Here is a 47867-nt window from a genome sequence, read left to right on the forward strand (position 1 = left end):
CAATCAACCGTAAATATCACCACGATACGATTACCTTCCCACTGGTTTACGCACACAGTGAGAATTATGTATTGTCTCTGTCTCACGATGAGGTGGTTTACGGTAAAGGTTCTATCCACAACAAGATGCCTGGTGATGAATGGCAGCAAACGGCAAACCTACGTGCTTATATGGGTTACATGTATGCGCAACCAGGTAAGAAGCTGAACTTCATGGGTGCAGAATTTGGTCAGACGGCTGAATGGAACCATGACGACCAGCTGCAATGGTTTTTGCTGGATTACGAGCGTCATCAAGGTGTTCAGCGTTTAACGAAAGACCTGAACAATCTGTACCGCTCTGAAGCTGCAATGCACGATCTTGATTTTGATCCGAAAGGCTTTGAATGGCGTCTACAGGACTCTGCTGAAGCGAGCATTCTTGCGCACGAGCGCATCAGTGAATCTGGTGAGCGAGTATTGATAGTGTCTAACTTTACGCCAGTGCCTCACGAGCATTTCCGCTTAGGTGTTCCTGCAAAAGGTGAATACGCATTGTTGTTGAATACAGACTCTGTCGACTATGCAGGCAGCGGTTTTGAAGTGAAGCAGACTGCTGAGATTGAATCTGTAGAGAGCGAAGGGCTAGACACATCGATTGAGCTGCGTTTGCCGCCGTTATCGACCGTTTTTTACAAGCTAAATTAGGTCTATAAGTTTCGCTGCTCACTTTTCTGAAAGTCTAAAAAAGGGAACCCTACCCTAGGGTTCCCTTTTTCTATTTCAGTAAGCTGGTTAGCGTTACTTGAAGTTGGTGAGATAGAACATTGAGCGTCCGACTACCATTTCAAGGATTCGAACTGAGTCGTTGCCTAAACTGTCCAACATCTTTTCACGAAATTCGCCGTTCGAGCTGAGGTTAAATTGCTCAGGGTTCTTTATTTGCGAAGCATGGAAAAACATCAATTTAATCACGTATCGAAACTGCTCATTATCTAGAGCGGCTTGCCAAGATTGGATAAAAAGCGCTTCCGATGAAAAGTCTAGACCGTCTATAACGATCGATAGCATGTGTTCGTGAAGTACTGAACGAATAGCGCGGGTCGACGGATAATAGCCCTGAAGCGTCGTTAAACTAATGCCAATCTCTTGAGCAATCCTTGCATAAGTTAGTGCTTCATGTCCTTCAGCCAGAAAAAGGTTTAGTACGATCTCATCGTAGTTTTTTTGATTTTCTAGTTTTTGTACTTGAGTAATTCGAGCCATTACAAATCTCTACTGATTGTAACATTCTGTAAACGAGTATATTAAGAGCCTATGAATTAAATCTCAAACTCCAAGGGTAAATAACTGGTCAATTTATCGTTAAATATAGTCAGTATTGTGTCATTGGTTCAATTATCAATTAGATTTTGGCATAAACAAAAACACCGCCCTATTGAGCGGTGTGTTATTTAAAGTCTTTGTTTATCAATGCTAATTCAGATGACTAGAACGGATACCAAAATAACTGCGGCTCTAGAATGCGTTTCGCAATGGCTAACACCACGATAAAAGCGATGACACCTAAACAAACAAAGTCGATACGTTTCAAAGGTGCATAGCTATACCAAGTGCGAGCTTTGTGTCGGCCAAAACCTCGTAACGTCATTGCGTTAGAGATCTCGTCTGCTCGGTCCAAGCTAGAGAAAATGAGCGGGCCTAGAACCTTAGCCACATTTTTGATTCGAGTAATTAGAGGCGCTTTCTTTGAGAGCTCTACACCACGAGCCTGTTGAGCATGCATGATATTGATGAAGTCTTTCTTAACTTCTGGCAAGTAACGCAGTGTTAAGCTGACCGCATAGGCGATCTTGTAAGGAACACCGATACGGTTGAGGCTAGCTGCAAACTCAGTCGGATGCGTTGTGAAGACAAAAATCAACGCTATCGGGAACATGCTCATGTATTTGAGCGTCACAGTAACCAAGTAAAACAGAGTCTCTTGGCTCAACGAGTAGTTACCCGGCAATGTCAGCAATAAGGTTTTGCTGCCGATGAGCTCAGTACCTTGCTGTGGAGCCAGCAGATACATGAACAAAGCATTTAGGCTCAATACACTCGCCGTACCCAATAACAGAGGCTTATATACGCGTACAGGCACATTGGTCAGCTTTAGCAGGTATAAACCAGTCACAATAAGCAGTGCAATCAATCTTAGGTCGAACGTAGTTAAGACCACGGTTACCCAAGCTAAGAAGAGCGCAAATTTGGTGATGCCGTTAAGTGCATGAAGCGGTGATTTTGTATCAATGTAATTGATGCCGAATTTTACTTTTGATACGTTCATTGAGCGCTTCTCTCGTAGTCGATGAAGTACTGCATGAATGCGTTGGTGTCGTCGATTTTCATCATAGTCGCGAGTTCATAAATGCTGGTGGTACAAAGATTTGCGCGTTCTAACAGCGATGGCTGACTGAATACTTCCGTCATCGCGGCATTGGCAATCAGCTTGCTGTCAGCAATGACAATTGAGCGTGTGGTGTACTCTAGAACAAGGTGCATGTCGTGTGAAATGATCACGACGGTGATACCTAACTCGCGGTTAAGCTTTTGGATAAACGCCAGCATTGAGGTGTAGTTGCGGTAATCTTGACCCGCTGTTGGTTCATCCAAGATCAGAAGCTCTGGCTCCAATACTAAGATCGAAGCGATCGTTACGCGTTTTTTCTGACCGTAGCTTAGCGCTTCGATTGGCCAGTGGCGGAACTTGCTCAAGCCACACAGCTCAAGAACGTTTTCCACCTTCTCTTTGATTTCCTGCTCTGCAACCCCACGATTACGCAGACCGAATGCAACTTCATCAAAAATCATATGATGAGAGATCATATGATTTGGGTTCTGCATCACGACACCGACTTTCTGGCTTCTTTCAAAGATAGAAAGCTCAGATAGGTCTTCACCATTTAGATAGGAAGAGCCTGAATCGGCATCGATCACACCCATGATGAGTTTAGTGATGGTAGATTTGCCTGAACCGTTTTTGCCTAAGATTGAAACGAACTCACCCTTACCAATCTTAAAGCTGACATCTTCGAGAGCGTTCTTTTCACCATCGTAAGAGTAAGTCAGGCCGTGGACCTCAAGCAAAGGTTGGTACTGCTTCTCGGCAACTGGAGTCGGGCGCTCTGCAAACCAAGCCTGAACCGCAGGGCGGAATCTTTTGTAATCGAGAGCTTTGAGGTTTGATAGCTTATCTTCACTGGTCAAAGGTGCTTTCGCTGCCTTCAGAGCAGATAAATAAAGTGGTTCACGAATACCGTGTGTTTCAAGCAGTTCAGAAGCTAAGATTTCATCGGGTGTCATGTCCGCGACAATTTCACCGCGCTCCATCAAGATCACTCGATCGATATCGCGATGTAGTACATCTTCAAGGCGATGCTCGATGATGACTATAGTCTTGTTGGTTTCTTTATGAAGTTGGTCGATGATTTCGATAGTCGCTTTACCCGTTTTCGGGTCAAGGCTAGCCAAAGGTTCATCAAACAACAGGATGTCAACGTCATCAACTAAGATGCCCGCTAATGACACGCGTTGTTTCTGGCCGCCGGATAAATCATGTGGCGAGCGATCAAGCATATCTGCTAAGTCGACCATTTTTGCTGTCGACTTAACCAGAGGGTACATATCAATGTTCGACACTAACTGATTTTCCAGTGCGAATGCGATGTCTTCGCCAATACTCAAACCGACAAATTGGCTATCAGTATCTTGTAATACTGTGCCAACCTGCTCGGTATAGTCGTGCATAGAAAAATCAGAAATGTTCTTACCGTTGATCTCTAGAGAGCCAGTCACCTCACCTTTGATAGCATGAGGAATCAGACCGTTAAGGCATTGACCTAGGGTAGATTTACCACTACCACTTGGTCCAATAATGACGATTTTCTCTCCTTTCTCTATCCTTAGATTGATATTTTTTAGCGTCGGTTTATCCAGCGACTCATATCTAAAAGAGAAGTTCGAAAATGCTATAGTCATTATCGCTTATGCCTCAGTCAGGTTGCGGCTTTGTTTGTTGCGTTTAGCGACTGATTTTAGGATCAGTAAGCCCACAACAGCGATCAGAACGGTGTTACCCGCTGCGATGATAGACAGCTGAGTGAAGACTTTAGTAAACGGTTCTGCATAAAGGATGGTATCTAGGAATGCAGAGCAGCCGTAACCAACCACATTACCGGCAAGGGCAAGTACCACAAACAGCGCGAAGTCCTTCATAGGCAGTTCACCTTGTTGAAGGCGGTTCTTAGTCATCATTGGGAATAAGCCGATAACCATACCTACGATACCTGAGCCTAAAACCCAAGTTAACCACACGCCCCAGCCTGCGAATAGATCCGTAACCCAGTGACCGATAAAGCCAACTAAGAAGCCAACAATTGGGCCGAACAAAACAGAAAACAGTGCTAGAACTGCCATCGCTGGTTTCAATGTCGTGTTCGCAAACACTGGGACACCAAACATAGGTAAACCACCAATGCCGTACAGTGCCGCGCCAATGGCAATAACGACCACTGTTTTAGCTGAAAAGTTCATAGATAACCTCGAATACTGAAAGATAAAGCTTAATAAAGAACGAATATTCGCCATTATTAATATGCGTCTCAATGAGAACGTTTTTTGGGCAAATATAAAAAATAAGGCGCGCATTATACAGTAGAACCCTTCCATAAGGGAAGGTAAGTGTCTAGATGTCTAAAATTCCATCTGAACACCTAAATATCGTGTAAAAAGCGCAATTTTACGGTTAATCAAGCAACAAAAAAGCCAGAGCGGGTCTGGCTTTTTCATTCGTCTTAACAATGTGTTAAGCGGGTTCGTCACATATCTACGCCCGTTTAGTGGTCTAGGTATAGATAGTTTTGCCAACTCTTCATGCGAATAAGGACCTTACGCATGATAGACACGTGAGTGAAGCTGTCAGAATAAACGGCAACTTCAACCGCGGTACCCATAGGTAAATGGTAGTCAGACAGATCATCAGTGATGCTCAATTTAACAAACACACGACCACTGGTACGCAACGCATCAGTACCTAGAAGCGCGCCTCTAGCTTGGAATTGGCTCTCACCAATAGCTGGAATCACTTCATCAATACGTCCTTTGAATATCTTCCCTGGCAATGCTCTAAACAAGAACTCAGCTTCGTAACCCGGTTGCAGGCGTTGTAAGGAGTTTTGTCTGAACGCAGCGGTATAGAATTGTTCTTCTGTGTGAACAAACGTCATTACCGGAGCTAAAGGAAGCGGCACTGCCATAACGCCTGGGCGCAATGCTAGCTGCGTAACGTATCCGTCAGTGGGAGCTCGAACCACGGTTTGCTCTAAATCAAACTGAGCTTTACGCAATTCAGCCAGTAAGCTTAAAACGGCTGTATTCTCGCCACCAATTTCAGAGTCTAAGGCGATTTTTGCCTGTTCTAGATTAGCATCTGCCACTTTCACGGCGGCTTCTGATGCCTTGTAAGCTTGTCTGCGAGTATCTAATTGTTGCTCAGTGAAGGCTCCGCTGTCATAACCGCGCTTGTAACGAGAGAATTCACGTTGGGCTTTATCTCTCTCTGCGATGGCTTTGATTTTTGCAGCCTCAGCTTCAGCCACTTCAGATTCCATTCCAAGCGCACCTTGGCTTGCTTCCTTTACTTTAGCTTCTAATCTTGCAACTTCAGCTTCGAATGGAACTGGGTCGATTTTGAAAAGAATATCCCCTTCCTTCAGAGGTTTGTTTGCCTCTACTGGCACTTCGATAACTTTACCCCTAACGCCTGAAACGACTGGCGTTGTTGAGTAAACTTGATTACCAATTTGCGTGAAAGGGTGGTTGTAGTTCATCAGTAGGATCAAAGTACCTATGATGACGACACCACCAAGAACGGCGGTAGGCACGGTCCATTTATTGAGCGGGATATTAAATACTTTGAAGATGGTGATACAAAGTGCCGCGTAGGTCATTATCAGCAGTAAATCCATTACTTAGCCTCCTGATCTTGAACGTTGTTGGTCTCTTTCTCTGAACTGTTTTGCCCAGCACCAGCTTGCTTGAGCTGGGCGATTTCTTCCTGAAGGGTACTCACTTGCTCGATGAGAATATCGACGCGATGATGAATATCGTGTTGCTCTTCTTCTAATTTAGCGAAGCCCCAACCACGATCTTTACGCCACAGCGTTGCCCAGATCCAAAGGAATGGCCAAATAGCGTGTAAGGTGAATAGGCTAACCCAGCCTGAGACATGAATAGCATCTTGATGAGGGTGGTTGCGTTCTTTAGCTATTTCATAGGGAATATCGTGAATAACGATGATGCCGTAAAAGATAACCAATGCTACGAAAATCAGTAGACCGAGTGCAAAGTAGTCTAAAAACATAACAGATCCTTGTAATGTTAGATATTAGTTATAAATATACTACGCTATCATCTAAGCAATTGTTATAAAAATGATTTACCGAGTTGAAAATAATGTGTTGTCGCTTCTAATGCGAATAAAAGCATTGATGAATCTTATAAATTCTCATCGCGTTTGAAGAGGCTATTTCGACTTTCTGGTTGGTATTTAAGCTGAAATGATGACAGTTAAGATTCTGAATGACGGGCATAACCACAAGGGACAAATACGGATGTATATAGGTGAATTGGCGGCCATTGGCGCTGCAATTGTGTGGGCATGTGCGACATGGATCTATGGGCAATTTGGACATCGCTTCTCTGCGATGCAATTGAACATTGTTAAGGGTGTAGTGGCGTCAGGGATGATGTTGCTGGTGATGCCTCTTATACCGATGCCGGAGTTTGAACTGAGTACCAACCATTTTCTGATATTGGCAATTTCAGGTGTGATTGGCATTGCGATTGGAGATAGCGCCTATTTTGCAGCGTTGAAAAGAATCGGTGCTAATAAGACGTTGTTACTGGAGTCTTTAGCCCCGCCTCTCTCTGGTGTGTTGGCATTAATATTCCTTGGCGCTGTATTGACAGTGCAAAGCTGGCTCGGTGTCGTGATTACAACATTGGCGGTGACCTTCGTTGTCTTCCAACCATCAAAATCGGTGAGCGGTAAATCGAATGACCAAGAGCAGTGGGGTGGCATTGGTTATGGGCTTGTGGCGAGTGTCTGTCAGGCATCTGGTGTGGTTATCTCTCACTACGCGCTAGTGGCGGGTGATATTCCACCATTGTTAGGTGCGCTGATTCGCCTGACGATTGGCGTGTTTGCTGTGATGCTGATTATCCCTTTTGTTGAAAAGAAGCCGTATTCATCGATAAAAAGAGACCTATGGGAAATGACTAGGTTCGATAAACTGTGGTTATTAGGGGCAATCTTTGTCGGAACGTTTCTCGCTTTATGGCTTCAACAAGTGGCGTTGAAAAATGCTAACCCTGCGATTGCACAAACGTTGATAGCGACCAGCCCGGTCTTTATTCTGGTGATCTATGCGCTGAAAGGGGAGAAAGTGTCAAAACAAAGTATCATCGGGACGCTTGCCGCCCTTGCTGGTATTTCTCTGTTCTTTTTTCAATAAGCTGTTGGCCTTAGCTACAGAGTGACATGCCATTACTCTGTACACACTTGATTACGGCCGTTGGCTTTAGCTCGGTATAGCGCTTTATCGGCACGGTAGAAGGTACGTTGAGTATTCTCTCCGTCACGATGTAAAGTGATACCGATACTCACGGTCAAACCGCGCTCCCCAAGTATCTCATGCCAACCGAATTGGAAGATGCGCTCTCGATAATTTTCAGAGTGCATTTCTGCTTTAGGGAGATCAGTGTTCTCTAGAATGACGAGGAACTCTTCTCCACCAAACCTGACACACGATGCGCCTCTAAACTTAAAGTATGAACGCAGCTCTTGAGACACACTAACAATCGCTTTATCACCCACTAAGTGACTCAGTTCATCATTGATAGACTTGAAGTGGTCAATATCAATAACCATCAGGGCGAAAGAGGTATCGTGCAGCAGCATGTCTTTCAATTTCACATCTAACCAGCGACGGTTGTGTAACCCTGTCAATGGATCGGTGAATACGTCTTGTTGAAGCTGAGCCACCGCATTCTTGTGTTGTTCAGTCGTCTCTTTCAACTCTTTGTTCTCTTGTTCAGAGAGAATGAGTTTGAGTTGTAATTCAAAACGGGACAGGCGGCGTAGCTGGCTTGCACCGAGTTCACTGATCGGGATCTGCTTCATCAGATCGGTTTCAATTCGGTAGCCTTTTTTCTCATAGCTTAGCGCTTCTTGAAAACGCCCTTGATTCATACACACATCACTCAGCGAATCGTAGAATCGTTTTGCAAGTACTGGCGACGAGTAGGCTTTCACGCGTTTGTCTGTGCTCGACAAAATCATGCTCGCGTAGTCTTGCTTGCCGGTTGCACTTAGGCAATGTGCGAGCTCTAGACGAGTCATGGTTGCAAGCCAGCTTGCTTGAGTGCTGTTGGCTGGGTATTGAACCTTAGACAGACAGCGTAGCGCTTCATGGTGTTTTTTCTTAGCGCGCAGCACCTTTGCTTGGTAAAGCAGTATTTGAGCTGTGAGCAACTTGTCACTGACCAAAATACTCAGTTCTTCGCACTCATTCAGTAAATCGCTGGCTGCTGTAATGCGATTGAGTAGAAGTAGGCTTGCTACCATATGCAGCTTGAATTTGAGGCGAAGTGAGCGACTGCTTATCGCATGGTCTATGCTGCTGATTTTTTGGTAGTAACGAAGTGCTCTGTTGTGATCGCCATAGGAATCACACAGGTTGCCCATGCCTAAAATAGCTAATACATACTCATCGATATGACCGTGTTCAACCGCGATAGTCGATGAACTGACGAATTCATTGAGTGCTGAGGTGTAATCACCAGTTTCAACTAAGCGGTCACTTAAACTGGTTTTGACTGTCAGAATATCTTCGATATCGGCAGGAAGGTGGAGCAGATCGAGTGCTCGTCTCAACTCTTCGATACTGGTTTGATTTTGTTGTAACTCGGCACGGTATTCAGAGCTAATGATATAGCAGTGCGCTTGCTCTGTTTGCGTTGTCGAAACGTGCTGACGAATGTGGTTCCAGAAGATGATCGCTTCTTCACCTGATACTGATGAAGGGTCTAAACCGGCGTCTGTGATCTTGCTTAATAGAGTTTCCATTATTCTATTACCTCAGCATCGTCTTCTTCTAATTGTTCAAGCGTGAACGGGAACGTCAAAATATCATTGAGGCTGACGGTCGGTTTCGAACCCTTTAGTCCTTTTCTATGCCATGGATAGATATCAAGCATGGTGCTGAGAGTTTGGAAGGTTTGCTCTGCGGCTTCGCCTTTTTCGGAAAGCATAAGGGCCACACGTTCAGAACTTAGCCTTGCGATGAAGTCATTCTGGTTACATAAAGCATGAGCAATCTCGGTACAGACATCTAAGTAATCAGTATCGACATGATGGAACATAATGATGCTGTGGTTTGAACGTTTAAGCTCTGTCTTGAACAGCACCAACTTTTCCCACCAAAAGGTTTCAGAGACAACGTAAGAGAGGTGCTTTTCAGGATCGTACTCGTGCTGACCGCGAATACGATTAATCAGTTTTCGTGCTCTCTGTTCAAGTTGGCGTTTTGAACTGCGTGCTTTGTCCAAACCGACACGTGTCGTTTGCTCTTTGAGCATGCCGATAGAATATTGACGGTACTTTTTAAAGGCGACGAGCGCGGCTTGGAAGTCTTGGTTTTCTTCCGCCACCAAGGATTGTTGGTAACAGATTTGGCTCAGCAACTCGCCATTATCGAACTCGTTTGCGGATTGTTCTGCGAGCCTCAGTAATTCCGCCGCTTGTTCTGGTCTTTTTCTCAGGAGCTCCAATCTAGCTCGGCTGATGTATGAGTGCGCCTTCATCCAAACTAGGTTGTGTTTAACTGCCAGATTGTGCGCTTTGGCCGTGGCGCGCTCCGCGTCATCTAAGCGTTCAAGACCAAGTAGGGCAAGGCCTCGAAAGTCCCATACCTCTGCATGCCAAGTGTTATCTTTATGGTCTTTTAATGCTTCTTCTGCACCGTCCAATACCGACAGCATTTCAACATAGTTGTTGAGCAGGTAGTAATCCCACGCAAGCAGTATTCTGGCTTTACCCTCTAACCAACCAATGCGGCTGTTGTTAGCAACTTTAACGGCAAGCTGGTGGGTAGAACGTGCAAGTTTATATTCGTGGGTCATCCGCCAAATATTGCCAAGGCCAATGAGGCATTCAATTTGAATTTCGACTTCATCAACCAACGCGGACTGCTCTAAAGCATTGATCCAGAACTGTTGGGCGGAATAGTACTTGGCTTGTCCCCAGAACTGGAGCGCGTGTAAATGGAGGATTTCGGGCAGAAAAAGATCGGTATCTAATCGGCTTTGGCGCTTGTAGGCTTCCTTGATGTATTTTAAACCTTTTTGGTAATCCATCAGGTTCCAGCTACATCTTGCCATTAACATTAATGACTGGATGGCACCCTCTTCAAACAGAACTTGCTCTGATCGGACTAGGCACTGTTGGGCAATCTCTAGGATCACCGATGGCTCAGAGTCGACTCGAGTTTTGAGTTTTTCTAATTCTGTTTCAAGAAGGTACTGATTTTTGTCCAAGACTTACATCCATGATTATCGAACATATTGATAACACAATCATTATAAGAGTGTAATTTGAGATAAGCACCAATTATCTTTCGTAGAGCGTCAAAGGAACATCGATCTTTTCTAATTATGGGTGTTACCTCATGTTGTCGCTTTAAAATCAATGAGTTCCCGAATAATTACCTAGAGGCTTTGTTGCTATGAAAGTAGTTGCTTTAGAGTTAATGGCAGCTCCGCTACGCCTAAGCGTTGTGCTGCCGTGAGCCCTTGCTTATCTTGGTAGCACAGATTGTGCCAAGCTCTAAATATGTCGAGCAATGGAAGAATGCCCCCAGGACGAAGCTTACGTCTGGGCTCATTAATAAAGCTATCAAATAACAACTGAAAGCGCTGTTGATAGAACTTAGTTTGTTGAATTGAGGCTGTGTTAAACCACTGTTTTGGTTCTGGATTGTTACCGGTTAGGTAGCAGATACCTTTCTGGTTATCACCCTGATTGGCAATAGCCCAGCGATCTCGCCACCAACTCATGTGAACGATGTCGATCTTTTCAAAACTTTGGTCGTCTTGCCAGCCTGAATCTTCTTCGACATACATGAGGTCAATATTTTGACTCTGAATGCGCGGCAAACATACACTTAAAGCGGCAGATCTTAGTAATGGATCTTGTGGCATATAGATGGCGACATGCTTGTCTTCGTTACACATATCCAACACATGTAAGAAGTGAGCATAAGAGGTATAAGGCGGTCGAATGAGAGCGCCTTTTGAAGGGTAACTAAATGTGGTGAGGTTACCCATAGGGTCCTCAACGTTACCTCTCGCAAGAATCACTTGGTACTGCTGTTCAATGCGCTCTTTTAGTTTGTCAGAGGGCTGAGGCAGTTCGAGATTTGCTTCTGAAGAGTGCTCTTTGGATACAAATCGTGCCACATCATCATAAGGGTTATGGTCGACGTTTCCTGATGGTTCTTCATTTTGAGAGTAGTTAACGTGTTGGCAAAGTATATAGCCAGAATGCGCCTCGCCCGTCGCTATCCACACCACACCGTTGTTACTTTGTGGTTGCAGACGCTGGTAGTGAGATGCGAACTCGTAATCTTTCGCATGGTTAACCCATCGTGCATCGATCATCGCTAATTTACGACGACAACGGCTCGCGATATGGTCAACATGATCATAGAAAGTCTTTGGGTTGATCTCTAATTTTCGGCAGATTTCACGTACGGAATAGCCCATGAACAGTAAGCCCATGAGGTTCTCTTGAAATTGGAGTTTTTTATTGGATCCAGACCATTTATCAACGAAGGTTGTTTGGCAGTCTTTGCATCGATAACGCTGCCTGTCGCCACTGTAGCCGAAGGCATGATAAAGATGTTTATGGGTATGAACCGATAAGCCGAAGTTATCGCAATCATCATTACGACAAGCAGGGAGCCCGTCGCTGTGAAGTTGTCTTAAGCGATGAAGTTCGCTTAACACTTCACGATTGTTAAGTAAGGGGGGGAAAGCTCCACATTCACGACAAACCATCGCTGGACGCTTAGGGTTCGCGTGTTGCAAAACATACCGTTTTGCATCGCTCAAGCCAAAGTTGTCACACGCCAATGTTTTACAAAAGTTGAGTTGCAAACCATCCGCATCTTTTGGCAGCTTGTCGTTAGACACGATCTCCCCCTCGGGATTATTTGAGCAGCCAAGCGAGCCTGGCTGCGGGGTAACGCTTTTCAATGTATCTTTTATCAAATCGTTAGATGTTGATTGCTGTCTCTAGAGCAACTTTCATCATGTCGTTGAAAGACTTTTGACGCTCTTCAGAACTTAGTTTTTCACCACGGATGATGTGGTCAGATACTGTTAGGATAGTTAGTGCTTTAGCACCAAGGTCTGCAGCAACGCCGTAGATACCAGCCGCTTCCATATCAACACCTAGGATGCCTAGCTTTTCCATTTTTTCGAAAAGGTCAGCTTCTGGAGTGTAGAAAAGGTCTGCAGAGAATACGTTACCAACTTTAACTGGAACTTCTTGTGCACGAGCTTGGTTTACTGCTTCTTCTAGAAGACCGAAATCAGCTATAGCAGCGAAGTCGTGGTTGTTGAAACGAATGCGGTTTACTTTTGAGTCAGTAGATGCACCCATGCCGATAACAACGTCCATTAGTTTAACGTCGTCACGTACCGCGCCACAGCTACCTACACGAATAACGTTTTTCACGCCGAACTCAGCGATTAGCTCGTGTACGTAGATGCAGCATGATGGGATACCCATACCGTGGCCCATTACAGAAACTTTCTTACCTTTGTAAGTGCCTGTGTAGCCAAACATGTTGCGAACGTCACAAACTTGCTTCACGTCATCAAGGAATGTTTCTGCAATGTATTTTGCGCGAAGCGGGTCGCCCGGCATAAGTACTGTTTCTGCGAAATCACCAGCTTGAGCATTAATATGAGGTGTAGCCATGGTCGTTCTCCAAAGTTTAAACGGTAATTATAGGAACAGGATTTAATCAATTACCGATTCTGTTGAATTGAATTCGTTTTGTTGAGGCAATATTAGCGAGTTAGAACGTGGATCCATGAGACTTTAGTCACAAAACAGGTCTGCCATTATAGTTTTATTAATATTGATAACTAAATCTGTTGAAAGCGTAAAGGCAATCGATTTTGTATGGGTTAATTGCAAGCGAATGAGAGGAAAAGGCCCACACATAAACTTGTTGTCTATCAGTTTCGAGACAACAATACGTTGTAGAGACGTTTGATCAGAGATAATCTAAACTTTGATAAAAGACAAACCAAGGATTTGTATGTCGCATTGCGCTAACTCGACGCCTTTGCCGTCAATGAAAACACGACTTCACAGGGCGGTGTCGCTTGTTGTAAGAACTACTTTGCTTGCCAGCGGGATAGCTTCATCGTGGGTGTCTGCTGCAACCTTTGAATTGCCACCAACGGAAAGCCGCATTGTGGGCAGAATCCAGCAGCATGAAGTGGCGGCGGGCGAAACCTTGGCCATCATTGCCAAGCAATACGATATTGGTTTTCTCTCTTTAATGGCAGCCAACAAAGGGGTGGATCCTTTTCTTCCCGCGGAAGGCTATGTGTTAAGCATTCCAAGCCGCTTGATTTTGCCTGACACCCCAAGAAAGGGGATTGTCATCAATCTTGCTGAGTTAAGGTTGTATTACTTTGAGCCTGAGAAAAATCAGGTGCATGTTTTCCCTGTCGGCATCGGTCGAGTGGGGCGTGATACTCCCGAGATGATCACCAAGATAAGCCAAAAAAGACCGAATCCAACATGGACGCCACCAAATTCAATCCGCAACGAGTATCTTGAAAAGGGCATTGAATTACCGAGAGTGGTTCCTGCCGGGCCGGAAAATCCATTGGGAGAGTACGCTTTGAGGCTTGCTTATGGCGCTGGCGACTATTTGATCCATGGTACAAACAAAGATTTCGGGATAGGTTTACGAGTTAGCTCTGGTTGTATCCGAATGGAACCTAAAGACATTGAGTGGCTGTTTGAGCAAGTGAACCGTGGTGAACAGGTCACCATTATCAATGAGCCGATTAAGGTGTCATTAGAGCCTGATAGAAGTGTGTTTGTAGAAGCGCACGAGCCATTAACTCGAAGTGATGGTTCAAAGAAATCATTACAGATCCCTGTGGAACTAAAATGGTGGCTTGAAGACGCAGAACTGCCAAATTCAAAGGCGAAAGCGGTTATCTTTGCTCAAAACGGCGTACCTGTAGAGATAGCACCACCTGTGATTGAGTTTTAATTCGATTGCCTCTTCTGCAACAAGGGGCGGTTTTATCTTGTTTACTCGCATTAGTGTCACCCAAAAAAAGCACCACATCCGATAAGAAGTGGTGCTGTCTATATACTGCTTTTTGCGACTTATTTAATCTACAGCTTAATCGCGATTAGATCTCAAACTACTTAGTGTAAGACTCAGCGATGTTGTCGATACGGTCGTTAGCACGGTCCGCTTCTTCTTTCGCTGCCATTGCGGCTGCTTCTGCTTCTTGAGCCTTCATTTCTGCGGCTGCTTTGTCACTCTTAAGTGCTTCAACTTCGCTTGTTAGTTGAGCGACTTGGTTAGTTAGTTGATCCATTTCTGACACTGCAGCTTCTTCTGGCTCTGAAGAACAACCGGCTAAAATGAAAACTGATGCTGCAGCTGCGATTAACGTCTTATTCATAAGAACTCCTTGCTTATTTATCATCAAAAGATGCGCTATACATTCTTTATCATATAGTCGCTTCATTAATGATTGTAGCGACTAATTTTTTAACTGCAAAAACAATAACTAAAGAAATTGCTAAATTTTTGAGTTAATTAGCTAAGTATCACGTTGTGTCTCATTTATGAGATGAAGGATTTAGAGACGACTTGAAGGTGTTTTTGGAGAGCTATCCCTTTGCTAGCAATGCATACGTTGTTCTAGCTAAAGATAGATAAAGGGATAAATTTACTGTGATCTCTATCCTTATAAAGTACTTTCGCGGTATCATGTCACGTTAAATTAATTTTATTCAATACCATCATGACTGGAGAGTCCTTTGCACTTTAAAGATTTAGGCTTAGATAACCGCTTACTGAAGAACTTAAAACATTACGACTTCAAGAAGGCGACAGAGATCCAATCAAAAGCGATCCCTGTTGCTATTGCTGGTAAGGATCTATTGGCTTCATCAAAAACGGGATCAGGAAAAACATTGGCGTTTGTGTTGCCAATGATACATAAAGCATTAAAAACAAAAGCGTTTTCTGCTAAAGATCCTCGTGGTGTAATTTTGGCTCCTACTCGTGAGCTAGCGAAGCAAGTTTACGGCGAACTGCGTAGCATGCTTGGTGGTCTGTCTTATGAAGCGGCGCTTATCTTAGGTGGTGAGAACTTTAACGACCAAGTTAAAGCACTGCGTAAGTACCCTCGTTTTATCGTTGCGACTCCAGGCCGTCTTGCTGACCACCTAGAACATCGTTCATTGTTCCTAGATGGTGTTGAAACGCTAATCCTTGATGAAGCGGACCGTATGCTTGATCTGGGTTTCGCTCCAGAACTTCGTCGCATTGCCAATGCAGCTAAACACCGTCGTCGTCAAACGTTGATGTTCTCTGCAACGTTAGATCACGCTGAAGTAAATGGCATTGCAAATGAAATGCTAGACGCACCTAAGCGTATCTCTGTTGGTGTTTCTAACGAGCAACACTTAGATATCACACAGAAATTCTACTTATGTGATCACCTAGATCACAAAGAAGCGATTTTAGACCGTGTACTGGAAGAAGCTGAATACCGTCAGGTAATGATCTTCACAGCAACACGCGCTGATACTGACCGTTTAACAGATAAGTTGAACGAGAAGAAGCTTAAAGCGGTAGCACTGAGTGGTAACCTAAACCAAACGCAACGTAATGCTATTATGAGCCAGTTCGAGCGTGCGGTTTACAAGATCTTGGTAACTACCGATGTTGCTTCACGTGGTATTGATATTCCAAACGTGAGCCACGTTATCAACTTTGATATGCCTAAGCATACGGAAGAGTACGTGCACCGTGTAGGTCGTACTGGCCGTGCGGGTAACAAAGGCGATGCGATTTCTTTGGTTGGTCCAAAAGACTGGGACAGCTTCAAGCGTGTTGAACTTTACCTTCAACAAGATTTGACCTTCTCTGTACTTGAAGGCCTAAAAGGTAAATTCAAAGGCATTAAGCCACGTAAACCTGCGTTTGCTAAAGGCGGTCCTGCTAAGAAGAAGACCAACACTCAAGCGAAGAAAACGCCGAAGAAACCAGTTAAGCGCGATAAGAGCTTCCACCAAAATGTGGCCGTGGGTGATACCGTGTTTATCCCTAAGAAGAAAGTCGCACCAAAAGTGGACGACGAGTAATCACCAGCCAGTTTTAAAGCGTTTGCTAGTAAAACTGACATGAATAAAAACCGCCAATATTAGGCGGTTTTTTTGTATCTGACTTTTGTGCCTAAGAGGTGCTGCCTCAGGTTACGGAGTTGCTCTAAAGGCTTTAGAAATCAAATGTTGAGAATGAAAAAGCTAGGATATGGTCGGCAATGTATTTGTGTGTGGCGGTGGTTGGGTGCGTCACGCCCCAGAATACATAACTGTCTGAACCATAGGTCGCACAATCATTAGTTAAGCTGTGGCTTCTTAAATAGTCCGCGGCTGAGCTTCGATTGATATTAAGACAAGCATCACTCGCGTTTCGAAAGCCATGTTGTTCTGGGTTATCGGTAATGCTGGCGAACAACGCACTTGCATCGAACAACACCACGTTTTTCCCTATACCTTGGTAATACTCGGCTTGAGCTTTGATGAACTGGTTGAATTCTAAGATCTTGCCACGAACTTTTATTATCTCTTGTTCGGTAGAGTATTTGAATTGAGGGGCTTTGGTTGCATCGGGTAAGGTGAACAGCAGGATATTGTTCGCACCAGATTCTGTTAAGCGGATCAGCGCGCTGCTAAAGTCAGCCTTTACATCGGCGACTTCTCGGTTGTAATTCATGAAGTCATTGAGGCCAAACTCTAAAGTAAACAGTGAGTTTTCCGGACGATAGTTTTTGGCGACTTTCATGTAGGTCAGATAAGAGGTGACTTGATCATAAACACCAGTCAATGCCACGTATTGGTTGGTACCTGCGGCGCCACCCACAGCCCAGTTATACAGAGGGACATCTTTCGCTTTTGCTAAATACTCCGTCCAGACTAAACCATTCGAAAGTGCCCTAAAAACCACGAATCTGCGTTCGGAAAAAACCATTGTGAGCCATTAAATAGATTACCAGTGTCGGACAGGCTATCACCAAAGATGACAATACGATTGATGCTATTGGCCTGGAACGCGTTATCGTTGGTCCAGATGGAGTGGTTGTAAGAGAAGCGATTATCTGCGGCAAAGTAGGTGATGTCATCGGCGTCATGTTGGATGTCGAGCGTCTGTTCGCAACGCTGTTTGATTTCAGATTGAGGCGCATCACTGTAGAACATGTTTTTGAAAGAAACAGAAGACCACCAATATCCGTTGATCGTGTAGTAATCACCACTCTCTTTCTTTGCCCACTTCCAGTCGGTGGCTGGGGAATCATGAGAGGCATCGGTTCGATACCAACATCTAACATATGAATAGGTCTCTGAGCCTTGTGCACTGAGTACTTGTGCAGATGTAATCGATTCAGGTGTTGGTATTGAGTCTTCAGCGGCATAAGCGCCAAAAGGCAGGGCTAACGTGAGTATTAAAGCCGTATTTTTCATCACTGTATTCTCTTTTATATTTAGATGAGCCAAACAGAAACGCTGTTGCTTGTTGCTTGTTGCTTGTTTCTTGTTTCTTGATAAGTGGATAAGTGGATAAGTGGATAAGTGGATAAGTGGATAACTGGTACGACCTATATCTAAAATCAATAATTAGCGTCAATATATTCAGGGTTGTGGTGTGTCGTTAATGGAATAAGCCTCAAGTTATCAACGAGTTTTTGGTTGAAAAATACCTGTTTCCAAACGGTTATTTGTCGAATAATTTTGGTTTATTGAGAATGTTGAATTGATATTTGAGTCGGGATATTGAAAGAACAATCTCATCAACCTTAGTTAAATGTTAATTTAATCAATTGCTTATGTTTTGTTCTCCTGATTCTGTTTGCCTGATGTTCATCGCACCTGTTTAATTCAAGTTCGCCATCACAAATATGAAGTCGTTACTTTCTGTTTTATAAAATCATCATCTACGGTTCTTTTACTCATCAGAGGTCTAATCTGTTTAAGGAAAGAGCATTGAAAAAGATATTAATTTGGACGATAGCCTGCCTATCCAGTTTTGGCGTATATGCCGGAACGAGCGCATCAGCATTAGAAGCCAGGGGATACACTGAAACGAAATACCCCATTATGTTGGTACATGGTCTGTTTGGTTTCGATACATTAGCGGGCGTTGACTATTTCTATGGCGTACCTGAATCCCTAACCAAAGATGGCGCGAACGTATATGTCGCTCAGGTCTCTGCAACCAACAGTTCAGAGGTCCGTGGTGAACAGTTACTCAGCCAAGTTGAAACGCTGTTAGCTGCAACAGGAGCAAGTATGGTGAATCTGGTTGGTCATAGCCACGGTGGGCCTACGGCTCGTTATGTTGCGTCAGTTCGACCTGATCTTGTTGCTTCAGTGACCAGTATTGGCGGTGTGCATAAAGGTTCTAAGGTCGCTGATCTCGTTCGAGGGAACGTATCTGAAGGCTCTGTCACAGAAGGTATCGCGGTTAAATTAGCAGGTGGATTAACGACACTGATTAACCTTTTATCTGGTGGAACGGATCTCGACCAAGACGGCCTCGCTTCTGTTGAAGCATTGACCACAGAAGGCTCGCTAGCCTTCAACCAGTTTTACCCTGAGGGCGTTCCGACGTCTGAGTGTGGCGATGGTGAGTGGCAAGCAAGTAACGGCGTTTATTACTATTCATGGACAGGGTCTTCCACTTTTACCAACCTTCTTGATCCTACCGACGGAGCGATGACAATCCTAGGCTTAGCCTTCAACGAACCTAATGATGGCTTAGTAGGAGCATGCAGCGCGCATTTGGGCAAAGTGATTGGTGATGATTACAAAATGAACCACCTAGATGAGATTAATGGGTTATTGGGAATTCACCACTTGTTTGAGACAGATCCTGTAACTCTATATCGTCAGCATGCCAATCGATTGAAGTTGGCTGGCTTGTAGTCTGCAAAGCCGTTTAATAAGAAAACAAGGGAAGTATGATGAAAAAGACCGCCATTTTGTCGATAACCACGATAGCCCTGATGAGCACAGCGGCGGTCTTTTTATATCTAAATAATCAAGATACACATACTGACGACGAACAACGCGTCTCCTCATTGAAAGTCACCTCTCAGCAAGATACCGACATCGATAACGCATCAGCAAAAGACATGATGGAATATTTCGTGTCAGGTAATACAGAATTAACCCTTGAAGATATTCGAGACAACGTGGCGAAACACCACGAACAATCATCAACAACCGTGGTTGATGAAGCACTGTTTGCCAAATATCTTGAGTATAAGTCGGCACTGACATCGTTGGACGTGCAGTTCGGTACCACATCCATTTCCGCTGATGATCTACGTGCACTCAATCAAGCGCTCCTTGACCTCCAAGCTCAGTTTTTCAGTGAGAGCGAGATAAGTATTCTGTTTACGCACGACAACAGAATGAGAGAAATCGCCTTAGAAAAGTTACTTCTGAAACAGGAGGGATTAGAGGATGAAGAATACCAACAAAGACTCGAATCCTATCTATCTGAGCAACCTGATTATGTTCAGTCGAGTCACCAGAATCAGGTGTTACTCCAACAGCTCTCTAGCTCTGAAGGTCTCGATGAACAGGGTAAATACTTAAAGAGAAGCGAACTTGTCGGTGAAGAAGCAACCCAGAGACTTGAAGCACTTGATAAACAAAGAGCGGCCTTTGAAGACTCGTTAGAGGTCTACTTCGCAGAACGAAATGATGTCTTGAAAGATTCATTCCTATCAAAAACCGAACAACAAGAGAAGATTGCGCAACTTAGGACTGAACATTTCCTACCAGAACAGCTTAGAAGGGTAGAAGCGATTGAAAGAATTCGAGCGGCTGAATCTCGTCAGTAGTGTCTAAAAGCGAAAAACCAGCCATGATGGCTGGCTTTTTGTTTATCGGCGAGTTCTAAAGAGCATACAGCCTGAATCTGTTTGCCTTGAACTTCGTACCTTGAAGCCTATACCTTAAAGTAATCCAACTGCTGCTTCTGTTGTTCTGCTAGGTTAGAAAGCTCGTGGCTTGCTGCAGCGGCTTGAGTAATGCCGGTAACGTTTTGGCTTACTAGGCTGTAGATGTTTGAGATGTTACGGTTGATGTCTGAGGTTACTTGGCTTTGCTCTTCAGCGGCAGAGGCAACCTGAGTGTTAATCTCAGTCATGTCCGTTACCGAGTTAGCAATGCCTGAAAGCGCCGCGCTTACTTCACCTGCAAGAGTTTGGTTGTGTTCCACCATAGCCAGTGAGCTGCTCATGCTTTCATTCGCGTTACCGGATTGAACCTGCAAACCTTCAATGATGCTTTGGATCTCTTTGGTTGAATCTTGTGTACGTGCCGCTAGCATTCGAACTTCATCAGCAACCACTGCGAAACCACGACCGCTTTCACCTGCACGAGCGGCTTCGATTGCTGCGTTAAGCGCAAGCAGGTTAGTTTGTTCAGAGATACTTTGAATCACCTCAATCACTTTACCAATCTGTTCAGAGTGCTCTTTTAGCGTGCCCACAACATTTGCAGCTTCGCTTAGCTGAATCGCCATCTGTTCGTTAGCTTTGTTGCTTTCATTAAACAAGCTCATGCTGTGTGTCGCCATTTCGTCAGCTTGCTTAGACGCTGAGTCGGCTTGTACTGCGTTCTCATTAACGTGTGCTGCTGTGCTTTCTAATTGGTTTACAGCAGAAGCAACTTGTTCTACTTCTTGCTTTTCTTGGTCTGAATTAACGCTCGATTGTGTCATTACTGCTGCTAGCTCTGTCGACGCAGAAGCCACTTCGATACTGATTCGAGACAGCGAGCTTACCGTGTCACGCAGCTGTTCAACAGACTGGTTTACGTCTTGCGCTAGGCGTGAGATTTCGTTGTCGCCATACTCTTCTGCTTTAACTAACAAGTTACCTTTTGCCACTTCGCGCATGGTTGCTTGAATATTGCTGATCGGCTTAACAATGATGCCAGCCAGCGTCCAACTGATAATTAGAGCTACAGACAGGATCACCAACAGTGCAATGGTCGCAGTAGTCAGCGTGCTAGCGTGTTGCTGGCCGTTGATGTCGACCTCTTGAGTGGCAAGCAAGTTCAGCTTTTTAGACAGAGTATTGATCGCTTGCACCATTTCATTACCCGCATGTCGGTATTGGTCGATTGCGATCTGGTAGCGGTTTTCAAAATCTGAAGATAGTGATGCATCGCCGTGTTTCGCTCTTAATAGCGGAAGCATGGTGGTACGAGAAAAATCGACATAGTGATTCATCGCTTTGTTCATCGCGGCCACTTCATCTTGCATGCCTGGCACTGTGTCTAATGAATTCAGTAGGCGAGTATTCTGATCGCGTTTTTGGTTTAGTGTTTCAACCAATGTTTTTACGTCATCAGCATTGAATAGACTGTAAATCGCTTTGATGCGCATGCCATAGCTGTTGTCGACGATTTCGCTAAGTTCTTCTTTATGTAAGATTAACTGGTCGGTTGCTACTGACACATCTTTGAATGCACTTTCTAGTTTTTCACCACCGATAATGACACCGGCTAAAAGTAAGACAACGGAAAATAGTACGGGTACAAGAATTTGTATTTTGATTGATAAGCCACTGAGAAGTTGGCGCATGTAATGTCCTTCTTTGAATAAAATAAAAAGATGAGAATTATTATTATTAGAATTAGTTGGCGATTCTAACTAATGAGACTGACAATTCAATCAGTAAAGGCTTTGATTTCGTTATATGCGATAGGTATTTGATATAGATGGTTGTTTATTGTTCTAAATGGCGATAAAGGTGGATCTTTTTATCCATCGTGTTAGGGCTAATTGATTGATAAATAGAGAAATATATTGGTTAGTATTCGATATAAATAGGGAAGGAAATCTAGCTTTTTGGTGCTCAAACGATGGTGAGACCTGCATTCACTAACTGCATCTGATGGGGGCGCGACTATCAATTCATCGAGTAGGAGAGAAATTAGCCATTAATTTGTAGTTGTCATATAGGCTTCAATTAAGTGAAACACAACTGTCACATTCGGATTCTAAAGTAGGCCTCGTTCAAGCAAAACATTACGGCAATAACGCCACTAAAGGAAATTTGTGATGAAAAAGACAGTTATCGGTGCAATCGCACTACTAGGCGCTCTAACAGTGAATACAGCTTCAGCTAAAGAAACTATCTCTGTAGTTGGCTCTAACAGTGCTTCTCCACTGGTTGAAGTTTTTGCAGAAACCTACATGAATAAAGGCGAACCAGTGTTCATCGAAATTCAAGCACCAGGTTCTTCTGCAGGCATCAAAGCAGCAAAAAATGGAAGTGCTGACCTTGGTATCTCTTCTCGTGACCTAAAAGAAGAAGAGAAAACAGCTGACCTGAAAGAGCTAGTTATCGCTCGTGACGGTATCGCAGTTGTTGTTAACCCGAACAACGAAGTATCTGCTCTTACTGCTGAGCAAATCACTTCAATCTACAAAGGCGACATCACTAACTGGAAAGATGTTGGCGGCGCTGATAAACCAATCGTAGCAATCACTCGTGATACTGCATCAGGTACACGTGGTGCATTCGAAGACATCATGAAGCTTAAGAAGAAGATTGGCGATAAGAAAGTATCGGCTATCTCTCAACGTGCACAAGTTGCAAACGGTAACGGCGCACTTAAAGTTTCTGTAGCAAGCAACCCATACGCTATCGGCTTTATCTCTCTAGGTACAGTTGACGAATCTGTTCAAGCTCTAACTATCGACGGCGCTGCTGCGACTGTAGACAACGTTAAGAACGGTTCTTACAAAGTTGCTCGTCCATTCCTAGTTCTTTACAAAGCAGGCGCTCCAACAGCTGAAACTCAACAATTCCTAGATTGGATGGTTGCAGATGAAGCTCAAGCTATCGCTGGTAAGAAAGGCTACATCACAGTTAACTAATCTTAACTGACTCAATCTTAATTATTGCTCAGCCTGCTTTAGGCTGAGCCTTTTCTTTCAACTTTGTTTATTTCGAGCTCTTATTGAGCCACAAAGTTTGAGATTTTATATATGACCATCGCAAATAGTGAAAAGCTTATGAATACTGAAGCGACTCAAATCAACAAGCCAAGTCTACGTGCTAAGAAGCGCATCGACTGGAGAGAAAGAATCTTCCACGGCTTGTTCTTATCGAGTGCTGTAATCGGCATCGTATCACTAGCCGTTATCGCTTACTTTATCGTTGCAGAGAGTATCCCTGCATTCCAAGAGGCCGGTGTTTCTGGCATCGTTCTGGGTGTTGACTGGTTACCTCCAGCTCTATTCGGTGTTGCAACCATGATTGTTGCATCGATTGTTTCGACACTTGGAGCTGTAGTTGTTGGTGTGCCAGTTGGTGTATTAACCGCTATTTTTATTGCTGAGATTGCTCCAAAGCGTCTTGCAGATATTATTCGACCAGCAGTTGAGCTTCTAGCGGGTATCCCGTCGGTAGTTTACGGCTTCTTCGGTCTAGTAATTATCGTTCCAATGATTCAAAACGTTTTCCAAGTACCAGCGGGTAACACTATCCTGGCGGGTATCATTGTTCTGGGTATCATGATTCTTCCTACCGTTATCACGGTTTCTGAAACTTCGATTCGTGCGGTACCTCGTACATACAAAGAAGGTTCACTTGCACTGGGTGCTTCGAAAATCTACACGATTTTTAAGCTACTCGTTCCTGCTGCACGTTCAGGCATTATGACTGGTGTGATTTTGGGTATCGGCCGCGCACTTGGCGAAACGATGGCAATCATCATGGTTATGGGTAACGCGCCAGCAATGCCAGAAGGCATTTTGGACTCTGCTCGTACGCTAACAGCAAACATTGCAATTGAAATGTCTTACGCAAGTGGCGTTCACGCTAACGCACTGTACGCAACAGGTGTTGTACTTCTAGTGTTCATCATGATGTTAAATGGTGCTCTACTTTATCTTAACCGTGAAAAAGCGAAGTAGGCGAGGATAAGTAATATGGATCGCGTAAAACTAAAACAAGCACGTCAAACCAAAGATAACATCCTAAAAGGTTTTATCTGGGCAGCTGCAGCTGTAACCGTTGGTTTCTTATTCTGGATTATTTGGTACATCCTATCGAACGGTCTGCAATACGTAGATTGGAACTTCATCACTGACGATTACACTCGTACTGGTGAAGAACGTGGTATTTTCCCAATGATCATTGCCACGATCTACATGGTAATCGCATCGATTGCGGTAGCCGCGCCACTGGGCATCATGACGGCGATATACTTAACTGAATATGCGAAAGTAGGTAGCCGATTGGTGAAAGTGATTCGATTCTGTACTGAGTCGTTAGCTGGTATCCCATCGATCATCTTTGGTCTGTTCGGTATGACCTTCTTTGTTTCGATTCTTGGTCTTGGCTTCTCGATTCTGTCGGGTGCACTAACGCTAAGTATCCTGATTCTTCCTGTAATCATTCGTACTACAGAAGAAGCATTGATGGCAGTGCCACAAACTTACCGCGAAGGCTCATACGGCCTTGGCGCTTCAAAAATCTACACTATCTGGCGTTTGATCTTACCAAGCGCAATGCCAGGTATCTTAACTTCGGTCATTCTTAGTATTGGTCGTGTAATTGGCGAATCAGCACCTGTATTTTTAACAGCAGGTATGGTGGCACGTGTTCCTGAGTCGGTATTCGATTCTGGCCGTACACTAACGGTTCACCTATATAAGCTGACAACAGAGCTATTTACTATCGATGAGTGGAACCAAGCCTACGGCACGGCGACAGTCCTAATCGTACTGGTTCTCTTGATCAACATGGTTACAAAACTGATTGCGAGACGCTTCAACACGGCAACTTACTAAGCTCATTAGCTGGCTCATAAATAAAGCGAGCCCCCGTGATAAAGAAAGCATCAAGTTAGACACGAATTTAAGAATTTAGAGATTACGAACATGAATAAATTTGATATTGAGAACCTAGATCTGTTTTACGGCGACAACCAAGCGCTTAAATCTATCAACCTGCCAATTCCAACTCGCCAGGTTACTGCTCTGATTGGCCCGTCTGGCTGTGGTAAATCAACACTATTGCGTTGTTTGAACCGCATGAATGACCTAATTGAAGGCGTTACGATTAAGGGTAAGCTGGATATGGATGGCACTGACATCTACGGTAATATCGATGTCGCTGACCTACGTATCCGCGTAGGCATGGTATTCCAAAAGCCAAACCCGTTCCCAATGAGCATCTACGAGAACGTGGCATACGGCCTACGTGCTCAAGGTATCAAAGACAAAAAACACATCGATGAAGTGGTTGAGCGCTCGCTACGCAGTGCTGCACTGTGGGATGAAGTAAAAGACCGTCTTAAAGCGCATGCATTTGGTCTGTCTGGTGGTCAACAACAGCGTCTATGTATCGCACGTACCATTGCAATGGAACCAGATGTAATCCTGATGGATGAACCAACATCGGCTCTAGACCCAATCGCGACACACAAGATTGAAGAATTGATGGAAGATCTGAAGAAAGACTTCACTATCGTTATCGTAACGCACTCAATGCAGCAAGCGCGTCGTATCTCAGACCGCACGGCTTTCTTCCTAATGGGAGAGCTTGTAGAGCATAACGAAACCAGCGTTATCTTCAGTGAACCAAAAGATGATCGTACTAAAGGTTACGTAAACGGTGACTTCGGTTAATCGACGATTTACGTGTGGTATTTAAGCGATTAGATACCTTTACACACTAACTGAAACGCAGGTTAGATAATCGAATAGAACAACAGAATTATCACTATAACTATAAGCGATGGAAGTTTTGCCCCACTATAGGTGGGGCTTTTTTATGTGTCTAAAAAATCCCCAATGTCGATGTGATTTTGGGCAGAGAATCCCATTTTTGTCGTCCTTCTCATGCTTGTGATAATGTTAAAGGTGAAACTGCGACCCGCTTAACATCTCATTTTTACTTACATTGATTGCATATCAAGCCTTCTGTATTTTTGCTTTATTCTTAATCGCCAATGGAAGGAAGCTGTGCCTGTTAAAGCCTTTGCAAAACAAATATCTGCGACACGCGACCATCGTCTGTTGGCTGAGTCTCTTTTTGACTATCTGGTTAAGGTACTTACTCCAAAAGGGATAGGAATATTTGCTGAACCGACGCCGGAGAGCGACGCATTACCGCTTTTTTCTTATGGCGACCTAACCTCATTGGCGAGCTACCCCTCTACATTTTGGCCGTGGGTCTCACAGTTTGATACCGCAGACGGGGTTTTGCCAATGGCTATCAACACCTGCAAGTGGGAACACATGAAAGTGCTTGGTGGGGAGTCGTTTATCATGATGCTCGACAACGCACCTGCCTCCAGAACTTATTTAATTGTTCAAAATTGCAATGCTGAGAAGGTTAATCAAACCTTTGACCAAGATCTTGATGTGTTACAGCTCGCGGCTGCCCGTTGGCAATGTATTCGTGCCGAAAAGAACGCGGCGCTAGAAATCAAACACAGAGACACACGTGAAGCTCAATACTTAGATGAGATAAAGTTACGTGAGCTGTTTGTAGAGAACATGAAGCTGGTTCATCAGGTCGCGCTTGAGCTTTCTAACCCTGAGTCACTCGATGCTTTGTATAAAGCATCGGTTGAGGCTGTGCGAGACAGGTTAGGGTTTGATCGTGCGATCTTCATGTTGCTTGATATGAAAAAGCGTTGTTTCAGCGGCACTTATGGCACTGACGAAGCGGGTAAAACCAACAGTGAACACCACACTCAATACGATTTGCACCAACTTGAAGCGGAATACATTGAAGCGCTGTCTGATAACCATACTAATCTAGTCATCATCGATAATGCGCCCCTGTATACAGAAGGTAAGGTGGTCGGGCAGGGGTGGAATGGCATGCTTATCTTGCGTGAAGGCGACAAACCTGTCGGCTGGATCGCCATGGATAACTACATTCATCGCTCACCGATTACTAACTATCAAAAGCAGATGCTTGAGTCTTTTGGCTCTTTGCTTTCTCAAATCTATATTCGCAAGCGCCAAGAGCAGAACATACGTATGTTGCACTCGAGTATGGTTGAGCTGTCCCGATGCGATAGCGTCAGTGAAGTCTGTAAGTCCGCGGTTAGTTTTGCGATTCAACATCTAGGTATCGATCGACTGGCTGTTTTCCTAACAGACAAAAAGTGCAGTTACATGCAAGGTACTTGGGGCACTGACATCAAAGGCGATATTGTCGATGAGTCCTATTATCGCTCTGAGCTGGTGGAACGTGACATTGTAGCCGCAGCTCGTGCTTGCCCTAATCAAGTTGCCTTTGAAGAATCAGTTCCTATCTATCACGATTTCAATATTGTGGGAGTCGGTTGGACGGCAATGACCATGCTCACCACCAATACGGGTGAGCCGATTGCGTTTATCGCTGCTGATAACTTGTTAACACGCAGCCCTTTAACTTCCCAGCTTCGCGAAGTAATTCGTATCTTTGCCTCTAGCCTCGCAGAGGTGTTGCAAAGAACCATGGCGCAAGAGGAGCTTAAAAAGCTCAATGAAACGCTTGAGCAAGAGGTCAGTAAGCGCACCCAAGAGCTAGAGTTGGCGAATGAGCAATTGGATATCATTTCTAAGCTAGATCCTCTTACGCGCCTTGGAAACCGCCGTATGTTGTCGCAGGTTCTAGAAGACTTGAACGGTGACGATCAAGGTGCCTTTGCCTTACAGAACGAAATTACATTTGGCTTGATTCTTGTCGACCTCGACCACTTTGGTTTGTACAACAGTGTCTATGGTCATACTGAAGGGGATGCGGCTCTGAGGACGGTAGGTGAGATACTGAATGCCCATGTTCACAATGATAAAGAAACCTTCTGCCGGATTGGCGGAGAGGAGTTTATGTTGTTGATGATTGGCACGAATCACTCAGAGACAAAGCAACGTGCAGAGTCGATTAGAAAATGCATTGAAGAGGCAAAAATCCTGCATTGTGAAAGTAGTACCAGCCCATATTTAACGGCATCCGTTGGCTATGCCTCGATAACGTCTGACCAGCATCAGTTCGATTTTGATTTGTTGTATGGCAAGGCAGATAAAGCCTTGTATCAAGCCAAAGACTCGGGGCGAAATCGAATTGTTTCTGCCTTAAAACGTAAAAAAGTCACAGCCTCTCTTTCTTAAAATAAAGGCCGTTGATCTCAAGATGATCAACGGCCTTTGTGTTTTACTGTTCTTGATGAACAGCGTCGACTAAAGATTTTCTAGCGAACTATTATGCTTTTTACTCGCAACTCTCTTGGGCTTCTTCACCGTTTTGATTGCCAGCTCTGGGCTCCATGTTTGGGCTGGTGAACCGGCTTCACCATAAAGGCTTTGGTTTAGCTTGGTGAGTTCGGCTTCAACGGTTTGTAACGTCTCATCACTTAGATCTGTATTTTCATATTTCCATTGCTCAAATAAGGTTCTGGTCATCACGGCATCTTTCGTTCTTAGAGCTTCAATAAGCGCTTCTGCGGTATCTGATTGACGTTCAACAGTGTGTGTTGGTTTTGTCGTTACACCGCGGCGTGACCAGAAGTAGAATGCCAATGCTGAGCTGATTAGCCACAAAGCTGCAAATAGGGCGGTGAGATATGGCCAGATCCCAGGGCTATCCACAGTAACAACCGTCGGGTTTACTTGTTGGGCGGGCGTAGCAGTTACTGGTGGAGTGCTTGACGTTGCGCGATCACTTGCTTTTACCGCTAACTCTAGCCCCTGCGCTTTGCTTGTTTGTTCTGATTGCAAATCGGTGTTAAACCAAGCTTGAGACACATCAGGAAGCGAGATGTTTCCTGCCTCTTTCGGAATCAAGACTTGCTTGTAAACAACGACAGAATCACCTGACTGAGTTGTGCCAAATTGCGGCTTCTCTTCATAAACACGTACCGAATTAGGGTAGGTGATATTCAGTTTTGGCAACTGGTGTTGCGTTAAGTTGCTAGCCGTCATCGTGATGGTACGAGTTAACGAATCACCCGCTTCCATTTCAATGGTTTGGTTGTCGCCTTCTAAACCATTACTATTTCCCAGTTGATTGCCTTGGCTATCTGACCATTGTTGAATCAGTTTGAAGTTTGATGTTGGTAACCACTCACCTTGGTAGCCTTTTGGTACGTCCTTCACAGTTACATCTAAGATTTCAACGGGCGTGTCGAGCTGGAACAGACGCGTTGTACTGGAGTTGTTGGTTGAGTAAACAACGGCTCCATTCAGCTTCGGTCCATTCAGCTTAAACTGTCCGGCCTTTTGTGAAGAGATACGGAAAGACTGTTGAACTACCGTCACCTCTTGTCCATTGAGAACATCTTGAAATTGCTTCGATTCACCAATAGGTTCCACATCTAAGCCCGGCGAGCTCGGTGGCGCTATTTTAGGATCTTGCAGCCTTCTTGGGTCAGCTTTGATGATGAGTTTTACATCAAGCTCAGCCACTTCTTCTGGGTACAGCGAGTTCTTGCTGAGATTAAGCTGGAACTCTGCCATATCATGTTGAGTTGGAGCGGCTTTGTTAATTGCAACATTGATGGTGATAGGCTTGGTTTTTGCCCCTTCAATATCAAAACTCGGGATTTGCAACTTACCCAAACGCAGTGGAGCAAGGCTAATGTTCCATTCACTTGATACCGAACGGCTGCCATTGACGATTCGCATCGACGACCCAAAGTTTGGTGTGCCAACATAGAAATCCTGCTGGAGCGCTGTTAGATCTAGAGCATCAGAGGAGACCTTTTCATCGGTTGCAACTCTAAGAAGGAACACTTCATCTTTGGTGACACTGTTATGTGAAACGCTCGCCACGGCGTTTGCAGCCAATACTGAGAAGGACGAGAAAGCTCCCAACAACAATGTTAGGAGTACGGATAAAAATGGCTTGTTTAAAAATCGCATGGTTACCACTTTTTGTTCTGGTTGTTAGGAGCACTTTTTTGTCGTGCTTGTAAAATCATTTGCGCTTTAAGCAGTTGGCTCGGGTCACGGGCGCTTTCTACTTGCTCAAGTTTTCGCATGTCAGGGTCGCTCGACAGAGGTTGATCTGAGGTTTGTGCTACAGCTTGCTGACTACTTTGCTCACCATCTTCTTTTGAAGCTTGTTGTGCGCTAGCACTTTGAGGTGTAGCGCCTTCTTGGTCACTCTGTTTCGGCTGATCACTGTTACTTTGTTGCGTGGCTTGCTTGTCGTCTTGTTTAGACTTTTCAGAGTCAGAGTGATTTTCAGGTTGGCCTTGAGATGAGTTTTGGTCTTGGCTACCGCGTTGATCTTGGTTACTGCTTTGATCTTGCGACTTGCCACTGGAGCTTTGTTGTTGATCCTGAGAGCTTTGCGAAGAATCATTTTGCTGACCTTGCTGACCTTGCTGACCTTGCTGACCTTGCTGACCTTGCTGACCTTTTGGTCATTCTGGTCTTTGGAGTCAGAATCGCCTTGCTGTTGCTGTTGCTGTTGCTGTTGCTGTTGCTGTTGCTGTTGCTTCTGAGCCTGTTCGACAATCTCTAGGTTCTTCTTCGCATAAGCATGTTCAGGGTTGCTTTCAAGAATACGTTGATACTCTTGGATCGCTTGGTCGTACTTACCTTGTTGGGCTTGAGCGTTAGCAAGGTTGTAGCGAGCATCTTCACTAGAAAGCTCTTGCAGCGTCTGCTCTGCGGCTTCGAAATCACCGGCTTTGTATTGAGCAATGCCTTTCCACTCTTGTTGGGTGAACTGTTCAGCAGCTTGTTGGAAGTCCTCGTCCTGATACAGCTGATAGCCTACTTGATCATTGGTTTTCCACGGGTTCGCAAACGCAGTATTTGGTTGGCTAAAAGAGATAACTCCAGCTAAGGCACACCAAATAACCCCTTTCCTGAATAATCCAAGTGCCGGAAGTAATAGCAAAGGCAGTAACCAGAAACCGTTGTTCACTCTGGTGTTGAGTGAGTTCTTGGTCTTGGTTACTTCCGATGTTGTTGCAACGCGGTCGAGGTAGCTCGCGATGTGTTCAACATCTGAGTTATCAAATTGAACTTCAGTGAACGTGCCACCATAGCTGCGTGTAAGCTCGCGCATGTTCTTCAAGTTGGTTCTTGCCACCACGGTTTGTCCTGAGTCGCTTTGCAGCATCGACCCCGTAGGTAACGAGATTGGCGCACCGTTTTCACTCCCTACAGCTAGAATCGACAATGTCCAATCGTTGCCAGAGAGTAGGGAGTCGATCTGCTTCTTCTCTTGGTCATCGATGTCATCAGCAATCAATACTAAATCACCTTGGTAGATCTTCGCGCGAGTCATCATATCAATCGCAAGCTTAACGGCTGATGCGGCATCACCACCTTGATAAGGCATGATATCTGGCGATAGGTTAGGCACTAGGTTTTTGATGGTGTTGATGTCTGACGTTAGCGGGCTAATGGTGTAAGCATCCCCAGCATACGCCACCATGCCTGTTAGCCCTTCTTTCCACAATGAAAGCAGATCCAGAGCCTTGTATCGCGCTTGAGTTAAGCGATTCGGCTTAATGTCGGTGGCATACATAGACATCGACATATCCATGATCACAACTCGTGCCTGCGTTTTTTCAAAGCTTGGTTGTTCGTTTTTCTCGAAGCTTGGCCCAGCTAACGCAATAACGCCGACCAGCCACCAAATACCGAAGTAAGTACTGCGATTTTTCGATGGCTTGCTTGATTCTGGCGCCAAGTAACGGGCGATGTGTGACGCGAGTAATCCTTGTTTGGACTGTGTCTTGCTCAGCCACCAAATAGCGGGCAGCACGGCAAGCGCCAAGAACCAATATGGGTAGATAAAAGTAAAGTTAGACATTGTTTCTCCTAATGGCTAACAGCATAAATGCGAAGAACATTGCCGCCGACAGTGGCCATACAAACCACTCTTGTTGCGGTCGCCAGATCTTAGTGGCGTTCGTCACGGGCTCTAACTGGTTAATGGTGTCGTAAATCGTCGCTAACTCTTTGCTGTCACGCGCTCGGAAGTACTGACCGCCGGTGCGTTTGGCAATTTCTATTAGTGTACGTTCATCCAAGTCTTGAGCAGTATTGACTTTGCGCGTCATGAAGAACTCTTTGACCATCATCTCGCCTGCACCGACACCCACGGTGTAAATCGTTGCGTCGTATTTCTTTGCAATATCCGCCGCTTCTAATGGGTCTAATACCCCGGCGGTATTACTGCCGTCGCTGAGTAGAATCATTACACGTTGGGGCGCATCGCTATCGACAAAGGTTTTGGTGGCAAGACCAATACCATCACCAATCGCGGTTTGAGTACCAATCAGTTTTAACACCGCTTGATTGAGCTGTTGTGAAAGCGTATCTCTATCTAGCGTAAGCGGGGTCTGCAAGTAGGCGTGATCAGCAAATAGTACCAATCCGACTCGGTCACCTTTACGACGCTCAATAAAGTCACTCAACACGCGTTTCACCGCCGACAAGCGGTCGATGTATTCGCCATTGAACTGCATGTCTTCTTGGCTCATCGAGTAGGAGAGGTCGACAACCAACATCAAATCACGATGTTTCGGTTGAAACTCTACCGGTTCGCCATACCATACAGGGCGCGCGCTCGCCGTAACCAGCAGAAGCCAGATAATCACGGACAACGCCTTTGGTAAGCGACTGCTCGGTGTTTTGGTATTACTGTCTTCTGGCAGAAATGGAAGTCTTAGGACATGGCTTGATTCTGACTTTGGTGAGAACAAGTAAACGAGCAACGGCAGTGGCGCGATGAAGAACATCCACCACCAAACGAACTCGATATTTAGCAAGTCCCCGCTTAGAAACATAGGGCTTAGAAAATCACTCATAAAGACCTCGCTTAGGAGGAAGGGCTTTACGAAGCCAAGTTTCGCAATCATTAACTAATTGTTGTTGAGCCTTTTTCTGTTCGTCGTTCATAAGGGCTACATCTTGATAGAGCGCTTGTTGCCACTGGGATTGTTTTGCTACAAATAACGGCTTCGCCAATTGCGCATCTAAGAACTTCAACCAATCATCACCAGACAAACCTGCAATTTTTTCACGAGGGAAATAGCTCAGTGCTGCTTGACGAACGATGTCTTGAGCTTTGCTCGGAGACAAGCCATCTTGAGACTGACTATTACTAAAGTAAGACAGCGCTTCTTGTTTCGCCTGTTGATTGTTTTTTCTACGTTTTAGAATGAAAAACACCAAGGCAATCAGGAAAATGGCTGTGATAATGACTGCCCACCAACCCCACGCCAAAGGCCACCAAGTCGGGGCGTCTGGCGCAATCACCGGACTTAAATCTAAGGGCTGTTTCATGACTGAGCTCCTGATATCTGGCTCATGAGTGACTGCGCACTCGACAGCGAGCTATAAGGTATCGCGAGAGATAACCCCATCTGTTGCAGCTGCTGTTTCTTAAGCGAAAAAGCATGGTTAAGCTTTTGCTTTTCTTTATTAGAAGAGAAATTAAACCATTGAGTTTTGCTGCCATCGGTGACCTGTTTAGAGCCTTTATAGGTGGTTTCACCTTGCTCTAGCGGGTCGTAGAAATGCACAAGACGTACTCTGTTGTGTCGGCGAATTTGACTGATAAGTGAGTAGTCACTTTCTTGGTAACGCACAAAGTCACTGAGCATAATAATATCGCTTCCTTTAGGGCAAAGCTGGTGAAGAGATTTCAGTCCATGCTCTAAGGTCGTGTCATTATGATTGTCGTGATTAGTCAGTGCCGTATTATTGATTTCTATGACTTTTTGCAAAATACGCAGTGGAGCATGGTTGCTTGCACTTGGCTTAATCTCAATGACCTCTTTGCCAGTATCGATCACCGCGCCAATTCGATCTTTTTGAGCCACAGTAAGCCAGCACAGTTGGCTAGCAAAGTGTGCAAGTTGAACCGATTTCAGCAACAAGGTTGAGCCGAAAATCATACTGCTTGATAGATCCAAGAATAAAATGACAGGCTGTTCTCGTTCTTCAGAGAAAAGTTTGGTATGCGCTTTGCCCGTTCTGGCTGTTACACGCCAATCAATGCTGCGAATGTCATCTCCCGCTTGATATTGACGAACTTCAGAGAAATTCATCCCGCGACCTTTACGGTTGCTCTCGTGTTGGCCGTTAAGCTGTGACCAAAGGCTCTTGGCGGGAGGCAACCAGCGAACAGACTGCGCTTTGTATTGCAGAAGTTCGTCCAGGTTTAACGTGACACCGTCACTATGGTTGGGTAGTTGATTATTCATGCGCGTATCCCTATGCGCTGCCAACCAATGAAATAAGGTGTGCGATCACTTGGTTTGCGGTGACACCTTCAGCTTGTGCGTGGTAGCTGCGCAGTAGACGGTGGCGTAACACAGGGAATGCCATCGCTTGAACGTCTTGTGGCGTGACGTAATCTCGTCCTGCAAGCCAAGCGTGAGCGCGGGCACAACGGTCTAACGCAATGGTTGCACGCGGGCTGACACCCATGTCTAACCATTGATCAAGTTGGTCACTGTATTGCTTAGGTTGGCGAGTCGCCATAACCAGTCTGATGATGTACTGCTCAATGGTGTCTGCCATGTGAATGTTGAGCACTTCTTGGCGCGCTTCAAAGATCGTTTGCTGAGATATCTGTTGTGGCTGAGCTGATTCGTTACCTTGAGCCTCACCACGGTTGAGTCGTAAGATCTCAAGCTCGCTTTCCATATCTGGGTATTCAACCTCTAGGTGAAGCAAGAATCGGTCTAACTGAGCTTCCGGTAGCGGGTAAGTCCCTTCTTGTTCAATTGGGTTCTGTGTTGCCATTACCAAGAACAACTCAGGCAGCGCATAGGTTTTTCGACCGGCAGTTACTTGTTTCTCTGCCATTGCTTCCAGCATTGCCGCTTGAACTTTCGCCGGAGCTCGGTTGATCTCATCCGCTAGAATCAGCGAGTTGAAAATCGGGCCTGATTGGAAAGTGAACTCCCCAGTCTCAGGACGGAAGATGTCGGTACCCGTCAAATCAGCAGGTAACAGATCGGGAGTGAATTGAATGCGGTGGAAGTGACCCTCAACACAATCAGCCAATGATTTTACTGCGCGAGTTTTTGCTAAGCCGGGAGGTCCTTCAACGAGGATATGACCATCTGCTAAAAGGGCGATCATCAGTTGCTTAACGAGCTCTTTTTGACCAATGATTTGAGACTCTAGATAGTTTTGAAGGACTTCGAAATTTGTTTTGTGCATTTTGGACTCTCTGGGTATCCATTTGATTTTTATTTTGAGTATTGGTCACTGATTTCGAGGAAAAAGTTCCAGTACATTTGCGTAATTTATTTTTTCAAAATTGGAAATATTTACAAGTGGTTAGCTAAAAAAATCGTTAGGTTGTGATTATTACTATATCAATTGGTTTTTATATACAAAAGCTCGGCGGTGGGGAGTGGTTTGAGTTCGGTTGGGTCTCAGGGGGTGAGAACTAAAATTGACTCTCGACAATGCGGTATTTGCTTAGTTAATTCATGCTCAAGGTGAATATTTCTAATTGTTACATCATATTTGCAGTTTTTTGAGAAGAAAGTCTCTAGTTTTATTGGTTGTGGCCGATACATCACTCAGATTGTGCATTGCTTGTTGGAGTGCACTAAAAAAGTCCTGTTCAGGGTATACCAATAACGAGCGATTCTTTTTAAAGGTCCAAATATGTTTAAAACTAACTCTCTGAGTATCAAGCAAAAAGTTGTACTTGGAATTACCTTTGCGGTTCTTGCATCGACAGTGATTGTCGGCGCAATGGCACAACAACAAGCAAGAGATGTATTAAGTCATCGATTGATCGATATTGAACTTCCAGGAATGCTAGAGCGAATCAATGGTGAAATTGACCGAGAAGTCTCTCAGCTATTACTAGCGGCGGAGCAAATTGCTTCAAATGAATTTATTTCTGATGCTATCGAATCGACCGATCGCGATCCCGCACTAGAAAATAAACTGGTGAAACAGCTGAACAATGTTCGTAACCAGTATCAGTTGAACGATGCCTCAGTGGCGAACCGTCAAACTGCTTACTACTGGAACCAAAATGGCTTCCTACGTCAGTTAAACCAACAGCAAGATGGTTGGTTCTTTGGCTTTACGCAATCTGGACAGCCGACCATGGTGAGCATGTTCCAAGAAGCCAATGGCGAAGTGAAGATGTTTGCTAACTACCAACAGCCTTCTGGTTTGGCTATGTCTGGTCTATCAAAGTCGATGGATGACATGGTTAACCTGCTGAACGGTTTCAAGATTGAAAATACCGGTTTTGTCTTCTTAACCGATAGCCAAGGTGATGTTCAAATTCATCGCGAGCGTTCTCGCAGTGACTCTTCACTTCAACAACTTTACGGTCCTCAAGCAAGCCAACTACTGAACAAGTCGGGCTTCAACCTGATTACTACAGAAAGCCAAGGCCAAGAGCTGTTCGTGGCGAGCTTGTATGTGTCTTCAATGGACTGGTTCGTTATTGGTGTGGTACCAACCGGTGAAGTGTTTGCTGAGCTTGATGCGACTGCGCAGAAGATGCTGATCATGACTGCGGTTGTGGCGTTAGTCTTTATCCTAATGGGCGTAGTTCTGGCGAACAGCATTACTCAACCGATCAAGCTTTTGGCTAAGCGTTTCGGCGACTTAGGTGAAGGCGACGGTGACCTTGCACAGCGTATCGAAGTGAAAGGCAACGATGAAATTGCACAGCTTTCAAAAGGCTTCAACGGATTCATTGAAAAGATTCACGAGTCGATGAAAGAGGTGTGTTCGACAAGCCAAGCGCTTCAAGTGGCGGCAGAGAGTGTTTCTAGCAAAGCCCACATCACCCACGACAACAGCCAAGAACAGCGCGACCAAACGCTTCAAGTGGTGGCTGCAATTAACCAAATGGGTATGACCATCAGCGAGATTGCATCGAACGCGGCAACCGCAGCAGAAACGGCAACTCAAGCTTCAGGCAATACGGAAGTAGGCCGCTCTGTGGTGAACAAAGCAAAAGACGCGATCAGCCGTTTAGCGCAAGATATCGAAAGCACGGGTCAGGTAGTAGAGCAACTGGCTTCTACAACTCAAGACATCGGTTCTATTCTGGGTGTTATTCGTGATATTTCAGAGCAAACTAACTTACTCGCATTAAACGCTGCAATTGAAGCCGCCCGTGCTGGTGAGCAAGGTCGTGGTTTTGCGGTTGTAGCGGATGAAGTACGTAACCTAGCAAGCCGTACCGCAGATTCAACGGAAGAGATTCAAAAGATGATCAACCAACTGCAAAGCGATGCTAAAGATGCGGTAACGGCAATGAGTGCGGGTAAGGTGATTACCCTTGAAGGTGTATCGGCTTCGGATGAAGCGGTAGACGTGCTGAGTGGCATTTCAGACCGTATCGTTGATATCACAGACCGTAACACTCAAGTGGCAACGGCAACGGAAGAGCAATCAACCGTAGTTCACACCATCAACCAGAACATTGAAGAGATTAACGCAATCAACGAAGTGACAACGAGCACGGCTGAGCAACTTGCTGAAGCGAGCCAAGAGCTTCGTGATCTATCGTCTCGTCTAGATAAGATGGTTGGTTTATTTAAGCTTTAATTCTTTCAAGCTGTAACATGGCTTAGAAAGGGATATAGACGAAGAGCTGGATTCATTTCATCGTGAATTCAGCTCTTTTTATTTACGGGCTTGTTTTCTTCTAACTGACGTTCGCTTGATCTGGTTTCGGGCTTTGCACTCAATCGCCCTAGCATCATAGGGCGTAAATGAGTAAAATCTGGTTAGGTTTAATATTTAGGTAAGTATCATGAGCGATTTTGAAAAAGAACTAGAGCAGATGACTCAAGAGATGGGCGATGAGCCTGAGGTGAAACTGCCATCACTTGAAGAGCAAAAAGCAATTGTTGCTGAGTTCAAGCGACTAGAAGCGGAAGGCAAACTGACTCCTGAAGTGTTAGAGAAGCATTTTGGCCAGTTCAACAAACAGAATGATACGCCAATTCACTAAGTTGATTTAGACAGGTTTCATGTCTGAAAGAAGTGATATTAGCGGTTGGGTTCATAGCCTAACTAACAGATAAAGGTCTAGCGCTTGCTAGACCTTTTTTATTGCCGCTAGCGAAAGACCGAGTGGCTGACTCATGAACTATTCAATGTAAGTGAAACTCGTATCCAACACATAAAAATATCCAGCACATAAAAAAATCCCCCTTACTGAGTAAGAGGGATTTGATATGGGCAAGTTATATCCTAAAAGGCTAAGCGATTAGTCTGTGCCGTATTCTTTGTACAAACGACGACATGCGCGGCCATCGCTGTGGAACAGGTGACAACGGTGCGCTGGAATACCAATCGCCAACTTGTCACCTGATTCGATTTTCAACGTGTCTGGCTGGCGATAGATAACATCAGCATCGGCACTTTCAAGGTTTAGGTAAACCTGAGTTTCGTTACCTAGTTTCTCTACCATCATCACGTCAGCTTCAATCGTCGCGTCACCTGATTCAGCAGACATCAAGTGTTCAGGGCGAATACCCAGAGACATACGATCGCCAGCATTGACAGTCGTACCATCAACAGGGATCCAGAAAGTCATGCCATTAGAAAGTTGTACCAATACGCGTTCTGCTTCAGCTTGTTCAATGTGTACCGACATGAAGTTCATCTTCGGTGAGCCAATAAAGCCAGCAACGAAACGGTTTTGAGGGTAGTGGTAAAGGTCAAGCGGCTTACCGACTTGAGATACATAACCACCATCAAGAACAACGATCTTATCCGCCATTGTCATCGCTTCCACTTGGTCGTGGGTAACGTAGATCATGGTACAACCCAGTTGACGCTGTAGCTTGGTGATTTGCGAACGCATTTGAACACGTAGCGCGGCATCTAGGTTTGATAAAGGCTCATCAAGTAGGAATACGTTTGGTTGAGAAACCAGAGTACGACCAATCGCAACACGTTGACGTTGACCACCAGAAAGCGCTTTAGGTTGGCGCTCAAGAAGGTGACCAAGCTGAAGGATTTCTGCCGCATGTTCAACGCGTTTGTCGATCTCAGCTTTATTTGCGTTTGCTAGCTTAAGACCGAAAGACATGTTGTCGTATAGGTTAAGGTGAGGGTAAAGCGCATAAGACTGGAATACCATACCTACGCCACGCTTTGACGGTTCAACGTCATTCATGCGTTGGTCGCCAATGTACAAATCACCAGACGTAATGTCTTCTAGACCTGCGATACAACGTAATAGCGTCGATTTACCACAACCTGATGGTCCAACGAATACTACGAATTCACCTTCGTTGATGTCTAAGGTTACGTCCTTAGAAATCTGTACATCACCATATGATTTATAAACGTTTTTTAACGTGACACTCGCCATCTAGCTTGTCCTCGATCGATCAAATTTTAAGTTTTACTGCTTATCATTATAAGAAATTTTTGGGTCAGCAGTAACTGTAGGAATTGGTAAGTATTGAGTGAGTAAGAAAAAAGTGGGTGAGACTTGGCTTCTTTAACCAAGCCCACCCGTCATAGCCAAACTGATGCTCATTTCCCCCACATCCAGCTAAACCTCCCCCGTGATTCAATCACAGATTTAGCTCGATGCTAATATAAGACACCAGCGGGCAGTGAAGCCAACTAAATGAATAATGCGTCAACGCATAACACTTGCCGGTAAAGGGTTCTTACTATCCACTCTTGGATGAATGCAGTTTCGGTGAATTGGCGTAAGGGTACATCCTCCTAATGGAAAATTAACTAGGGGGAGTAGGAGGGGAGGAGTAGATAAATGGGGTTATTAATAATTGGCGATCCAGTTCAAATAAATCCACCGCGTAACGGTGATGTTGATCACGATGAGTATGCGTTTTGTGATTGCAGTCTCTAATCTGACCGGATGGTGATCACGAATTTAAGCCATAATAGCTAGGGCGTAGTGGCTAGGATGATGAGCTAGGGTCTGTTTTCTCAGATCATAACCTCCGAAAACTGGCTCGTCTTGGTAGATGTGCCCTACGTATAAATATAAAAAGGATATTCACATGAAAAACGCTCTAAGCGCTGTAGCTCTAGGTACAATAGTTGCTCTGGGTTCTTTTGGTGCAAATGCTGCTATCGAAGAAGGACAACTAACAATCTGGGTAGGTGGTGACAAAGCTTATGAAGGCATGGCTGAAGTAGGTAAACGCTTCGAAGAAGATACTGGTGTTAAAGTAACCGTCGCTTTCCCTGACAAGCTAGAAGAGAAATTCCCTCAAGTAGCTGCAGCTGGCGATGGCCCAGACATGATCTTCTACGCACATGACCGTTTTGGCGGCTATGCAGAAGCGGGACTTCTTGTTGATATCAAACCTTCTAAAGAAACTAAAGAAGGTATCGTAGACTTCGCATGGGACGCTGTTTCATACGAAGGTAAAACAATCGCATACCCTGTTGCTGTTGAGTCAGTTTCGCTAATTTACAACAAAGCGCTTGTTCCTAACCCACCTAAGTCTTGGGAAGAAATCCCAGCACTTGATGCTGAACTTAAAAAAGACGGCAAGAAAGCAATCATGTGGCCTCTACGTGGCGGCGCTTACTTCACATGGCCTCTACTTGCAGCTGACGGCGGTTACGCATTCAAACAGACTGCAGAAGGTTACGACATTAAAGATGCGGGCGTAGCGACTGATGGTGTTCAGAAGTCTCTAGGTTTCATCGAGAAGATGGTACAAGACAAGGTTATCTCTGCAGACATGGATTACTCAGTTGCTGAGTCTGAATTTGTTGCGGGTAACGTTGCAATGACAATCAACGGCCCTTGGGGTTGGGAAAACATCAAGAAAGCTGGCGTAGATTACGGCGTAACAACACTACCTAAGTTCAACGGTAAAGCGTCTAAACCTTTCGTTGGTGTATGGGCGGGTGGTATCAGCACTGCGTCTCCAAACCGCGATCTAGCTGTTGAGTTCATGGAAAACTACCTACTAACAGATGAAGGTATGAAGAGCCTGAACGACGACAAGCCACTAGGCGCTGTTGCTCTTAACTCTTTCCAACGTCAACTAGACAGCGATACTCGTATTGCAGCAACAATGGACAACGCGATGAACGGTGAAATCATGCCTAACATCCCTCAGTTCACAACATTCTGGTACAGCATGGAAGAAGCGATCGGCAACGTAGTTGACGGCCGTCAATCAGTAGACCAAGCACTAAAAGCTGCTGAAGGTCGTATGGTTAAGTAACACCCAGGCACTACCTTTTAAGGAGAGGGTAACCTCTCCTTACTTTTCTATTTTTTATCTATATCGCTAGCAGGTTCCTCTATGCAGTCAGTTCAAGGTACAGATGCTATCCCAGCACCATCAAGCCTTCCAGGCAGTAAAAGCGTCTTCATTAAATGGGGGTTGCTTGGTAGCGTTGGCTTAATAAACGGCTACGCTACAATTCTAATGTATTCTCGCGGTGAGCTCGCTTTTGCGCTGCTTACAGTGATCTTAACGGCTTTGGCACTTTACATTTTTGGTAGTAAAAAAACTTACGCCCACCGTTATATTTACCCAGGTATTGCCGGAATGATCTTGTTCATTCTTTTCCCATTGGCATACACCGTAGGGCTTGCGTTTACTAACTACAGCGCGAAAAACCAACTTTCTCTAGAGCGTACTCAAACCGTTCTTTTAGACCGTTCTTTCCAAAGCGGTGAGAGCTACCCATTTACTTTGTACAAGACAGATGACGGTCACCAGATCGTTGTAAAAGATGGCGATCAACTGTTAGCGACTGACGTATTTTCTCTAGACAATATGACAGAAACAGAGATGGACCTATCTGTTATTGAGTCTGCGCAAGGTGAAAAAGAGAAGATCAAAGCGATCATTCAAAACCGAGCAGCAATCAGTGGTGTTGATTTCAATCTACCTGACGGTGGTGACATCCGCATGAGTGGCTTACGTAAGTTTGCTTCTGTTGCTCCGCTTTACACGCTACAAGACGATGAAGAAACGTTAATCAACAATGAAACGGGTGAAGTTCTCAAGCCAAATATGGATGTGGGTTTCTACCAGCCTGTTGATGCAAATGGTGAGTTTATGGGTAATACCATCTCTCCAGGTTTCGTGGTTAGCATTGGTACGCATAACTTTGAGCGTGTATGGAAAGATGACGGCATTAAAGAACCGTTTATCAGCATCTTTATTTGGACGGTTATCTTCTCGGTATGTACCGTAGCGTTCACGCTAGTTATCGGCCTTGTATTGGCTAACATCGTGCAATGGGAAGAGTTGAAAGGTCGTTCTATTTATCGTGTTCTACTGATTCTGCCTTACGCCGTACCCGCGTTTATCTCGATTCTTATCTTTAAGGGTCTATTCAACCAAAGCTTTGGTGAGATCAACATGGTGCTCGAGAATATCTTCGGCTTAAGCCCGAACTGGTTCTCAGACCCTATCTTAGCGAAAACCATGGTGTTGATGGTTAACACATGGCTAGGTTTCCCTTACATGATGATTCTATGTATGGGTCTGCTTAAAGCGATTCCTGATGATTTATACGAAGCGTCAGCAATCGATGGTGCGAACTTCCTTGATAACTTCAAGCGCATTACGTTCCCATTGATGATTAAACCGCTTACACCGCTATTGATTGCAGCGTTTGCCTTTAACTTCAACAACTTCGTAATGATTCAACTATTGACGAACGGTGGCCCGAACATGATTGGTACTTCTGAGCCAGCGGGTTACACAGACTTGCTTGTAAGCTACACGTACCGAATTGCATTCGAAGGCGGCGGCGGTCAAGACTTCGGTCTAGCAAGTGCTATCGCAACGCTTATCTTCCTATTGGTTGGTGCACTAGCGTTACTAAACCTTCGTTTCACTAAACTGTCTCAAGATTAAGGAGCACGACAATGGCTATGGTACAAGGTAAAGGCCTTAAATACCGAGTGTGGGCAACGCATGCAGTGTTGTGGTGCTTCTTGGCAATGATTATCTTCCCACTACTGATGATCATCGCGATCTCGTTCCGTGAAGGTAACTTCGCAACCGGTAGTTTGATTCCAGATAACCCATCATTGGAACACTGGAAGTTAGCATTGGGTATGTCAGTAACGAACGCAGATGGCTCGGTAACGTCACCTCCGTTCCCTGTGCTAACTTGGTTATGGAACTCAGTGAAGGTTGCAGGTATCACATCGATTCTGATTGTGACACTGTCTACGACATCGGCTTACGCGTTCGCTCGTATGCGCTTTAAAGGTAAGAACACAATCCTGAAAGCGATGATGATTTTCCAAATGTTCCCAGCAGTATTGGCTCTAGTAGCAATCTACGCGCTGTTTGACAAACTTGGTCAATACATTCCGTTCTTAGGCTTGAACACACACGGTGGTCTAATCTTCTCTTACCTTGGTGGTATTGCACTGCACGTATGGACGATTAAGGGTTACTTTGAAACGATTGATAACTCTCTGGAAGAGGCAGCAGCCCTTGATGGTGCAACGCCTTGGCAAGCATTCAGACTGGTTCTACTACCGCTGTCTGTACCAATCCTAGCGGTTGTGTTTATCCTATCTTTCATCGCGACAGTGGGTGAGGTGCCAGTAGCGTCTATCCTACTTACAGATGTGAACTCTTACACGCTAGCAGTAGGTATGCAGCAGTACCTATACCCTCAGAACTACCTATGGGGTGACTTTGCGGCAGCGGCTGTACTATCAGCACTTCCGATTACTATCGTGTTCTTACTTGCTCAACGTTGGTTAGTTGGCGGTTTGACGGCAGGTGGTGTAAAAGGATAAGCTGTACTCTATAAGAAAGAAAAAGAGCGACCGTTAGGTCGCTCTATATTGGCATTTTTATTACATCATTTGGTTTGGCCGCCGATCAGTAATAAAAATAACCCTCAGGTTACGCATAGCTGGCTACTAATCAGGTTCCTTACGCTATTAATGATTAGTGGTTTTTGTAACTCTAACCCAGGTATTTACTTGGGTTTTTTTATGCCTGCTACTTTTTGTTTTTTGTGTCAGCGTTACTCGTTAACTATCGCGCTCATATCTACTTTAAAACCCAAAGTTTCGAGTTACTTCTCTCCTAAATACCGACCACTTCATTTTGGTTACTTGTAGAAATGAACTAGTCTCACAAATCAGACACTCAGTATAAGTGGCTGTTGTACTATTGATATGTTGTGAATATTCCAATGCGTGATACTTCAATGATTTGTATGCAACAAAACCTGAAATTGCACTGAAAATGTATGGGTAAGCGAGAGGTAGTTACAGAATATTCAAGTGACATTCATGAGGGTTATGGAGGTAGGTTTATTTATGCTTCTGGTTTTTGGTGGGACTTAGAAGTTAGAACTCTTTACTAGAAGGAGCACAACCTAAGTGTTGCAATAGCACATAGATGCTTTCTTGATCGAGTGCCACGCGACGAAATAGATCGGCAAATGTCGGATCTCCACCGAAACACGTTTGGATATAGTGGTTGATTTCATTGCTGTCGTAGCCTTCGACGTACAAAGTTCTAACCCATTGGTACTCAACAGCCTTTAAATTGTTCAGTGTAGACTCGCTAAGAGTGGGGCGTATGACGCTCAAGAGTGGCTCCAAGAAATTCAAATGCATCTATTATGATTGACGGTATTTAATCAGAGCAAAATGACGACTTTATTACAGTCAAAATAAATCAGTGAACAAGTGCCGATTCATTTCAACCTTTGGCTGGGTATCACGCTCTTATCGTCTGTATTGGGTGTGCAGCGGATTTGGCTGTGTAGAGCACGAAGGTATCAAATAGATCAATGCCAAGCAGGCGCTTGGCATTGTAATAAGGTTTTGTAGGGGGAGGGCAGCTGGTGGACCTTACTTAAGGTACTTCACGTGAGCTTCCATCTCTTCACCAATCTGTTTTCGCATGTTCATTAGGCGAATAGCCGAATCTCGTAATTCGATGTCTTCTGGCGTCTCTGGTATCCACTCTGGCACTTTAGTCGGATTACCATTCTCATCGACAGCGACCATAATAACGATACAGTGAGTTGTTAGGCGGTTATTGAGCTCTTTAGGGTCGCTTGCTTGCACGTCGATAGCGATATGCATTGAAGATGAACCTGTGTAAATGACCTTTGCACTTACTTCCACAAGGTTGCCTACATGAATTGGGGCAACAAATCGAATACCGCCAGCGTAGGCCGTAATGCAATATTTGCCACTCCACCCAGCAGAACAAGCATAGGCAGCTAAATCGATCCATTTCATTGCTGCGCCACCATGAACTTTACCACCAAAGTTCACATCCCCGGGTTCAGCTAAAAAACGCAGAGTAACGTCTCGTTTACCATCTTGTCGGCTATTGTTACTGCTCATCTATCTTCCTTCATTATTATGCTGCATAACATGCTTGTTACTTGCTAATAACAATATACATAAGATGATAGAAATTAAAGCGGATAATCTCACGGTTAAGACTATTTCTTTCAAACGGATGACGAACCGATGAATATTGATGGTTATTGAGTTTCAAGGTGAGAGATAAACACGGAAAGACAATCGAGAGTAAGCTAAAAGAAAGGGTAGATTGCAAAAAAAACACCTAGCGTAATGCTAGGTGTTTCTAAGCCTTTAGGTACTCATGTCGGTACCTTTTATTGTTTGCCAACTAACCGTTGCTTGTTTGGTTTAGTTAAAGTGACTTTATCGCAATTACCACTAAAGCGGTAGTTAAAACTATTTATTCTTCAGCTCACTTTTACTCTTTTATGAAGTATAGATCCTTCGCGTAGATATTTCCTTTCGGATTGTTGTTAGGGAAGCCTTTGAGTGTATTTCGCACTAATCGAGTGTGATTATAGTGATATAAAGGCATAACTGCTGCTGATTCGTTAAGTAGTGACTCAGCATGCTGGTATAAAGCGAAGCGATTAGCCTGATCTTCCGTTTTGCTCGCTTTCTGTAACAGCTCATCAAAATCAGTGTTACAGAAACCACTCTCGTTAGCTGTGTGGCCACATGTGAAGGCTTCTAGTAGCGCTGAGGGCTCTGGGTAGTCACCAAATGCCCATGAGCGAGCAAGCTGATAATCTCCCGCTCCTTTAGCTGCTACATACGCCTTCCACTCCATATTCTCGAGTTCGACCTTCACGCCAAGTGGTTTCCACATCGATGCAATCGCGATGGCGATCTTTTTGTGGTTCTCGCTGGTGTTATAGGTGAGTGTGAATGTAAGTGGGTTCTCTTCGTTGTACCCAGCTTCTTCGAGTAGCTGTTTGGCCTTTGCTTGGCGTTGTGAGCTATCAAGCGCTTCGAATAAAGACTTAGGCGCCGTGTAGTTCGGGATATTATTAGGTGTCACGCTGTAGGCTTCAGGCTCACCTTGACCTGTAACTTTCTCGACCAGAATCTCACGATTGACGGCCATGCTGAGTGCTTGGCGTACTCTTACGTCATCAAACGGTGCTTGACGTGTATTGAATGAATAAACGTAAGAGCCCAATAGAGCTTGCGCTTTGATCTGTTCAGGGCTTTTTTGGATTAATTTCTGGTAGTACTCAAGCTGGACACGATTGGTCATATCAATTTCACCAGCTTGGTAACGAATCAGCTCAGCATTTTGAGACGATAAGCCTAAATAGGTCACCTTGTTGATGACTGTCGACGTGTTATCCCAATAATTTGGGTTTCTCTCGACTTCAACGTATTCGTTGGGTACCCATTTACTCAAAGTGTAAGCACCGTTGGTCGCGATATTTTCTGCGCGAGTCCATTGGTCGCCTTTCTCTTGAATCAACTTAGCGGGTAGAGGGAAAAAGGTCTTGATGCTCATTAGACTCATAAAGTAGGGCGTAGGTTTTGAAAGTGAAATCTCAACCGTGCGCTCATCTAATGCTTTTATGCCAAGCTCAGAGGGAGCTTTGTCTCCTGATAGAATCTCGCTAGCGTTCACGATGTTAGCCGTCGAAAAAACAAAACCCGTGTTGTTACCTGTTTTAGGAGACACAGCTCGCTGCCAACCAAAGACAAAATCGGATGCTGTGACTGGTTCGCCATTCGACCACTTGAGGCTCTCTTTCAACACAAACGTCACGGTTTTACCGTCTTTGCTGATAGACCACTCTTTGGCTTGCCCTGGGATGATCTGCCCGTCACTGTTCTCAATCACAAAGCCTTCAAACATATCATTGACGATAATGTCACCGGGCATGCCTGAGTTTACGAAGCTAGGATCTAGTGTATTGGGCTCTGCACCGTTGCCACGTACAAAATGTTGTTCCTCAGCTAATGGTGTATCAGCAGGAACAGTGGCAGCAAAGCTCGAAGCAGATGATAAAGCAAGCAGGGACGAGATGATCACTGGGATCGTTGGTTGAGTCATTGTAATTCCTTTTACAACTTAAACGGTACTCAATGCATTAAACCTGACTCGTTAACATGTTGCAACCACAATGAACGCTTATTAAAAGGTTCATCGCGGATTAGCGGGAACTAAAAACAAAAACGGTAGTAAGTGAT

At 44.7% G+C, this 47867-nt stretch carries 37 protein-coding genes and 2 pseudogenes (1 of these 39 cut by a window edge); 16 read left to right on the plus strand and 23 right to left on the minus strand.

The window, feature by feature from the left end; all coding sequences use genetic code 11:
• Nucleotides 1–686 carry the end of a 1,4-alpha-glucan branching protein GlgB gene (gene glgB / locus A6D97_RS02750; protein WP_065583790.1) on the plus strand. 1495 nt of this gene lie to the left of the window's left edge, so 686 of the gene's 2181 nt are visible here — the last part of the coding sequence; its start codon lies off the left edge, out of view; its stop codon occupies nucleotides 684–686.
• A gap of 93 nt (nucleotides 687–779) precedes the next feature.
• Here the strand turns inward: glgB and A6D97_RS02755 are convergent, their stop codons facing one another.
• The 6 genes from A6D97_RS02755 to A6D97_RS02780 form a co-directional block, all read right to left on the minus strand.
• Nucleotides 780–1244, minus strand: a complete 465-nt coding sequence (locus A6D97_RS02755; RefSeq protein WP_065583791.1) for a hypothetical protein — start codon at nucleotides 1242–1244, stop codon at nucleotides 780–782.
• Nucleotides 1245–1467: 223 nt separating this feature from the next.
• A complete protein-coding gene (locus A6D97_RS02760) occupies nucleotides 1468–2307 on the minus strand; it encodes an energy-coupling factor transporter transmembrane component T (protein ID WP_017064241.1) in 840 nt (279 codons plus the stop codon).
• The gene (locus A6D97_RS02765) at nucleotides 2304–3998 is read right to left on the minus strand and encodes an ABC transporter ATP-binding protein (RefSeq protein WP_017064242.1); all 1695 of its coding nucleotides are present in this window, start codon (nucleotides 3996–3998) and stop codon (nucleotides 2304–2306) included. The genes A6D97_RS02760 and A6D97_RS02765 overlap by 4 nt, the downstream gene beginning before the upstream one ends.
• Before the next feature lie 6 nt (nucleotides 3999–4004).
• Nucleotides 4005–4553 carry an ECF-type riboflavin transporter substrate-binding protein gene (locus tag A6D97_RS02770; protein ID WP_065583792.1) on the minus strand — a complete coding sequence of 183 codons (549 nt, stop codon included), beginning with the start codon at nucleotides 4551–4553 and terminating at the stop codon, nucleotides 4005–4007.
• Nucleotides 4554–4855: 302 nt separating this feature from the next.
• Nucleotides 4856–5986 carry an HlyD family secretion protein gene (locus A6D97_RS02775; RefSeq protein ID WP_050650987.1) on the minus strand — a complete coding sequence of 377 codons (1131 nt, stop codon included), beginning with the start codon at nucleotides 5984–5986 and terminating at the stop codon, nucleotides 4856–4858.
• A complete protein-coding gene (locus A6D97_RS02780) occupies nucleotides 5986–6381 on the minus strand; it encodes a DUF3302 domain-containing protein (protein ID WP_065583793.1) in 396 nt (131 codons plus the stop codon). The genes A6D97_RS02775 and A6D97_RS02780 overlap by 1 nt, the downstream gene beginning before the upstream one ends.
• A 250-nt stretch (nucleotides 6382–6631) precedes the next feature.
• Between A6D97_RS02780 and A6D97_RS02785 the strand changes: the two genes are divergently transcribed.
• Nucleotides 6632–7534, plus strand: coding sequence for a DMT family transporter (locus tag A6D97_RS02785; RefSeq protein ID WP_065583794.1), 903 nt, complete (start codon nucleotides 6632–6634; stop codon nucleotides 7532–7534).
• A 32-nt stretch (nucleotides 7535–7566) separates the two neighbouring features.
• Here the strand turns inward: A6D97_RS02785 and A6D97_RS02790 are convergent, their stop codons facing one another.
• The 4 genes from A6D97_RS02790 to deoD form a co-directional block, all read right to left on the minus strand.
• A complete protein-coding gene (locus A6D97_RS02790; RefSeq protein WP_017072413.1) occupies nucleotides 7567–9147 on the minus strand; it encodes a GGDEF domain-containing protein in 1581 nt (526 codons plus the stop codon).
• Nucleotides 9147–10616 (minus strand): hypothetical protein, encoded by a 1470-nt coding sequence (locus tag A6D97_RS02795; RefSeq protein WP_065583795.1) that lies wholly within the window; start codon nucleotides 10614–10616, stop codon nucleotides 9147–9149. The genes A6D97_RS02790 and A6D97_RS02795 overlap by 1 nt, the downstream gene beginning before the upstream one ends.
• A gap of 186 nt (nucleotides 10617–10802) precedes the next feature.
• Nucleotides 10803–12272 (minus strand): lactate dehydrogenase, encoded by a 1470-nt coding sequence (locus tag A6D97_RS02800; protein WP_017064249.1) that lies wholly within the window; start codon nucleotides 12270–12272, stop codon nucleotides 10803–10805.
• Between the two features lie 82 nt (nucleotides 12273–12354).
• Nucleotides 12355–13065, minus strand: a complete 711-nt coding sequence (gene deoD, locus A6D97_RS02805; protein WP_017061880.1) for a purine-nucleoside phosphorylase — start codon at nucleotides 13063–13065, stop codon at nucleotides 12355–12357.
• A 346-nt stretch (nucleotides 13066–13411) separates the two neighbouring features.
• On the opposite strand from deoD, the gene A6D97_RS02810 reads away from it, so the two are divergent.
• Nucleotides 13412–14386 (plus strand): L,D-transpeptidase family protein, encoded by a 975-nt coding sequence (locus A6D97_RS02810; RefSeq protein ID WP_029235850.1) that lies wholly within the window; start codon nucleotides 13412–13414, stop codon nucleotides 14384–14386.
• A 157-nt stretch (nucleotides 14387–14543) separates the two neighbouring features.
• Here A6D97_RS02810 and A6D97_RS02815 read toward each other — a convergent pair whose 3' ends face one another.
• Nucleotides 14544–14810, minus strand: a complete 267-nt coding sequence (locus A6D97_RS02815) for an Lpp/OprI family alanine-zipper lipoprotein (protein WP_017064250.1) — start codon at nucleotides 14808–14810, stop codon at nucleotides 14544–14546.
• Nucleotides 14811–15171: 361 nt separating this feature from the next.
• On the opposite strand from A6D97_RS02815, the gene A6D97_RS02820 reads away from it, so the two are divergent.
• Entirely contained in the window at nucleotides 15172–16503 is a 1332-nt protein-coding gene (locus A6D97_RS02820) for a DEAD/DEAH box helicase (RefSeq protein WP_017061883.1), read from the plus strand.
• 133 nt (nucleotides 16504–16636) lie between these two features.
• Here the strand turns inward: A6D97_RS02820 and A6D97_RS02825 are convergent.
• Nucleotides 16637–17883: pseudogene (locus A6D97_RS02825) on the minus strand (SGNH/GDSL hydrolase family protein).
• 519 nt (nucleotides 17884–18402) lie between these two features.
• On the opposite strand from A6D97_RS02825, the gene A6D97_RS02830 reads away from it, so the two are divergent.
• A complete protein-coding gene (locus tag A6D97_RS02830) occupies nucleotides 18403–19344 on the plus strand; it encodes a triacylglycerol lipase (protein ID WP_065583796.1) in 942 nt (313 codons plus the stop codon).
• 38 nt (nucleotides 19345–19382) lie between these two features.
• On the plus strand, nucleotides 19383–20270 hold the full coding sequence (locus A6D97_RS02835; protein ID WP_065583797.1) for a lipase secretion chaperone: 888 nt from the start codon (nucleotides 19383–19385) through the stop codon (nucleotides 20268–20270).
• 107 nt (nucleotides 20271–20377) lie between these two features.
• Here A6D97_RS02835 and A6D97_RS02840 read toward each other — a convergent pair whose 3' ends face one another.
• Nucleotides 20378–22021, minus strand: coding sequence for a methyl-accepting chemotaxis protein (locus A6D97_RS02840; protein WP_065583798.1), 1644 nt, complete (start codon nucleotides 22019–22021; stop codon nucleotides 20378–20380).
• Nucleotides 22022–22501: 480 nt separating this feature from the next.
• On the opposite strand from A6D97_RS02840, the gene A6D97_RS02845 reads away from it, so the two are divergent.
• The 5 genes from A6D97_RS02845 to A6D97_RS02865 all read left to right on the plus strand — a co-directional run bounded on the left by A6D97_RS02845 (nucleotide 22502) and on the right by A6D97_RS02865 (nucleotide 28564).
• Complete coding sequence (locus tag A6D97_RS02845) at nucleotides 22502–23323, plus strand: phosphate ABC transporter substrate-binding protein (RefSeq protein WP_017064254.1); 822 nt, start codon at nucleotides 22502–22504, stop codon at nucleotides 23321–23323.
• Between the two features lie 111 nt (nucleotides 23324–23434).
• Nucleotides 23435–24364, plus strand: a complete 930-nt coding sequence (gene pstC, locus A6D97_RS02850; RefSeq protein ID WP_017064255.1) for a phosphate ABC transporter permease subunit PstC — start codon at nucleotides 23435–23437, stop codon at nucleotides 24362–24364.
• A gap of 15 nt (nucleotides 24365–24379) precedes the next feature.
• Nucleotides 24380–25243: a phosphate ABC transporter permease PstA gene (pstA, locus tag A6D97_RS02855; RefSeq protein WP_017064256.1), complete on the plus strand. Its 864-nt coding sequence runs from the start codon at nucleotides 24380–24382 to the stop codon at nucleotides 25241–25243.
• 90 nt (nucleotides 25244–25333) lie between these two features.
• Nucleotides 25334–26083: a phosphate ABC transporter ATP-binding protein PstB gene (gene pstB, locus A6D97_RS02860; protein ID WP_004737715.1), complete on the plus strand. Its 750-nt coding sequence runs from the start codon at nucleotides 25334–25336 to the stop codon at nucleotides 26081–26083.
• 336 nt (nucleotides 26084–26419) lie between these two features.
• Entirely contained in the window at nucleotides 26420–28564 is a 2145-nt protein-coding gene (locus A6D97_RS02865; protein WP_017064257.1) for a GGDEF domain-containing protein, read from the plus strand.
• Nucleotides 28565–28633: 69 nt separating this feature from the next.
• On the opposite strand, the gene A6D97_RS02870 is transcribed toward A6D97_RS02865, so the two are convergent.
• The 6 genes and pseudogenes from A6D97_RS02870 to A6D97_RS02895 form a co-directional block, all read right to left on the minus strand.
• Nucleotides 28634–30313 carry a BatD family protein gene (locus tag A6D97_RS02870; RefSeq protein ID WP_065583799.1) on the minus strand — a complete coding sequence of 560 codons (1680 nt, stop codon included), beginning with the start codon at nucleotides 30311–30313 and terminating at the stop codon, nucleotides 28634–28636.
• Nucleotides 30314–30315: 2 nt separating this feature from the next.
• Nucleotides 30316–32225: pseudogene (locus A6D97_RS02875) on the minus strand (VWA domain-containing protein).
• On the minus strand, nucleotides 32218–33225 hold the full coding sequence (locus tag A6D97_RS02880) for a VWA domain-containing protein (protein ID WP_017060042.1): 1008 nt from the start codon (nucleotides 33223–33225) through the stop codon (nucleotides 32218–32220). The pseudogene A6D97_RS02875 and the gene A6D97_RS02880 overlap by 8 nt, the downstream one beginning before the upstream one ends.
• Nucleotides 33218–33703 carry a DUF4381 domain-containing protein gene (locus A6D97_RS02885; protein ID WP_065583800.1) on the minus strand — a complete coding sequence of 162 codons (486 nt, stop codon included), beginning with the start codon at nucleotides 33701–33703 and terminating at the stop codon, nucleotides 33218–33220. The genes A6D97_RS02880 and A6D97_RS02885 overlap by 8 nt, the downstream gene beginning before the upstream one ends.
• A complete protein-coding gene (locus tag A6D97_RS02890; protein WP_017060044.1) occupies nucleotides 33700–34626 on the minus strand; it encodes a DUF58 domain-containing protein in 927 nt (308 codons plus the stop codon). Before A6D97_RS02890 ends, A6D97_RS02885 begins: the two co-directional genes overlap by 4 nt.
• Nucleotides 34627–34636: 10 nt before the next feature.
• A complete protein-coding gene (locus A6D97_RS02895; protein WP_017064262.1) occupies nucleotides 34637–35593 on the minus strand; it encodes a MoxR family ATPase in 957 nt (318 codons plus the stop codon).
• Nucleotides 35594–36049: 456 nt separating this feature from the next.
• Here A6D97_RS02895 and A6D97_RS02900 point away from each other — a divergent pair, with 456 nt between their 5' ends.
• Both A6D97_RS02900 and A6D97_RS02905 read left to right on the plus strand, forming a co-directional pair.
• On the plus strand, nucleotides 36050–37966 hold the full coding sequence (locus tag A6D97_RS02900; RefSeq protein ID WP_065583801.1) for a methyl-accepting chemotaxis protein: 1917 nt from the start codon (nucleotides 36050–36052) through the stop codon (nucleotides 37964–37966).
• Between the two features lie 208 nt (nucleotides 37967–38174).
• Complete coding sequence (locus A6D97_RS02905) at nucleotides 38175–38375, plus strand: hypothetical protein (protein WP_010431457.1); 201 nt, start codon at nucleotides 38175–38177, stop codon at nucleotides 38373–38375.
• Between the two features lie 258 nt (nucleotides 38376–38633).
• Here A6D97_RS02905 and malK read toward each other — a convergent pair whose 3' ends face one another.
• Complete coding sequence (malK, locus tag A6D97_RS02910; protein WP_017060047.1) at nucleotides 38634–39746, minus strand: maltose/maltodextrin ABC transporter ATP-binding protein MalK; 1113 nt, start codon at nucleotides 39744–39746, stop codon at nucleotides 38634–38636.
• A gap of 664 nt (nucleotides 39747–40410) precedes the next feature.
• Between malK and malE the strand changes: the two genes are divergently transcribed.
• The 3 genes from malE to malG all read left to right on the plus strand — a co-directional run bounded on the left by malE (nucleotide 40411) and on the right by malG (nucleotide 44150).
• Nucleotides 40411–41595, plus strand: coding sequence for a maltose/maltodextrin ABC transporter substrate-binding protein MalE (malE, locus tag A6D97_RS02915; RefSeq protein WP_017060048.1), 1185 nt, complete (start codon nucleotides 40411–40413; stop codon nucleotides 41593–41595).
• Between the two features lie 81 nt (nucleotides 41596–41676).
• Nucleotides 41677–43248 (plus strand): maltose ABC transporter permease MalF, encoded by a 1572-nt coding sequence (gene malF / locus A6D97_RS02920; RefSeq protein WP_065583802.1) that lies wholly within the window; start codon nucleotides 41677–41679, stop codon nucleotides 43246–43248.
• Nucleotides 43249–43259: 11 nt separating this feature from the next.
• Complete coding sequence (gene malG, locus A6D97_RS02925) at nucleotides 43260–44150, plus strand: maltose ABC transporter permease MalG (RefSeq protein ID WP_017060050.1); 891 nt, start codon at nucleotides 43260–43262, stop codon at nucleotides 44148–44150.
• 561 nt (nucleotides 44151–44711) lie between these two features.
• On the opposite strand, the gene A6D97_RS02930 is transcribed toward malG, so the two are convergent.
• The 3 genes from A6D97_RS02930 to A6D97_RS02940 form a co-directional block, all read right to left on the minus strand.
• Nucleotides 44712–44984, minus strand: a complete 273-nt coding sequence (locus A6D97_RS02930) for a hypothetical protein (RefSeq protein WP_019822928.1) — start codon at nucleotides 44982–44984, stop codon at nucleotides 44712–44714.
• Nucleotides 44985–45221: 237 nt separating this feature from the next.
• Entirely contained in the window at nucleotides 45222–45725 is a 504-nt protein-coding gene (locus A6D97_RS02935) for an acyl-CoA thioesterase (RefSeq protein WP_004737700.1), read from the minus strand.
• A 382-nt stretch (nucleotides 45726–46107) separates the two neighbouring features.
• Nucleotides 46108–47730 (minus strand): peptide ABC transporter substrate-binding protein, encoded by a 1623-nt coding sequence (locus A6D97_RS02940; protein WP_065583803.1) that lies wholly within the window; start codon nucleotides 47728–47730, stop codon nucleotides 46108–46110.
• Nucleotides 47731–47867 lie beyond the last annotated feature (137 nt).

Origin of the sequence: Vibrio sp. ZF57 (assembly GCF_001691235.1) — a bacterium.
Lineage (GTDB): Bacteria > Pseudomonadota > Gammaproteobacteria > Enterobacterales > Vibrionaceae > Vibrio > Vibrio crassostreae_C.

What these genes read in the sequence shown, in the direction of transcription:
- A6D97_RS02755 (WP_065583791.1), bottom strand. Translation starts at nt 1,244, where the DNA reads ATGGCTCGAATTACTCAAGTACAAAAACTAGAAAATCAAAAAAACTAC.
- A6D97_RS02760 (WP_017064241.1), bottom strand. Translation starts at nt 2,307, where the DNA reads ATGAACGTATCAAAAGTAAAATTCGGCATCAATTACATTGATACAAAA.
- A6D97_RS02765 (WP_017064242.1), bottom strand. Translation starts at nt 3,998, where the DNA reads ATGACTATAGCATTTTCGAACTTCTCTTTTAGATATGAGTCGCTGGAT.
- A6D97_RS02770 (WP_065583792.1), bottom strand. Translation starts at nt 4,553, where the DNA reads ATGAACTTTTCAGCTAAAACAGTGGTCGTTATTGCCATTGGCGCGGCA.
- A6D97_RS02775 (WP_050650987.1), bottom strand. Translation starts at nt 5,986, where the DNA reads ATGGATTTACTGCTGATAATGACCTACGCGGCACTTTGTATCACCATC.
- A6D97_RS02780 (WP_065583793.1), bottom strand. Translation starts at nt 6,381, where the DNA reads ATGTTTTTAGACTACTTTGCACTCGGTCTACTGATTTTCGTAGCATTG.
- A6D97_RS02785 (WP_065583794.1), top strand. Translation starts at nt 6,632, where the DNA reads ATGTATATAGGTGAATTGGCGGCCATTGGCGCTGCAATTGTGTGGGCA.
- A6D97_RS02790 (WP_017072413.1), bottom strand. Translation starts at nt 9,147, where the DNA reads ATGGAAACTCTATTAAGCAAGATCACAGACGCCGGTTTAGACCCTTCA.
- deoD (WP_017061880.1), bottom strand. Translation starts at nt 13,065, where the DNA reads ATGGCTACACCTCATATTAATGCTCAAGCTGGTGATTTCGCAGAAACA.
- A6D97_RS02810 (WP_029235850.1), top strand. Translation starts at nt 13,412, where the DNA reads ATGTCGCATTGCGCTAACTCGACGCCTTTGCCGTCAATGAAAACACGA.
- A6D97_RS02815 (WP_017064250.1), bottom strand. Translation starts at nt 14,810, where the DNA reads ATGAATAAGACGTTAATCGCAGCTGCAGCATCAGTTTTCATTTTAGCC.
- A6D97_RS02835 (WP_065583797.1), top strand. Translation starts at nt 19,383, where the DNA reads ATGAAAAAGACCGCCATTTTGTCGATAACCACGATAGCCCTGATGAGC.
- A6D97_RS02840 (WP_065583798.1), bottom strand. Translation starts at nt 22,021, where the DNA reads ATGCGCCAACTTCTCAGTGGCTTATCAATCAAAATACAAATTCTTGTA.
- A6D97_RS02845 (WP_017064254.1), top strand. Translation starts at nt 22,502, where the DNA reads ATGAAAAAGACAGTTATCGGTGCAATCGCACTACTAGGCGCTCTAACA.
- pstC (WP_017064255.1), top strand. Translation starts at nt 23,435, where the DNA reads ATGACCATCGCAAATAGTGAAAAGCTTATGAATACTGAAGCGACTCAA.
- pstA (WP_017064256.1), top strand. Translation starts at nt 24,380, where the DNA reads ATGGATCGCGTAAAACTAAAACAAGCACGTCAAACCAAAGATAACATC.
- pstB (WP_004737715.1), top strand. Translation starts at nt 25,334, where the DNA reads ATGAATAAATTTGATATTGAGAACCTAGATCTGTTTTACGGCGACAAC.
- A6D97_RS02870 (WP_065583799.1), bottom strand. Translation starts at nt 30,313, where the DNA reads ATGCGATTTTTAAACAAGCCATTTTTATCCGTACTCCTAACATTGTTG.
- A6D97_RS02880 (WP_017060042.1), bottom strand. Translation starts at nt 33,225, where the DNA reads ATGAGTGATTTTCTAAGCCCTATGTTTCTAAGCGGGGACTTGCTAAAT.
- A6D97_RS02885 (WP_065583800.1), bottom strand. Translation starts at nt 33,703, where the DNA reads ATGAAACAGCCCTTAGATTTAAGTCCGGTGATTGCGCCAGACGCCCCG.
- A6D97_RS02890 (WP_017060044.1), bottom strand. Translation starts at nt 34,626, where the DNA reads ATGAATAATCAACTACCCAACCATAGTGACGGTGTCACGTTAAACCTG.
- A6D97_RS02895 (WP_017064262.1), bottom strand. Translation starts at nt 35,593, where the DNA reads ATGCACAAAACAAATTTCGAAGTCCTTCAAAACTATCTAGAGTCTCAA.
- A6D97_RS02900 (WP_065583801.1), top strand. Translation starts at nt 36,050, where the DNA reads ATGTTTAAAACTAACTCTCTGAGTATCAAGCAAAAAGTTGTACTTGGA.
- A6D97_RS02905 (WP_010431457.1), top strand. Translation starts at nt 38,175, where the DNA reads ATGAGCGATTTTGAAAAAGAACTAGAGCAGATGACTCAAGAGATGGGC.
- malK (WP_017060047.1), bottom strand. Translation starts at nt 39,746, where the DNA reads ATGGCGAGTGTCACGTTAAAAAACGTTTATAAATCATATGGTGATGTA.
- malE (WP_017060048.1), top strand. Translation starts at nt 40,411, where the DNA reads ATGAAAAACGCTCTAAGCGCTGTAGCTCTAGGTACAATAGTTGCTCTG.
- malF (WP_065583802.1), top strand. Translation starts at nt 41,677, where the DNA reads ATGCAGTCAGTTCAAGGTACAGATGCTATCCCAGCACCATCAAGCCTT.
- malG (WP_017060050.1), top strand. Translation starts at nt 43,260, where the DNA reads ATGGCTATGGTACAAGGTAAAGGCCTTAAATACCGAGTGTGGGCAACG.
- A6D97_RS02930 (WP_019822928.1), bottom strand. Translation starts at nt 44,984, where the DNA reads ATGCATTTGAATTTCTTGGAGCCACTCTTGAGCGTCATACGCCCCACT.
- A6D97_RS02935 (WP_004737700.1), bottom strand. Translation starts at nt 45,725, where the DNA reads ATGAGCAGTAACAATAGCCGACAAGATGGTAAACGAGACGTTACTCTG.
- A6D97_RS02940 (WP_065583803.1), bottom strand. Translation starts at nt 47,730, where the DNA reads ATGACTCAACCAACGATCCCAGTGATCATCTCGTCCCTGCTTGCTTTA.